Here is a 57,479-nt window from a genome sequence, read left to right on the forward strand (position 1 = left end):
ATCATTAACTCCTTGCTGATTCTTCCGATCGGAATTTTGAAGTATTCAAATTCATGCGTATCAGCCATTCTACCCACACGGTCATGGAGGGAAACCAATTTATATTTACCCTTCACCTCTTGTCTAGTCATAGTTTTCGGTGGTTCAAAGTGATCCTTTATCATTTTGAAAACTATATTGAGAGAGGGTAAAGTGAATACCGTCATCACCATTCCTTTGATTCCTGCAGCTATTTCAAACTGATCTTCGCTAGCATCTATGTGATGAAGGAAGTCCCGGTAAAATAAAGTCTTACCATGTTTATTGAATCCAATGGCATTGTAGAGTTCATGGATTTTTTTGTGTGGTATGACAGAGTTGAGAAAGCTGACTACCTGAGAGGGGATTTCAGCTTCTACCATAAAGTAGGAACGAGTAAAGCTGAACATGCTACTCATCAAGTTGGGATCAAAAATCAAAGTATCCACAAATACTCCTTTTTTTCCGTGTACAACCGGGATAATAAAAGGCATCCATTTATGACCAAGAAAGGTCCTGCCTATAAGATAAGCTGCTTTATTCCTGTAAAAAACCGACCTCAAAATTTGAGTTTTGGTATCTGGACCTACTCGGTATCTTGTTAAAATGACATTCTTTACACTGCTAATTAAAAATTTGATATCCTGCTCTTTATCCATAAAGGGAGCTCCGAAATCGTAATCATCCAATATTTGGCGGATATTTTTCTCCAAACCTAAGAAGGAAGGATAGGTTCTCAAAAGTTCTTCAGACTCTCTTACTTCGCAGGAGTCATACCCTTCCATGACAAACATCAAATCTTCATCGATGGTCATTTTCGGGAAGCTTTTTCTAATCACAGAATTAAAAAAAGTTTCTGCGATTTCCTTATCCAGTCGTTCTGTGATAAGTTTTTGATAAGTGGATTTTATTTTCATCCAGCTCTCAGCATCAGCTGCTAATTCTTCCAATAATTCAGTACAGTCATGAGCTAATGGGAAAAGTAGGTCTTTGTATAGTCGAAGTCTTTGTTTGTTATTCAGATGGGTGGCATGCCAAGCTTTTTCACTGAAATATTGCGGTGCGAGTCGGGTGTAGGTATTGAATAACTCCATGTAGGTGATAAACCCAACGTAAATTTTATTAGCGACTTGCTGTGGCAGGTTCGAGTTCATAGATATGGACTGTTCAGACTGAGAGTAAAAGCAAAAAAATAATTAGAAAATTTTTATCGATCAGCTAAGATATAATTTCATTGATTTTTAAGGGTTTAGAATATAAAATCTTTCGGAAAATAAAATTTTGAAAATCTTTCGCAATCGATTGTTTGGTGGATATGAAAACATTTTCTAATTTTCGCAGGTATTCAAAAAACGAATATCTACAATAGGTTTAATAGGTTTGAGAGCAGGAAAAGGTTGGAACAATGTTCCAACCTTTTTTGATTTTTAGTCGTCCTGACTTAGCTTAACCTTCTGAATTAAATCTTCCATGAGGAGTCCGAAATTTACACTTACTTATTTTGCCATATTAAGCATTGCTTTTTTATCACTGATGGCTTGCGAGAGCAATGAAAAACAAATCAATGAGGGTATTGAAAATAGCACTGCTGCTGAGGAAGAAATAAGTCGCAACAGGGCGCTTATCGATGTAGCACTTGCTCAAAATAAAAATTGGTATACTCACTGGAGCAGTGACCTAGGTGAATTTGACGCCTCTCAGTTTGAATTGATGATGACTGATTCTATAGATCCAATGGAAATGCCAGAGCGAAATCCAATTCTCAAAGGAGATCCACTTTTCCCGTATCAGATTCCTCATCCAACAGGCAATGGTACGATAGATATTTATAGCTACAAGGTTGAAGCTCAGGAAGCTGTGGGTGAGCCATTCCTCAATCCTGATTCGGAGGTAGTTTGGTACAGAGAAGATGGGATGAAAGAACGCTTACTTTTTATGGGGCCTTCCGGGATGTTTGAGGATGGTATGTGGCTAAATGCAGAGGAATTTTTAGTGTTTGGGTATTTTCAGGAAGAAGCAGGATACAGACCCATGGCATGGATCATCAATGTAGAAAGTCATAAGTTGCGGCAATTTCAATTTGCCAAGGTTTCGCAGACTTATGAGTCACATTCTTACATCAATAAGAAAATTAAACAGATAGACTTAAGTTAAAAATGGACTTTAGGAGCGTTTTAGATTTGTTGGTAAATGGAATGAAACATCCTCTGCCTGGCAAAAAAGCGCAGCTTTCTATGTCTCCAAACCCTGTTGATTTGAGGAGGTTTGATCCAAAACTGCCTGATAATCATCGCAAGGGATCTGTTTTGATACTGCTTTATCCTAATGAGGATAAAGCTTTTTTTCCACTGATCAAAAGGCCTGTCTACCAGGGAGTTCATAGTGGACAGATTGCCTTTCCAGGAGGCAAAATGGAAGATGAAGATGCTGATGAAGTGGAGACTGCGCTTCGCGAAGCTTGGGAAGAAGTCAATATTCGGCCAGAGCAAGTCAAGCTGATAGGCAGGATGAGTGAATTGTTTATTCCGACCAGTAATTTCTTGGTAAGCCCAATAATAGGATATGCTGAAGAAGTGCCTGATTTTGTTCCTGAGAAAAAGGAAGTGGATAGGATTATTCAAACGGCCGTCAGTGTACTTTATGAACCTGAAATCCGCAAACAAAAAATCTTAGAGTTTAGTAATAATTTCCAGTTGGATACACCTTATTTTGAAGTAGATCAGGAGATGGTTTGGGGTGCGACGGCGATGATTTTAAATGAGTTTCTGCAGATTCTAGAAAATGGAAAGAAGTAGAATTCTGGTCTTTTTACTCAAATGTTGGTATTGTTGCAGTCGATTATCCTTGATGAAATGGAAGAAAATACCCCTTTATTTACAAATGATGCTGTAGTTTTTGGATTGCTTATGGCAATTTTAGCAGTGATTTTTGCTACCTCAGCTAGTGAAAGACCTCTTTGGAGGAAGTTCTACAGTATAGTTCCGACGGTCTTACTTTGTTATTTTATTCCAGCGTTGGCTAATTCTTTTGGGTTGATTTCTGGTGAGAGCTCTGGCTTATATAAGGTCGCCAGTAGGTATTTGCTACCAGCATCTTTGGTTTTGTTTACGATTAGCATTGATATCAAGGGTATTTTGAAACTTGGCCCAAAAGCGTTGACTATGTTTCTGGCTGGAACGGTAGGAATTATGCTAGGCGGGCCACTAGCGTTGATGACCGTTGGCTTTCTTTTCCCTGAGTTATTGGGTGGCAGTGGTCCGGAAGAGGTATGGAGGGGTTTATCTACTATTGCTGGTTCCTGGATTGGCGGCGGTGCTAATCAGACGGCGATGTTGGAAGTATTTGGTCCTAGTCCAGAACTGTTCAGTCAGATGATTGCCGTGGATGTCTTGGTAGCAAATCTCTGGATGGCTTTCTTACTTTATTGGGCAGCAAAGCCTGAAAAGATTGATAAGCTATTCAAAGCGGATAGTACTAAAATCTATGAGCTAAGGGATAAAATTGAAGAATTCAGAAAGGGAATAATGAGGATTCCGACGCTGTCTGATACCATGATTATTCTTGGTGTTGGCTTTGGAGTGACTGGATTGGCACATTTGATCGCAGACTTTGTTGCCCCATACATTGGAGAGAATTACCCGAGTCTGAAACAGTATTCCTTGGATTCAGCTTTCTTCTGGATTGTAGTAATTGCAACCACGGCCGGGCTGTTGCTTTCATTTACGAAGGCAAGGAAATTGGAGGGAGCGGGCGCGTCACGCATGGGAAGTGTTCTGCTCTACGTGCTGGTTGCTACCATCGGTATGCAAATGGATTTGGGAGCAGTCTTAGATAATCCGCTTTTATTTGTAGTAGGTATCGTTTGGATGATTTTCCATATCATCATTATGCTCATTGTAGCTTTTATTATCAAAGCGCCATTCTTCTATGTAGCGGTTGGATCTCAAGCAAATGTAGGAGGTGCAGCTTCTGCGCCCATAGTAGCAGCGGCATTTGACGCTTCTCTTGCCCCAGTTGGCGTGCTCTTAGCTGTTCTAGGGTATGCTGCCGGTACTTATGGGGCGTATCTTTGTGGATTGATGATGCAGGTTATTTCAGGAGGATAAAAATGAAACATTTCAGAAAATTAATTTTCGTGTGTAATGGTTCCGATTGTAAAAAAGCGGGCGCCAAAAAACTTAACAAGGACCTCAAAAGTCTTACAGATGAAGCTCCTTTTAAAGGAAGTTGTAAATTCATCAAAACCAAATGTATGGATATGTGCAAAACAGCTCCTAACGTAATTGTGGGTGACTATTTTTGTAAAAAAACCACTGCCGAAAAAGTATTACTTCAAATAAAAAAGTCCTGATTTCTCAGGACTAATTCTTCTACTTTTTTACAACTTTTACTGCCGTGCCACTTGCGGTGACCATCAGCATTCCGTCACGAATAGTTTCATAGTCCAAGTCTATTCCAAGAATTGCATTGGCCCCAAAAGCTCTAGCTTGCATTTCCATTTCTGCCATGGCAGTCGCTTTAGCTTCTCTTAAAACTCGCTCATAGGCAGAAGATCTACCGCCTACGATGTCGGTAATACTTGCAAAAAAGTCCTTGAAAACGTTAGCTCCAATTATAGTTTCTCCTGAAACTATTCCCAGATATTGCTCCACACTGTGTCCGTCTAGTGAGTTGGTGGTAGTTACAATCATTGTTGTTAGTTAGTATTTTAGTTAAAATAAGTACACATTTGATCACGAATTTCAAGAACAAAAGGTTTCTCTTTAGATCATAGGAAAAATGTTTTTCACACACATTCAAAGTCAGATCGTCAAATTAAGAAGATGATTTCTTAAGATAAATACATATATTTTAGATGCTGTTTTTAGTTAATGATTCGAGGAGCCTTTATTTTAATTGTTGAAAAAACCAAAATCCTGAGGTTGCTAAACCTATGAGACAATTCAATCAGTTTGATATTTCAGATGTTTTTAATGAGATAAATGCCCCGTTGTTTGTCATAGAATCTGAGGAAATAATTTTCTTCAATAAATTTTTTAAAGAGCACTTTCAAGAAATACCTTTTGATTGGAGGAGTAGCATAACTGATAAAAAATTAGTAACGTCTTTGGAGGACTTTTTTAAAACGGGCCTAGTTCCTAAGAATACCTTTCTTAAAAAGGTAAGGCCTAAAGAGCTGAGTTCCATTAATTATGAGTGGTCATTTTCAAATCTTCCATCTAGCTATTCTGAGAAATTTTTAATCGTAAGAGGTCATCCATTGAAGTTTCAGTCTAAGGCAGGAGAACTATTAGCTCGGACCAGAGAGGAGTTGCAACAGTCTGAGGAAAAGTATAGAACACTTGTTGAAGAATCCACAGAGATTATTTTCTCGCTTTCTGACACCCTTGAGTTCTATTATATCTCACCAAATGTTAAGCAATTTCTTGGATATGAGGCCGATGAGGTGATTGGTACTAGTTTTTTAAACTATTTGAATCCTGAAGATTTAGATGTTTTCCAATCTTTTGGTGTAGAGATCGGTGATTTTTTAGATGAAAATCAACACCTAGAATTCCGCATCAAACATAAAAATGGGACGTTTAGGGTGTTTAGCTCAAATGGCAGGATGGTTCATGAACACGAAGATAAAAAGCCATTTTATACAGGAATTGCCAGAGATATTACTGAATTAAAACAGGCGCAAAAGGATTTGTTTCAAGCTAAAGAAAGAGCAGAAAAGGATTCTCTTGTAAAATCTCAGTTTCTATCGATGATGAGTCATGAGATCAGAACACCTATGAATGCGGTGATAGGATTGACTCATCTGCTTATGGAGGAAAACCCCAGAGAAGATCAATTGGAGAACTTAAAGACGCTTAAATTCTCGGCAGAGAATCTGATGAGCCTTATCAATGACTTACTGGATTTCAGTAAAATTGATGCTGGGAAAATTAATTTGGAGCAATCTCAATTCGATTTACGTGTTTTAGTCAATCGGATAGTTCATTCATACTCCTTTCAAGCCAAGGAAAAAGGGTTGAAAATCAGGACTGATATTGATGGTGAAATTCCAGAATTGTTAATTGGAGATTCCGTAAGAATAAGTCAGATTATTAATAATTTGCTTTCCAACGCTGTCAAATTTACAGATATCGGACAGGTGAGAACTGTTCTGCAAGTGGTTAAAGCTACCCGTAAATTCTGTGAAATTAAATTTAGTATTGAGGATACGGGAATTGGGATTCCAGAAGATAAGGTAGAGTCTATTTTTGAGGCTTTCACACAAGCTTCATCCGATACAACCCGTAAATTTGGCGGTACAGGACTCGGATTAGCTATTGTAAAAAGATTAGTTGAACTTCATGGCTCTGAAATAAATGTATCAACTTCTCTGAATCAAGGGAGTGCCTTTGAGTTTACATTGAAATTTAAAAGCGTGGAAATAAAAAGTAAGGATCAAACTGAACAACAGGATTACAAAGAAAAATCTTTAAAAAATGTATCGATTCTAGTTGCTGAAGACAATCTGATCAATCAGATCCTGATTAAGAAATTTCTCAAAAATTGGCATATTGGCAAGCTTGTGATGGCCTCAGATGGACAAGAGGCCATTGAAGAGTTTCATAAAACTAATTTTGATCTCATACTTTTAGATTTGCAGATGCCCATTCTTGGTGGGCTTTCAGTAGCAAAATTTATTCGGGAAGACCTGGATTCAGGTAAAAATCAAGTACCGATTTTGGTGCTTTCTGCGGCATCTCGCCAAGAAATAAAATCAGAAATGCTGGAATTAAGTATAAATGATTTTATAGAAAAGCCCTTCACACCTGAAGTCTTATATGGAAAAATAACTGAACATCTTATTTCAAAAGATCTCAGTTGAAATCGGTTTAGCATTAATTTTGCCTATAAGCTGTGGGTTTTTACCAGCTTATTTCAAACCGACTAATCAATGCCCCTTTTTCATAGATATATTTTCCTTTTTTTCTTCTTTATTATCGTTGCAACTTCATCCGCGCAACAACTAGTTACAAAAAGGCCGACTTTCTATGCACTTCTTGGAACCTCTGGAGGCAAACTCAATCAATTTGATAAACTACTTCAAGACAGAGGATTGTCAGGACTTAGAAATAGATACCAAACTATTGGGGTAGGCTATCAGACTAGGATAAATGACTTTGTGCTAGGTATGGATCTCCTTCATAATAGAGGAGGAGTTAGCAAGTTGGATGATTATAGGATGAATTACAGGACTTCCAGAGCGTTGTTGAATGTTGGCTATGCATTTACAGAAGAGTCCCGTTTTCAATTGATTCATTACATGTCCTTGGGTGTAGGTTTCCTTAATTTTCAAATGTTACCCTCTCAGCCCTCAAAAAATCTTGATTCATTTTTAGCAAATCCTGAACAGGGATTTGTATTACGGAAAAAAGATATTCATAAAGGGACTTTTAATTACGGGAATTTTCTAACAGAGATTGGCTTTCAATTAAGCTATGATTTCGACCTTCCTGGGAGGAAGGAGGCCTTGCAGCTGATCACCAAAATGGGGTATTCATTTAGTCCTTTGCAGGGTAAATGGAACATGAATGGTATTTCATTTGACAATACCCAAAATGGAGCTTTCCTCAGAGTAGGAGCAGGCATTTCACTGCCAGATGGAAATTTCTTTTATAAAGATGCCAGCATTAGCATTTCACTAATTCGAGGAGTTCACTTCAGCAACGCCAAAGAATTCAATGCTAAGCTGGAAGAAGCAGGGTTAAATTCTTTGGATGGAGCGCCATCCAATTGGGGCTTGAGAATTTTGGGAAATACTGAACGTATACTATATGGTGCAGAACTCTATAATCTTGCTTTGAGTGGAGCTGCAAATGAAGCAAAAAATCATTCATTGAATAGCCTTAGAGTCTACGGCAATATGGGATATAATCTGATCAAATACAGAAATTTTGGGGTGGGAGCACTCGCCGGCTTAGGATTTGGCAATATTCGATATTCACTTTTGAAAGTAGATAAACCTGATTTTCCTGAATTATTTGAGCAGCGTAAATTTGATGGTTATTTGAAAAATAGTGGCTTGATGATGAAGCCAGAGGTCTTTGTGGATTATGGAATCCCGATGACTAAGCGTAAACTGTATAAACTTGTATTCACTGCAGCTGCAGGATATGAAATTCCTCTGGCAAATTATAGGCTGGGCAACCTAAGTATGTCAAGTTATATGGCTGGACCTTATTTGAGTTTCGGAATAGGAGTTAGGCCTTAATTTTATTTTTACTTCAATACAAATCCTTTTTTAGTGAAGCCTTTTAAGCGAAACTCCTGTTATATTATCAAAATGATATTAACTTTGGGCTGCTTATCGAGAAAGACTGAGGGAAGGGCCCAACGACGTCTTAGCAACCTGTAGCCAAGGTGCTAACTCCCATTCCGATTTATCGGGAACAGATGAGCGGACTAGTACTTTGTACTTCTCTCCGTGTTTTGCTCGACAAGCTTTTTGAACAACAAAAAAATAGTATGCAAAACAGAACGGAATCCCTACTTCAGCAACTTTCGCAGCGTATTTTAATACTCGATGGAGCCATGGGTACCATGATTCAACGATACACCTTGACTGAGGAAGATTTTAGAACGCCTGAATTAGCAGATCATCCCAAATCTTTGAAGGGAAATAATGACTTGCTATCTCTGAGCAAACCTCAGATTATCAAAAATATTCATGCTGAATATTTCAAGGCTGGAGCTGATATTATAGAGACGAATACTTTTTCTGCTACTACAATTGCTCAGGCTGATTATGACCTTTCGCATTTAGCGTATACGATCAATTTTGAATCAGCAAAGCTAGCCCGTGAGGTAGCAGACGAATTCACAGCTCAGAACCCTACTAAACCTCGATTTGTAGCTGGTGCCATTGGACCTACCAATAGAACGGCTTCCCTTTCCCCGGACGTAAATGATCCAGGCTATCGAGCGATCACCTTTGATCAGCTAGCGGAAGCATATGCTGAGCAGGTGAGAGGATTGCTAGCTGGTGGAGCAGATATCATTTTGGTGGAGACGATTTTTGATACCTTGAATGCGAAAGCAGCGCTGTATGCCATCCAGGATGTTTACGAAGAGCGGAATATTCCTTTGGATCCAAAAGAAGGCGGAATCCCAATCATGATTTCTGGAACAATCACTGATGCATCCGGAAGAACACTTTCTGGTCAGACTACAGAAGCATTTTTGATCTCAATTTCACATGTGCCTTTACTTTCAGTAGGTTTAAATTGTGCACTGGGTGCGAAAGAGTTGAGGCCGTATTTGAAAGTGCTGGCAAACAAGGCCCCTTTCTTTGTGAGTGCATATCCAAATGCAGGTTTACCGAATGAATTTGGTCAATACGATCAAGGAGCCAATGAAATGGCTGACCAAGTCAGAGACTTTTTGAAAGAAGGAATGCTAAATATCCTAGGTGGATGCTGTGGAACTACTCCTGAGCATATTTCCGCATTAGCACATATGGCTGCCAATTTTCAGCCTAGAAAATTACAAGAAGAAGAATTAGAAGAAACGTTGGACTGAGAAGATGGCAAGAACAAACTACATGAAACTTTCGGGCTTAGAGCCCCTGGTTTTCACACCCGAAATTAACTTTGTCAATGTAGGCGAGCGAACGAATATCACTGGTTCGAAGAAATTTGCCCGATTGATTCTAAATGGAAATTACGATGAGGCGCTGGAAGTAGCCTTGGATCAAGTTAGAGGTGGAGCACAGGTGCTAGACGTCTGTATGGATGAAGGAATGCTTGACGGGGAATTTGCGATGGTCAAATTTCTTAATCTGATCGCTTCAGAGCCTGAGATTTCCAGAATTCCGATCATGATCGATAGTTCGAAATGGAAGATTATCGTCGCGGGATTGAAGTGTGTGCAGGGCAAAGGAATTGTGAATTCTATTTCTCTCAAGAATGGTGAGGAAGAATTTATACAGCAAGCCAAGACCGTTAAGAAATTTGGCGCTGCTGTGGTGGTGATGGCTTTTGATGAAGATGGACAAGCGGATACCTACGAAAGAAGAATTGAGATTTGCGAGAGAAGCTACAGGATACTTGTTGATCAGGTAAAGTTTAACCCTCAGGATATCATTTTTGATCCGAATATTTTTCCGGTTGCTACTGGGATGGACGAGCATCGGAAAAATGCTTTAGACTTTTTCAATGCAACCAAATGGATAAAAGCAAATCTTCCTGGTGCCAAAGTCAGCGGTGGAGTCAGTAATGTGAGTTTTTCTTTCAGAGGAAATAACCCAGTCAGAGAGGCAATGCATGCTGCATTTCTATACCATGCAATCAAAAGCGGTATGGACATGGGCATCGTGAACCCAACCATGTTGGAGATTTACGACGATATTCCAAAGGACCTGCTTGAAAGAGTGGAAGATGTGCTTTTTGATAGAAGAGAGGACGCTACTGAGCGTATGCTTGATTTTGCGGAAACTGTAAAGTCTGCCGATAAAAGGGAAGTGGTTAATGAAGCTTGGCGTTCTGATCCTGTGTCCAAACGAATGGAGCATGCCTTGGTAAAGGGGATTTTGGATTTTATCGTAGAGGATACTGAGGAAGCCAGACTTGAGCTGAAAAATCCGCTGAAAGTTATCGAAGGGCCCTTGATGGATGGGATGAATGTGGTAGGTGATCTATTTGGCGAGGGAAAAATGTTTCTTCCTCAAGTGGTGAAATCTGCCCGAGTAATGAAGAAAGCGGTGGCCTATTTAGAGCCATTTATGCCTTTACCTGAAGAAGGAGCTGAGGAGTCTTCCTTGAAAAAAATTCTTTTGGCTACTGTGAAAGGTGATGTTCATGATATTGGAAAGAATATAGTGGGAGTAGTTTTAGCATGTAATAGCTACCAAATTATCGATTTGGGAGTGATGGTGGATGCCCAGAAAATCATCGATGAAGCCGTAAAAAATAAGGTTGATATCATTGGACTCAGCGGATTGATCACACCTTCATTGGATGAGATGGTCAATGTGGCTTCTGAGATGGAGCGGCAGGGAATCAAAATCCCATTGCTCATAGGCGGTGCTACTACTTCAAGAATTCACACTGCAGTGAAAATCGATCCGGTATATAGTGGAACTGTAATCCATGTGATGGATGCTAGTAAGTCTGTTCCCATAGCTGGAGAGGCCATTTCTGAGGAAACGAAGGAAGCTTATAGAATCAAATACAAGGAAATATATGCTCAACTTCGAGTAGAGCATGAAGCTAAGCAATCTGTGAAGCAGCTGGTTTCTTATGAAGAAGCCAAAGCTAATCCAGTGGAAATTGACTGGAATTCATATTCTCCTGTTGTACCGAAGAAATTGGGACGCACAGTATTGAAAGATCTGGACTTAAATGTGCTAAGAAAGTACATAGACTGGACTCCATTTTTCAGTACCTGGATGCTTAGTGGGAAGTTTCCAAAGATATTCTCTGATCCTGTAGTCGGAGATGAAGCCAAGAAAGTCTTTGACGAAGCTAATGCAATGCTTGACAAAGCCATTGCAGAAAAATGGCTTTCAGCGAATGCTGTTTTTGGACTTTATCCTGTACAAAGATCGGAAGACGATGCAGTGGTATTTGATGAAACTGGAAATCAGACGGCATCCTTTCACTTTTTGCGCCAGCAAGGCAAAAAAGGAAAGGGAGTACCCAATCGCTCCTTAGCTGATTATTTGCATCCTTCCGAGAAAGATTATTTGGGATGTTTTGCGGTCACCTCAGGAATCGGAATGGAAAAGAAACTTGCCGAATTCCAGAAAGCAGGTGATGACTACAATGATATCATGTTCAAATCCATAGCAGACAGATTAGCTGAGGCTGCTGCTGAATACATCCATGAGCTTGTCCGAAAGGAATATTGGGGTTATGCCCCAGATGAGAATCTGGAAAATGACTCCTTGGTACGTGAAGAATACCTCGGAATCAGACCTGCGCCAGGCTATCCGGCTTGTCCTGAGCATTCGGAGAAGACCACGGTTTCACAGCTGTTGGATATGGAACAGGAAATTGGAATCGAACTGACTTCCAGTTTTGCTATGTATCCTACATCATCAGTTTCAGGATATTTCTTTGGACACCCAGAAAGTAAATACTTTGGCCTTGGAAAAATTGGAGAAGACCAAGTTGCCAGCTATGCTGAGCGAAAAGGTATTACACTCAAGGAAGCTGAGCGTTTATTATCTCCTAACCTTGCTTACCAACCTAATTTAACCCTAGTAGAACCTACTTCATGAAGATAACCGAACACTTAGGAAACGCGAAAGACACGCTTTTTTCCTTCGAAATATTACCTCCGCTAAAAGGGCAAAGTTTGAGAGAATTACTAGAAGGAATTGCTCCTTTGATGGATTTTAAGCCGCCTTTCGTAGATGTGACTTACCACAGAGAGGAGTTTATTTACAAAAAGCATCCGAATGGCTTACTGGAACGAGTGAGTACAAAAAAGCGTCCGGGTACAGTGGGCATTTGTGCTGCGATTATGAATAGATTCAAAGTCGATGCTGTGCCTCATTTGCTTTGTGGAGGGTTTACCAGAGAGGAAACAGAGAATGCTTTGATTGATCTCAATTTCATCGGTGTAGAAAACGTCCTAGCGCTTCGGGGTGATGCGCCAAAATCTTCGGGAAAGTTTATTCCTGAACCTGAAGGTCATTCTTATGCCTGTGAATTAGTGGAGCAGATCGTCCGTATGAATGAAGGAAGATATTTGCATGAGGAGACGGAGATTGGTTTTCAGACTGATTTCTGTGTGGGAGTAGCTGGCTATCCTGAGAAACACTTTGAGGCGCCGAGTCTTAAGTTTGACTTGAAGCGACTGAAAGAAAAAGTGGAGAAAGGTGCAGAGTATATCGTAACTCAGATGTTTTTTGATAATGCGAAGTACTTTGAGTTCGTAGACCAAGTTCGAGCTGCCGGGATTACAGTTCCCATCATTCCAGGAATTAAGCCTATCACGACTATTGGTCAGATTACCATGTTGCCAAGGACTTTCTTTTTGGATTTGCCTGATCCGCTTATGGATGAGTTGGAAAAGTGTAAAACAAATACAGAAGTCAAAGCAGTAGGTATTGAATGGTCAATTCAGCAGTGTAAGGAATTGGTGAAAAAGCAGGTGCCATCGCTACATTTCTACACCATGAGTAAAGCGGATACTACGTATAAAATTGCGAAGGAAATATTCTAGAATTAAAACTTAAAATATAAGCAAAAAGCCTTCTGAATTAATTTTCAGAAGGCTTTTTGGTAAATTGAAACTCTTAATCTTTTTGAAGTTTCAAAGAGATTTCTTCAAACTCTTTTTTGGTTTCATCGCTTAGCTTGTCAAAGTTTTTCTCCAGCCAATCTAAGCTTTCCTGAGTGGCATCTTCAATGTCCTCAGCTGTATTTTTGGTGCCTTTTTCTATATCAGCAGTAGTTTTGTCCCACCAAGTTTCCACATTGTCCATGTGCATCTCGGCAGTTCTTTCAAAGTTCTCAGATTCAGCTTTGGCATTTTTCACTATAGTTTCATAGCGCTCCTCGATCATTTCCAAGTTGTCATCTTCGACTTTCAAGTCCTCATAAACTTTTTCTGCTCTATTGTCCAAGCTATCGTATCGTTCATCGATAACTGACCAGTTGTGAACTGGAATTATTTTAACTGCAGTCTCTACGCTATCCACATAATTTTCAAGATTGGTAGTTACTTCTACACGATCTTGTTCAGTGTAGTTCTTCGTGTCACAGGAAAACATCGCCAACGCTGATGCTCCAATAATAAGTGTTGCTTTCGTTTTCATTTTAAGGTTGGTTTTGTTGTAAAAAGGTTGTTAGTGGTTATATACATTGCTTCAGTGTGCAATCCTTCTACCAACTTAAAAAGCATAAATTCAAAAAGTCAATAAAATGGCTTCTGTTCTATTTTTAGGCTGTTTTTAGGCTGTTTAAGCCAATAGTTTCAGATAATTTATCCTACTTATACTCCACAATTCATGAAAAAAATTTCCCAACCCTCCACATAATTTGCTTCTATTTTCCTCTTGAGTTGTGAAGAATGATACGCATCCGTTATGAATTTATTGGTATGGAGATCAAGTTGGATATCTTTGGGTATGATCAAGCTTATAGAATGTCCAAGAGACGCGATGCAGGGAATTCCAGATTTTATAGATACAGCCATCAAAGCAGCCTATATCAATCAACTTCTGGAAGTTGGGTTCGATACGGTTGATTTCGGGAGTTTTGTGAGCCCGAAAGCAATCCCACAGATGCGTGATACGGCAGAGGTGCTGAGTTTATTGGATTTGCACAATGCAAAGAGTAAGCTGCTGGCTATTGTAGCCAATGTAAGAGGGGCAGAAGATGCAATGCATTTCCCTGAAATTGATTACTTAGGTTTTCCACTTTCTGTATCGGAGACTTTTCAGAAAAGAAATACTAATGCAAGTATTCAACAGGCTTTAAATACGGTGGAAGAGATTCAAAATCTTTGCGAAGTAAAAGGCAAAACTTTGGTAACATACCTGAGTATGGGTTTTGGGAATCCCTATGGAGATCCTTATTCACCTGAAGTAATTGCTGAATTTGTTGAGAAATTAGATCAGTTAGGTGTGAAAATAATTTCCCTTTCCGATACGATAGGAGTGGCTGATCCAGAATTAATTACCAGCTTACTCAGTCTTCAGATTTCAGCCTTTCCTCATATTGAGTTTGGAGCGCATCTGCACAGTAAGGCAGAAGATATTGCAGCAAAAGTACTAGCGGGAGCTAAAGCTGGCTGTAGGAGATTTGACGGAGCGCTAAAGGGATTTGGCGGTTGCCCTATGGCAAAGGATGAGTTGGTGGGCAATATGGCTACTGAGGTTATGATTGAGGCTTTGGAAGCTGATGGTTTCGATCTTAAGCTCAATAAAGTGGAGTTTGGAGAGGCTATGAAGCTGGCGGGGTTTGTTTTTAATCCATAAAATAGCTAAACCAACAACCTATACTTTTTCCCCGGCAACGATTTCACAATCCCTTCAAATTCTAATGCTAGAAGTTTTGAGGATAGTAGCCCCAACGGTATTTCGGTGGAAATACTCAAAGAATCAATTTCCACATCGCCTTTTTCCTGTAAGAGCTTAAGGATTTCTTGCTCATCTTCATCCCGATTTGTTAAATCAAAACTAGGCTTCTGAGTTTTGACTTCTCCCGGTTTGCTCCAAAAAAGTGCTTCAGCAATGTCGTTTGGCCCAGTATATATATTGGCTTTCATTTTCTTGATCAGCAAGTTGCAACCCTCGCTGTATTGGGATTGAAGGTTTCCAGGGACTGCAAAGACATCTTTATCATAACTATAGGCTATCTCAGCCGTGATCAATGCTCCACCTTTTTCAGCCGCTTCGACTACGATCAGGGCATCGGAAAGACTGGCTATAATTCGATTTCTAGCAGGGAAGTTACCTGGAACCATCGTGCTTCCTGGGGCATACTCACTAATCAACCCACCTGTTTCTAGTATAGATTCTGCCGTTTTTCTATGAACAGCTGGGTAAATCCGGTCAATAGGGGAGCCCATTACAGCAATTGTTGGTAAGCCTACTGCTAAAGCGGCTCTATGTGCTTCAATGTCTATCCCGTAGGCCAAACCGGAGATTATCGCAGGTTGATAAATAGCGAGGTCTTCGATGATTTTGCGAGTGGCAGATTTACCATAGCTTGTTGCGCTGCGTGTACCGACGACGCCCACAGTTCGATCAAAGTTCAGGTTGGTTTTCCCTTGTGCAAATATCACAACAGGGCTATCTTCCTGTTGCTTGAATCGCTGCGGAAAGTGTGGATGGATTGAACTTAGTATATCGAAATTTCTTTTTTGGCACTCCTTGATCAAATCATCAGCTTTTCTGAGAAGCTCGTTTTCTTGATTTCGTAATGCAAGAAGTTTTTCACCGACTTTGGGAGTCTTGGCAACCTTTCCTCTTGGTAGTTGGAAAAAATTAGTTGCAGAACCTGAATAGGCTATAATGGCTTTGAATACGCTAGGACCAATTTTTGGAGCTAGGGATAATGCGAGAAGATATCTTAGATCCTCATGAGCCTGATTTTGCATTGAATTCGTCCCGAATATTTATTAAAAAATCTCTGATTTCCTGAAGCTTCTGCACTGCCTGAACCTTATCAAATCCTTGCTCTTTGCCGGCTTTGATCACTTCCTGAGCGCCCTGAAGCGTGTACCCTTTTTCTTTTACCAAATGATAGATGTACTTGATCTTCTGGATATCAACCTTGGTATAGCGACGATTGCCCTTTCTATCTTTCTTTGGACGAATAATATCAAACTCACCTTCCCAGTATCTTATCAAAGAAGGTGCAACCTTGAACATTTGTGCTACTTCCCCGATGGAGTGGTATTTCTTTTCTATTTCTCGCTCTTTGTACGGCACGGTAAAAATATCTTTAGCTCTAAATTAATGAAAATGCGATAGGTTCTTCAACAAGAACTTTTACTCAACAAGAAAAAAACGATTATTTTATCGATTTAGTGTTTGTAGCATCTGAACTGCTGCAAGTCCGGCAGTCTCAGTACGCAATCTTGCTTTACCCAAAGATACTGGCTTAAACCCTGCCTCAAAAGCTTTTTCAATTTCGATTGGGTCAAAATCACCTTCTGGGCCTATTAAAATCAGGTATTTTCCATTTGGCTCTGCACTGTCAAATAAGTGATGATCATGGTGCTCATCCACATAAGCAATGAATTTCTGATAGCCTTCAAATTCTCCAGGATCTAGAACCTCATCTAGTTTGGAAATCGGGTGAAGCGTTGGGACTCGATACTTCAAACTTTGTTTGCATGCAGAAATGATCTTTTTCTCCAGTCGATCGGTCTTGAGATAACTCCTTTCAGAATTCATAGTTTCTAAAAGTGTCAGTTCATGGAAACCTAATTCTGTGATTTTCTCCACCATCCATTCCATCCGATCTGGGCTTTTGGTTGGAGCGATTGCAAGGTGGATGTGGAATGGTTCTTTCTCTACCTCGGTGGTTTTAATAACTTTTAGGCTGGTTTTTTTTGGGTTTGCCTCTATGATCACACATTCGAAAAGTGTCCCTTCTCCATTCGTGACAAAAACTTGATCTCCTTGCTTTTTGCGAAGCACCCGACAGAGATGCTTTGACTCGTCAGGCTCCAAACTGATCAGAGGAGGAGAAATATTTTCTTGAAAAAAAAGCTGCATATGAAAATCTCTAAGACACAAAAAAAGCACATTTCCTTAGAAATGTGCCTTAGTATCATATAAACCTTATAACCTATTATCCTTTTGATACTTCCATGCTGACAGACTTGCCTTTGATGGTATTATTCTTCATTCCGTTGATCACTTGATCCGCATCTTTAGAAGGAACATCCACAAAAGAGAAGTTGTCATAGATATCGATTCCACCGATGCTACGTCCTGGTACACCAGTCTCGCCTGCAATTGCTCCTACGATATCATTTGGTCTGATTCTATCTTTTTTACCTAGATTCAAGAATAAACGAGTCATGTTCGCTTCACGAGCTCTCTCAGGTCTTTTACCTCCGTCTCTAGATCCACCTTCACGACTTCCGAATTCTCTTCTTCTCTCTCCGCCTCGCTCACTTCTTACTCCTCTTTCGAATCTTCCACCTCTTTCGAATCTTGCACCACGTTCGCCTCTTCCGCCGTCACGTCCACCTTCTCTTCTTCTGTCTCCTCCGTAAGTATCGATGCTGAAGTTCTGCTCGCTCATTTCTTTCACTGAGTCGCCCATTACTAATTTCATCAAACCTACAGCTACCTGATCAATCGTAAGACCTTCAGCAAGCATTTGTCCGATAGTAGCTTCGAAAAGTTGATTATCTTCTGATTTCTCAATTTGTTCTGTTACGCTTTTTACGAATTGAGCTTTTTTCAATTCAATCAAATCAGCTGCAGAAGGAGGGGACATCTTCGTGATAGTAGCTTTGGTATATCTTTCCAAATCTCTCATTTTGAAGTTGTCTCTTCTTCCTGTTACGAAGTTGATTGCTTTACCGTCTCTACCTGCACGGCCGGTACGACCGATACGGTGAACATAATATTCTTCGTCTAAAGGAAGGTCGAAGTTGAATACAGCTTCAACATTATCTACGTCAATTCCTCTTGCAGCTACGTCAGTTGCAACTAGTACTTTGCAATGCCCCTTACGGAACTTACCCATTACTTTGTCACGCTGAGCTTGAGAAAGGTCACCGTGCAATGCATCAGCAGCGATTCCTCTGGCGATCAAACCTTCAGTAACCTCATCTACCATTCTCTTAGTATTACAGAATACTACGCTTAGGTTGATGTTATGAACGTTCATCAAACGAGCCATCAATTCCAATTTTAATGGATTCTTAACCTCGTAATATGTTTGCTCAATATTAGAAACAGTCAATTCCTTCTTATCGATTTTTACAATCTCAGGATTTGTCTGATATTTTCTAGTCAAGTCCATGATAGGCTTGGCCATTGTAGCTGAGAAGAAAACAGTTTGTCTCTCTTCTGGCATCTCTTGAAGGATAGCTTCGATATCATCTCTGAAACCCATGTCCAGCATCTCATCAGCCTCATCCAATACTAGGATGCCAACTGAATCAAGCTTCAATGTGCCACGGTTGATGTGATCTTGTACACGACCTGGAGTACCTACGACGATCTGAACTCCTTTGCGAAGCACTCTGATCTGACGGTCGATAGATTCACCACCATATATGGCAACAGAATTAATCTGTCTGTGATATTTAGCAAGTTTTTGGATTTCTCCTTCTACCTGCACAGCAAGTTCACGGGTAGGGCAAAGAATGATTGCTTGAGGCTTGTTGAAATCCGAATCGACAAGGTCGATAATAGGAATAGCAAAAGCTGCTGTTTTACCTGTACCAGTTTGAGCCTGTCCGATGACATCTCTACCTTGTAGGATAAAAGGGATTGACTGTGATTGAATTGGGGAAGGTTGGGTATAGCCCATCTCTTCCACTGACTTAAGAATTTCCGCAGAAATTCCCAAGTCTGAGAACTTGAGTGTTTGATCCATGATGTTTCCTTAATTTCCCTGCCATTCGGTCCTAATAAATATCCCGACAAGCGACAGTAAGGAATTCACGGCACGAAAAATTGTTCTATGTCTTATTGACGGCACAAAAGTAAGATTAATTATTTTGAATACCAAACTGTTTCTGAAAGTATTTAGAATAATCTGTAAAAATTGAGTGTTTTGGGAGGTAAATATTTGGTTTAGAAGAGATAGAGAGGTTTTCTTGCGAATAAAAATTTGTTGCAAGTCGATTTTGTAATACTGATCGTGCCGTTGGCACTCTGAATAAAATACCCAATTTAATTTAACCCAGAATTTCATTCTGGGCTTTTACTGGTCTTGCCTTTGGCAAGAAAAGGGTGAAGTTTACACTATTTTAATCTTTCAATTTTGTAATCTTCCAATCTTCCAATCCCAATCAAAAAAAAGCCTTATTCTCACTGGCTTCCTCGATCATTTCCTCAGCAAGCTCTTTACCCAAATAGCGATCAATAACTCCATGCGCTAAATAAAGCAAAGGGGTGAGTACAATCGCCACGGTCATTTTGTAGATGTAATTCATGATGCCTACTGCTACAATTTGGCTCAAACTCCAGTTTCCAAATACATAGAAAGCAATTCCTAACACTACGAAAGAGTCAATGAACTGACTCACCAATGTAGATCCTGTCGCTCTCAACCAGATCTTATTTTCTCCGGTTACAGCCCGTAGCTTTTGAAATACATAGACATCAATCAACTGTCCAAGCAAGAATGCTGTCAATGATCCAATGATGATTCCAAGGCCTTGCCTGAAAATGGTATTGAAGGCGTAGCTGATATCAAAACTCTCTCCATCGGGAGTGGTTGCATTCACATCCAGCCAAAAATCCGCGGGTGTTAATGCTGTGACAACGCTAATAACTATAAATGCATAAGCAATCAGTCCGGCAGTCAAAAATGAAATTTTCTTTACGCCCTTTTTGCCAAAATACTCATTGATAATGTCAGTAGTAATAAATACTACTGGCCAGATTACTGCCCCAGCAGTGAGATTGAAGTCCAATAAGTATTCTCCAAAGAAAGTCCAGTTAACTGGATCAAAACCCAAAGTTTTCTCTGCTGAAAAAATCTTAACCCCTATGATTTCTGCTAAAATCGCATTGGTCAGGAAAATACTTCCTAGGATGATAAAAAGATTAGTCTTTCGGGAGTTTTGAGATTTGTTCATATAGCATAGGTCTGGCCTTCCTCACTCAAAATACTATTTGGAAAAACACTCTTGGCTTCCTCCAATAAAGGTTCAAGATGTACATATCTGGAGGAGAAATGTCCTAAAAGCAACTTCTTAACCTTACTTATTTTCGCTACTTCTGCTGCTTGCTTTGCTGTGCTGTGAAAAGTCGTAGCAGCCCTTTCGATATTGTCTTCCATAAAAGTAGATTCGTGATACAGTAAATCTACATTTTTCAAATATTGTTTCAATTCTGGGTTGAAAATGGTATCTGAGCAATAAGCATAAGTTCTTAAAGGCGGGAGTGGGTGTGTAAAGTCTTTTACTTTATAAAGGGTACCGTTTTCAGCTTTGAAATTTTGACCAGCTCGCAGTGACTGAATGGCCACAAGTGGCACTTCAGTCTGCAGAAGCTTTTCCTTAATCATGCTCCTCAAGCCATGTTTTTCTCTAATCAAAAAACCCGTGGTAGGCAGCCTGTGCTTAAGCGGAAAACTGTAAACCTCGTATCTATTATCTTCCAGGAGCAAATTCAGTCCATCGTCATGCGTTTCTACAAAATTTAGGGGGTAGGGGAGCTTGGTGTTGCTATATCTGAAATTGGTGGTAATAATTTCGTCCAGACCTTTGGGACCAAAAATAGTGAGTGGAGTAGTACGCTTTCCTAAACTGTAGCTGGACAGCAAGCCAATCAATCCGTAATAATGATCTCCATGCAGGTGAGAGATAAATATATTGTTGATTTTGGAGACTTTTATTTTAAAAGCACGGGCCTGTAGCTGCATGGCTTCTCCGCAATCAAGCAGTAAAAAATCCTGCCCAAATCTTACGACTTGGGCAGTATGATGTCTTCCATGCACAGGGATGGAAGAGGTGTTTCCTAATATGGTGACTTCAAAGTCCGGTATCAACCTTCCTCCTCTTCTTCCTCTTCTTCACCGCTTTCGATAGCATGCATGAAAATTGCCTCGCTTGCTTCTTCAAGAGAGCTCACCAAATTCAACTTTTTATCCAGCATGGATATTTTCAGCAGTTTCATTACGTGATCCTGTACGCCTGAAATGATGAAAACCCCACCGTTTTTGCCAAACTCACGATCTCCTACCAAAAGAGCGCTAAGCCCAGAAGAATCTACATATTTCACTTCGCTCAAATCTAAAACTAGATTTTCGAAGCCTTCAGCATGAATCGTCAACAATTCAGATTTTAAAACTGGTGCAAGTAATGAATCCAATTTCTCTTCCTGTGGGGTGAAGATAACGTACTGTTCTTTTTTATCAATTGAATATTTCATGTGTATGTTTTTTGTTTTTTTAAGGTCATCCCGATAGCTATCGGGAGGAATCTCGCTGGGTTTAATATTATCCCTCTATGTGTCCCTTGACACAGCTCGATTTCATATGTCTAAGTTATAATTGGTCTTTTAGCCTAAATGTGAAAGAATTGCCTTTTCGATTCTAGACTCTATTTCTGTTGTATTTGCTTTTTGGAATATTTCTCCAGTGATTTTTTCGAAGAGCTCAATATAGCGATCAGAGATGCTTTCTACAATTTCGTCAGTCATTTCAGGCACAGATTGTCCGTCCTTGCCTTGAAAACCATTCGAAATCAACCATTGTCTCACAAATTCCTTGGAAAGTTGTTTCTGGGCTATTCCCTTCGCCTGGTTTTCTTCGTAGGCATCTGCATAGAAATACCGGGAGGAATCCGGTGTGTGAATCTCGTCTATCAGAAGGATTTTATCTCCAACTTTCCCAAACTCATACTTCGTATCTACCAAAATTAAACCCATCTCATTGGCCATTTCCTGACCTCTTTGGAACAAAGCTCTGGTATATTTTTCTAACTGCACGTAATCTGTCTCACTGACTATTCCTTGTTTCAAAATCTCTTCTCTGGAAATGTCCTCGTCGTGACCTTCGTCCGCTTTGGTAGTAGGGGTGATGATTGGCTCCGGGAAAGGATCATTCTCACGCATGTGCTCTGGCATGGCTACGCCGCAAATCTCACGCTTACCTGCTTTGTGCTCTCTGGCTGCATGGCCAGACATATAGCCTCTGATGACCATTTCTACCTTAAAAGGCTCGCAACGCGTGCCAATCGTAACATTTGGGTCTGGTATAGAAGTTACCCAGTTGGGTACAATGTCAGAAGTAGCATTCAGGAATTTCGCAGCAATCTGATTCAAAACCTGCCCTTTAAAAGGAATCGGTTTTGGAAGTACCACATCAAATGCAGAGATCCTGTCAGATGCCACCACAACCAATTCTTTGTCAAACATATAGACATCGCGAACTTTACCTTTGTAAAATCCTTGCTGTCCGGGGAATTGAAAATGGGTTTCTTTGATTGCGTTACTCATCCTTTTATCGTTTGGGCAAAAATAGAAAAAGCTTTTCCTTTCTTCTCTTTCAAGATCTATTATTTATCGGTTTTGTTTCCGTTTTCGTAGGTTTCTGTTTTAATCAGATTCCCCTGTTCATCGAAAAACTCTCGCTTTCCATGCATTTTTCCAGCTTGGAAACGTCTGATTTCTTCCAAAGAACCATCTTCCCTATAAATCCTTACTTCTCCTTGTGCTTCATTATTTTGATAATTTATCCCAAAATAAACTTGCCCATTTTCGAAGTAGTTGATCTCCATCATGAGATTACCATTTTTATCAAAGGTCTTTTTCTGCTCAATTTCTCCAGAAGGATAGTACTTTTCGGTTGGTTGTAAAGGGATTCCTTTTTTGAAAACTGATTTTTCCCTCAACGTCCCATTTTCGTGAAAAGATAATAATTCACCATCCTCATACCCCTTTTTGTAATTTCCTCTTCTTTCTGGAGCTCCGTCTGGATAATTCAGTTCATAAACTCCATCCAACACCCCATCAGAATAATCTATGACAGATAATACTTGTCCATCTTCATAGTATTGAGTTTCCCTTCCGTCGAGGTCTCCATCGGAATAGGTAGCCGAAACCATCAGCTGTCCATTTTCATAAAATTCTTCGAAAAGGCCATCGTATCTCCCCGCAGAAAAATTCACTTTGGAGGCTGTCTTGCCAGATTCATAAAAAGTTTCGCTTAGCCCGTTTGGTTTATTCGCTGCAAAGGTAGTTTTGTCGCTAATCTGTCCAGATTCGTAATAAGTAATCACCTCGCCTTCTATCTGATTGTCTGAATAGGTGGATATCTGTTTTAGCTTTCCATTTGGGTAAAAGCTCTTTGAAACTCCTGATCTGATATTATCTACAAAGGGAGTAGTCCTCAAAGTGTCTCCGGTTTCAGGATCTAAGTCAGCAAAAATTCCATTGCGCTGACCGTCTTTTAATTCGCCGATTTGAATGAGTTTTCCTTCTTCGTCAAAACGCTTGATTTCTCCATTTGCCTCACCATTTATAGTAAAATATAATTCTTTGAGTATTGTTTCCTCCTCATCGTAGTAGGTCCGAATAGTGTCCTGACCAAAAGAAAAATTGGATACCAGGAGGAAAGCGACTAGCAGGAATAATTTGTTCATAGGTAAAAAGAAACCGCAGGAGAATTTTTCCTGCGGTAAGTGAAATTGTAATAAGATTACATCTTCTCTAAGACTATGGCAGAAGCTCCACCACCGCCATTGCATATACCAGCAACGCCGATTTTGCCATTTTTTTGATGTAATACCGAGTTTAAGGTGCTTATGATCCTAGCTCCTGATGCTCCAAGAGGATGGCCAAGGGAAACTGCTCCTCCAAAGACATTTACTCTGTCATTGTCAAGGTTCAACTCTTTCTGATTAGCCAAAGCAACTGCAGAGAAGGCTTCGTTTATTTCATAGAAATCAATGTCTTCAGTCTTCAACCCCGCATGCTGAATTGCTTTTGGGATGGCAAGGGCAGGAGCGGTAGTGAACCAAAGTGGATCTGTAGCTGCATCTGCAAAACCTCTGATTTTCGCTAGTGGCTTTAATCCTAATTCCTCTGCTTTTTCCTTGCTTACTAAAACCAATGCAGACGCCCCATCATTCATAGTGGAAGCATTCGCAGCGGTAACTGTCCCCTCTTTGTCGAATACTGGACGAAGGGAAGGTATTTTATCAAACATGACATTCTTATATTCCTCATCCTCATCGATGACGATTGTTTCACCTTTTCGGCCTTTCATTTCCACGGGCACTACTTCATCTTTAAAGTATCCTTTGGCCCAAGAATCGGCAGATCTTTGATAAGACTGAATAGCGTAGGCATCTTGAGCTTCGCGGGAAATGTTCATTTCTTTAGCAGTGTTATCAGCACAGTTACCCATCGGGAATTTGTAGTATACTTCGAAAAGTCCATCTTTCACCAAACCATCGACGAATTCTGCATTTCCATATTTGTAGCCAAATCTAGCTTTCGGGACATAGAAAGGTACATTGGACATGCTCTCCATGCCGCCAGCTACGACTACATCGTTGATTCCTAGCATAATGGATTGAGCACCAAACATCACTGCTTTCATTCCAGACGCGCACACCTTATTCACGGTGGTACAGGGAACATTGTAACCAATTCCGGCACCTATAGCTGCCTGACGGGCAGGGGCTTGACCAAGATTAGCGGAAATTACATTTCCCATAAAAACTTCCTGAACCGATTCTGATTTTACTCCTGCTTTTTCTAAGGCACCTTTGATAGCAGTGCTACCAAGTTCTATTGCTGTCAATCCAGCTAATTTCCCGCCAAAGCTACCCAAAGGGGTTCTAACGGCCGAAACAATATATACTTCTTTAATCATAGTTATTTGGGTTTAATTATTGTTTGGTGACCGATGTGGGATGTCCGGTGTATTGCTCATCGGTCATCCAACATCCAACATCGGACATTTTACCAGTCGGGAATACCTCTCTTCGGTCTCTCTGTGGCTTTTTTCTTGTTTTGCTGTATGTAGCGCAATTCTGCAGCATTCATGCTTTCCAAGATTTGTGCAGCTTGCTCTGGAGTCAAGTTCATCGCTTTTAGCTTTTCCTTAAACTCCTCCATAGCCTTTTGTTTATCCGCTAGGTTCGCATCTTTTTGATCATTGGCGTTTTCACCAGGCTTATCCTCACTTTGCTCGGAAGGATCTCCAGATTGAGATTCTTTGGCTTTATCCTCATCGGTTTTTTCACCATCTTCCTTTTGCTCTTGCTGCTCACCGTCCTCTCCTTGCTGAGAGTTATCCTTTTGATCCTGCTTTTCTTCTTGGTTTTGCTGATCTTGATTCTCCTTGTTCTCTTGATCCTGCTTTTCTTGCTCTTCCTTGTCTTTTTCTAGTTTCTCTTTAAGAGCTTGTAGTTTTGCATCCCCAGGATATTTAGACAATCCATCGTTTACAGTCGCCAATGCCTGATCTTTTTCAGTTTTGACATAGGATCGAGCGGCACGGTTAAAGTATTCGCCGGATGTTTGGGCGATACATGTAGCTATGCTTAGTGTGAAAGCTAATCCTAAGAGTATTCCAATTTTATTTTTCATCGATCTCTGTGATTTCTTGAAGACTAGTCATAAAATCTTGATATGCATCAATGGTTTCATCCTGTAGTCTGGCTTCATTCATTAGGTTCAACGCATCTTTGAAGCGGAATTGTTCCACCAACCGATCTGCCTCTGCTTTTTTACGCTTCGCAAATTCCGATGGTTCCGGCTTATTTTGATCTTCATTCTTACGTTCCTCGTCTCTTTGCAACCATCTTGCCAGTAACTCATAGTTGTATCTGGCGACCTCGTTATTCGGGTCTTGAATTAATGCAGATTTGAATTTGGAGAGGGCTGGCTCATACTCCTTTTTATCTCCTAGTAATACCCCGCCCTGATTATAGGCAAAGGATGAAAGCATCTTATTGGGAGAAATGGATGCTTTATCATAATATCCTCCAGCTTCGTCCACTTTTTCTGCAAATTGATTACTAAGTCCAAGATTGTAATCCAACTCAGGGGAAGCATACCCAAATTCATCAATTAGAACTTGATGATTAATAATAGATTGCTCGTACTCAGCTTTGGCGTAGCTTTCTTCTGCCAAATCAATGGCGGAATTCAACCTGGAAACACGAGTCCAAGATGCGGGAATCAAAAGAAAAACTGCTAAGGTTAGCTTACTCCAGCTCATTTATAGTTTGATAGTTTTGATCGGTAAAATCATATCCAGCATAGAAAGTACTAAACCGGCCAGTAAAAAATAGAAATATTTATTTGCGGAAGCCTCCACAACCCTGGAGCCCGTGACTCCGCCTTCCACACGTTCTATTGCGGCCGTTAAATCGCCAATTTCCTGCACTTCATCTGATATCTCAAAATATTGCCCATTAGTTTCAGCAGCAATTTGCTGAAGTGGTGTTCGGTCGAGAACAGTTTGCGCAGGTTTTCCAGTTTGAGGATCTATCACCAGTCCATTTCCTCTAGGAATGCTGCTTCCCCCTTCTGTCCCTACGCCTAAGGAAAATACTTTTATCCCTTCGCTATTCAATCGAGAACCAATTTCGTCGAGATCATCACCAAAGTTTTCTCCATCAGAAATCAATATGATCGTTTTAGATTTCACTTCCTGACTTTCATCGTTCAAAAATCTTTCTTCGGCCATTTTCAACGGGCCATTCAGATCAGTACCAAAATTTGGCACCAAGCCGGTATTCAAGCCGTCTATATACAATTGCAGGACGCTTTGATCAAAGGTGAGCGGACATTGCATGAAAGCTTCAGAACTGAAGATAATCAACCCAATTCTATCCGAAGGAAAGCTTTTGGTCAGGTTTTTTAATTCAAACTTAATGCGTTGAAGTCTGCTAGGACCGATATCTGTTGCATTCATCGACTGGGATAAATCTACAGCGATGAAGATATCCTTGCCTTCTTCCTGGATTTCTTTCAAGGAAGTTCCAATAGAAGGACCAGCAAAAGCGATCAGAAACAAAACAAAATAGACGGTACGAATGACCACCTTAGTGAATAGCCTACGCTTCTCTACTACTAGTTTTCTATTGATCTTCCAGTAGCGAAATAGGTAAATAAAATAAAGCAAACCGAATATGCCGGCTAGCAAGAGGGTGAGTTTTACGTCCGGATATGCCCAAATCATAGCCTGAAATTATAAAATAAAGATTACTTTAAAAGCGAGAATACGATAAGTGGTAAAGGTAAATTCAAATGTTCTTGATAATTAACAAACATTAATTTTTTTGAATCGTCTAGTTTTGAGATTACAATTCTAATTAACAAAGGATGAAGCCAACTGGCAAGCTTAGCAAATTCATTTTCCTATCTTTTTTTACTTTACTGTTTTGCAGTGCCAGTGCACAGGAAACGAGCTATTTCTCGGCAGATGTAGTTGATGTGACTAATACAACGCCTCTTCCTGGAGCTAGCGTCTATTGGGAAAATGATGTTTCTTCAGGAGTAGTCTCGGATATTAATGGTGTCTTTCGTATAAAAACAAAATCCTTACCAGCTCGCCTGATCGTTTCTTTCATAGGCTATGAAACATCATCTCGGGTCATTACTTCCAAAGACTTGGAGAAAACGCAACGTTTTTTCCTAAAGCCAGAGGAAATGTCTCTTGACGAAATCATAATACAAGAAAGAAGACCTGATGAGCAAGTCAGAAATATGGAGACCGGTAAAGCAACTATCCCAATAGCTACCATCAAAAATATACCTGCGCTTTTCGGAGAAGTGGATTTGCTCAGGAGTTTGCAGTTACTTCCAGGCGTTCAAACCGCAGGAGAGGGGACTACTGGCTTGTTTGTTCGGGGAGGCTCGGCAGATCAGAATTTAGTGCAGTTGGACGGTGCGCCGATTTATAATGCTTCTCACTTTTTCGGGTTCTTTTCAGTTTTCAACCCAGATGCGCTTGATCAGGTTGAGCTTTACAAAGGAAATATGCCTGCTTCTTTTGGGGGAAGACTATCATCTCTAATCGATGTGACACTGCGCGAAGGAAATAATGAGCAAATCCACGGAGAAGGTGGAATTGGAAGTATTTCATCACGCTTGACCTTGGATGGGCCTTTGTTCTCAGATAAATCAACATTTGTCATCTCAGGAAGACGAACCTACGCGGATTTGTTTTTGAAACTTTCTAATGACGAAGACCTCAGAAATAACAAACTCAATTTTCATGATTTGAGTGGTAAATTGTCTTTCATACTCAGTGCGAAGGATAAGTTGACTGTTTCCAGTTATCAGGGAAGTGATTTTTTAGGGCTTGACGATCAGTTTGGGTTGGGTTGGACCAACTGGATTTCCTCAGCTCAATGGAGTAGAAATGTCTCTGAAAAGCTATTCTTTGATTTGCAAGGATACCATTCCCGATATAACTATCGCGTAGAATTTGATGATCCCAATACAGGGTTTGAGTGGAAAAATAAACTTTCAGAAACTGGTGTAAAAGGGCAGTGGACCTTACTTAAAAGTGATAAAATCCAAAGCTATTGGGGTTTCCAAAGCCAGTTGTATCATTTTGCCCCAATAGAATTAAACCCAGCGGCTGATAGTAACATACAGCCTATTGTCACTAATCCGAAAAATGGTTTGTTGAATAGCGCTTTCGCAGGAATCACCTACGAAATCACTCCCAAATTAAGTACCGAAGCTGGACTCAGATGGGGGTTTTTCAACCAGATAGGAAAAGGTGTTGATTATATCTATGAAAACAACGTTGTAGCGCCAGGTATTCCAATTACTGATTCGCTGAATTATGAGTTACTTGAGAACATTAAATTTTACCAAGGCTTTGAGCCTAGAATCGCCTTCAGGTATCTATTCAATGATGAATTCTCCGTCAAAGCTGCCTACAACCGCAATTTCCAATATGTACAGATAGCTTCAAATTCTTCTGCAGGATTGCCTATAGATCGTTGGATTCTGGCAGGAACCTATGTTCCCCCGATTCGATCCGATCAAGTTTCATTGGGATTATTTAGGAATTTCGACGAAAACCGCTGGGAGTTTTCTGTGGAAGGGTATTACAAAGATTTGAGGAATGTGATTGACCTGAGAAATGGAGCTCAGGTATTGTTTACTGATAATGTAGAAACGGAGCTTCTCACTGGCAATGGCTGGTCTTACGGCGCGGAGTTTTTGCTAAGAAAAAACATTGGTAAAACAACCGGTTGGTTGGCCTATACTTATTCTAGAACTTGGAGAAAAATAGCTGGCATTTCACAGGGGCAGAAATACAATCCACGATTTGATAGACCGCATGACATTACCTTGGTGCTGAATCATGAGTTTTCTCCTTCCTGGTCGGCAGGTCTTACATTTATTTACACCACTGGGCAGGCTGTGTCATTTCCTATAGGTGTTTATGAACAAGATAATCAATCTGTTCCTCTTTATTCGGATTATAGAAATGAAGACCGCTTTCCTGATTACCATCGAATGGATGCTTCCGTCACTTGGAAAAATGCTGATAAGGGGAGGAAATGGAAGGGGAGTTGGAACTTCTCCGTTTATAATCTGTATGGGCGAAAGAATCCTTTTGCCTATGAATTCAGAGAGATTTACAATGATGATTTCCGATACAATAGCAGTGAAGATGGACCAATAGTATCAACCCGACAAGGCATAGTGATGACTTACCTCTTTACATTTTTACCATCAATTACCTACAATTTTCAGTTTTAGCATGAAGAGATTTTGGATTTTGATACTTGCATTTGCTGCTTTTTCCTGTCAGGAGGAAGTGTTTTTACCGTTGGCGACTATTGATGGGGATGTGCCGGTGATTGAAGCTGTTTGGACTGATAATACCTTTTACAATGAGGTGCGGATCTCATTGGCCGAGAATTATTTTGACACCTTGGATACTCAATTGATATCGGATGCCGAGGTATTCATTTCAGTAGAGGGCAGCTCTCGCAAAATCCCTTTTGGCTTTAATGTTTATTCAAATAGTTATTTGCCACTCAACGCCGGGGAGAAAGCTGAGATAGGGGAGACCTATCGGTTAACTGTGCTTTGGAATGATAATGAGTTTACTTCCTCAGGGACACTTTTGGCTCCTCCTACTGTCGATAGTGTGACCTATGAATACCAGGAAGACCGATTGTTTCGGGAGGAGGGGTATTACATCAAAGTATATGGAAAGATCCCTTTTGAAGAGGATAATTATTATAGAATCAAGGTCATCGAAAACGATACACTAAAAAACGACCGGGACGATTATTTGCTTTTCGATGATACCTTCGGTTTGAAGTTTTTTGAAGAAGGTCTTGAATTGAATTATTCCTTCAATGCAGGAGATAAAGTCAGGCTTGAACTTTATAGAATGAATGAAAGTGCCTTTGATTACATATCTCAATTGGTAAACTTACTCTTTAATGACGGTGGCTTATTCTCACCTCCACCACAAAATCCAGATTCCAATATCAGCGTGGTAAAAGGTGATTCTGATGTTTTGGGATTTTTCAATGTTACTTCCGTGCTCAGTAGAACCATCAAAATTGAAGAAAAAGAAGAATAATTTTTTATTCAGAATTACTTTATCGTAATATTGCAATATAATTATGGGAATTACTAAATCTGATCTCTTCACTGTGCAGCAAAATGAACTGGCACAACTGGCAAAAGCAATGGGGCACCCCGCCCGAATTGCAATTTTACAGCATCTGCTAGCTGCTAAATCCTGCATCAACGGAACCTTGGTCCAAGAACTTGGACTAGCTCAGGCTACAATTTCCCAGCACCTCAGGGAGCTGAAGGAAATTGGTTTGATCAAAGGAACGGTAGAGGGAGTGTCAGTGAGCTATTGCATTAACTCTTCGAAGTGGGAGTCGGTCAAAGGACTATTCAATGGTCTTTTTGATCAGCATGCTGAAGCATGTGAGAGCAAGGATTGTTGTTAAAAAAATTTGAATTTATTTATCGTAATATTACAATTAAACTAATAAACTATGAAACTATCAGAGATAAAAACTGCGCTACCTGCATTGTCAGAACTTCAATTTTTGCTTCCTTCCGGCGCAAAAGTTCCAGCTCATTTCCATATTACTGAAGTGGGGCAAATCAATAAGAAATTCATCGATTGTGGAGGTACGGTTAGAGAGGAAAAGGCTGTTAATTTCCAGTTGTGGGAAGACGGTGACTTTGATCATAGACTTGGTGCCAAGAAATTATTGGACATTATTTCGCTTTCTGAAAAGGTACTTGGGCTGCAAGATTTGGAAGTGGAAGTAGAGTATCAAAGTGATACAATAGGCAAATACGGCCTGGATTTCAATGGAGAAGCATTTGTGTTGACTACCAAAATGACGGATTGCTTAGCCAAGGATAAATGCGGAATTCCTGCAGCTAAGCCTAAAGTTAGATTAGCTACTTTGGCAAATGAATCCGCTTCTTGTACACCTGGTTCTGGTTGCTGCTAATTGAACACTACTAAGATGTTTCCAAAAATTCAATCTGTAATTGATACATTTTCTAGGCATGCTCTCTCCGCTGAGCGGGAGGAGATGCTTAGTCAACTGGCTGAATATATTCTCAAGAAGCTTCAGCATGGAGAAAAAGTAGCCCTGAATTTTATCTGTACGCACAATAGCAGAAGGAGTCAATTGGCTCAGGTTTGGGCGCAAACGGCCGCGAATTATTTTGATATTCCAGCTTTGTGTTATTCTGGTGGGGTGGAAGTCACAGCCTTTAATGAGCGTGCAGTTATAGCCCTGGAATCGAGTGGCTTTCAAATCAGCAAAGAAGGATCGGTCAATCCTACTTATTCTATTTACTCAAGTGCAAACTCTAAACCGATTCTAACTTTTTCAAAGACCTATGACGATAAAAACAATCCGCAAACTGGCTTTGCTGCAATTATGACTTGTGATCATGCGGATGAGAATTGTCCCTTCATACCTGGTGCTGACCTTCGTCTTCCATTAAGATACTTGGATCCAAAGGCTTTTGATGATACTCCTGTTGAAACAGAAAAATATTTAGAACGCTCCCTCCAAATTGGAGCAGAGTTATTTTTTGCTTTTTCTAAAGTTCATCAAGCCATTGATTAAAAGGGTGTTACAATCGATAACATTTAGTTTTACCGCTAAATTTTTTCACAGCTATTCTAAAATCTCCGTAGTAATACGAAAAAATCGTAGGATTATTAAAAATTCGTTTTTATCTTAGAGATATGAACGAATTGAATAGCAACGAAGAAAGGATCATGCGCATTTTTTGGAAACTTGAAAAAGCGCTGGTACGCGATGTACTTGATGAACTTCCAGATCCAAAGCCTCCCTACACCACTTTAGCTTCTGCCATTAAGCTCCTGGAGAAAAAGGGGTATTTGGATCACAAAGCTTACGGCACCACGCACCAATATTTCCCATTGGTTTCACAAGCTGACTACAGCAAGAAAAGTGTGAACCAATTGGTAAAGCATTATTTCGAAGGTTCAGTGGGTAATTTCCTATCCTTTATGGTGAAGGAAAATAAGATTTCTGATAAGGAAATCGAAGACTTGCAGCGGATGATTGATGACATGGACAAACCTACCGAATAATGAATCTAATCCTAACTTATCTAATCGAAGCAAGCATTTGCGTAGGTATCACGGTGTTGTTTTATCGTTTGGTATTGAGTGGACTTACCTTCTTCACCCTAAATCGGGTACTATTGATTGGTATGCTGATGCTTTCATTCATCATTCCTTCGCTGTCTTTCCAAATAGGCATCACTTCTTTCAGCACAGCTGAAATTACCCTTCCTGAATTTCTGGTAGGTAATGTAGTAAAGCAAGATTCATCCAGCTTTACCTGGCAGGAAATTGTCTTTTTGACTTATCTGGCTGGAGTGGTATTTATGTCGGTTTATTTGATTCTAGGCTATTTTACTTCTCAGCGGATGATTGGAAAGTCAAAATTACTTCGCTACCAGAATTATTGGATCGCTGTGCATCCAGAGTTCATTCCAGCCTCCTTTTTCGACTATATTTTATTACCGGATTTTAATCCAAATAGAGCTGAACAGCGACAAATCATCTTGCATGAATCCGTGCACGTTCGCTTAAAACACAGTTGGGATTTACTATTAATTCAATTTGCCAAAATCATCTTTTGGTTCAATCCACTGATCTATCAATTTGAAAAGTCCCTAAGAGAAGTGCACGAATACCAGGCTGACCGTGGAGTAACTTCCTCCTATTCCAAAAAGGAATATTCAGGTCTTTTGCTTCAGCTGATCACCAGAGGACAAGGCTGGCACTTCATGAATAACTTTAACCAATTTCAAACCAAAAAACGAATTATTATGATGAGTAAACCAGAATCCCAGAAAAAGGAACTGCGCAGATTTCTGCTTGCATTTCCAGTATTAGCAGCTTTGTTTTTCGTGTTTTCCTGCGAAATAACACCTGAGGAAGAAATGGAAGGGCCTATGATGGCTGGTGAAGTAAAAGAAGTAAAAATAGGCCCGGCAAACATCAATGCTAGAACACTGGCCAAGGATGGAGATCCAATCTTTGATGTGGTGGAAACACAGCCAGAACCTCAGGGAGGAATGGCAGGTTGGAATGCCTATCTAAGCCAAAACTTGACCTATCCAGCACAGGCTAAATCTGCAGGTATAGAAGGCACTGTCATCGTAGTCTTTGTAGTGAATACCGATGGTTCTATATCTGATGTAGAAGTCCTTAGAGGAATCGGAGGTGGTGCTGACGAAGAAGCTGTTCGTGTGGTGGAAAACGCACCGAATTGGATTTCTGGAAAGCAAAAAGACAATCCAGTGAATACCAGAATGAGACTGCCTATTCGATTTAAATTAAGCTGATTTGACCAGACAGACTGAAAATCAGTTATTATACATATCCGCTATTCTACCAGTAAATAGGCAAAAGCAATCAAGGAAATGTTAAAATTAAAAACTGAGGCCACTTCGGTCTTCGGTCTTCGGTCTTCCGACCAGATAAGGAAAGAACCTAAGGCTACTGGTATCATTGAGGATAATCACCTCAGTTGTTATAAAAATCAAAGATAAGTCCTTGAAGGATTTAAGAGATCGCAGACTCGTCCACAATACCCGAAAAACCTCTTTACCCCAACACCATGAATGAATTGAATAGTAACGAAGAAAGGATCATGCGCATTTTTTGGAAACTTGAAAAAGCGCTGGTCCGCGATGTGCTTGATGAATTGCCAGAGCCAAAACCGCCCTATACCACGCTGGCTTCTGCTATCAAACTACTAGAGAAGAAGGGGTATTTGGATCACAAAGCTTATGGTACCACACATCAATATTTTCCATTGGTTTCACAGGCTGAATACAGCAAGAAAAGTGTGAATCAATTGGTGAAGCATTATTTCGAAGGTTCGGTGGGGAATTTCCTGTCCTTTATGGTGAAGGAGAATAAGATTTCTGATAAAGAAATTGAAGACTTGCAGCGGATGATTGATGACATGGACAAGCCTGCAGAATAATGAATTTCATCTTAACATACTTAACTGAAGCCAGTATTTGCCTGGGGATTACGGTTGTATTCTATAGGGTCGTATTGAGTGAACTCACATTCTTCACCCTAAATCGGGTGCTCCTGATTTGCATGCTGATGCTCTCATTTATTATTCCGCTTCTTTCATTTCAAGTAGGCATTTCATCATTAGCTACAGCTGAAATTACACTTCCTGAATTTGTTGTGGGTAATGAAATTAACCGGGATTCTTCAAGCCTAATCTGGCAACAAATTGTCTTTATGATCTACTTGGCTGGAGTCGTCATCATGTCAGTTTACCTGATCCTTGGCTATTTTACGTCTCAGCGGATGATTGGAAAATCAAAATTGCTTCACTATCAAAACTATTGGATCGCTGTGCATCCTAAGTTCATACCAGCCTCCTTTTTTGATTACATTTTATTACCAGAATTTGACCCGAATAGGGCTGAGCAGCGGCAAATCATTTTGCATGAATCTGTGCATGTTCGCTTAAAACACAGCTGGGATTTGCTATTCATCCAGTTTGCCAAAATCATCTTTTGGTTCAATCCCTTGATTTATCAATTTGAGAGATCCCTTCGGGAAGTGCATGAATATCAGGCTGATCATGGGGTGACTTCTTCCTACTCTAAAAAGGAATATTCGGGGCTTTTGCTCCAGCTGATCACCAAAGGACAAGGCTGGCACTTCATGAATAACTTTAACCAGTTTCAAACCAAAAAGCGAATTATTATGATGAGTAAACCACAATCTCAAAAGAAGGAAATGCGCAGGTTTCTACTCGCCATTCCTGTCCTAGCAGCATTATTTTTTGTGTTTTCCTGTGAAATAGCTCCTGAAGAAGAAATGGAAGGACCCATGATGGCAGGTGAGTCAAAAGCGACTAGCATAGGTCCTGCTGACCTCTCAGCAAGAAAACTAAACGATAATGTAAATCAAGTTTTTGACGTAGTTGAAGTTCCACCACAACCTATAGGTGGAATGTTGGCTTGGCATAAATACCTTTCAAAAACAATTAAATATCCAGCTGCAGCAAGAAGCGCAGGGATTCAAGGAACTGTAATTGTTGGATTCATAGTAGAGGAGAATGGGAATCTTTCAAATGTAGAAATCCTAAGAGGATTAGGAGGAGCAGTTGATGAAGAAGCGATCAGAGTTGTAGAAAATGCAGAGAATTGGGAGCCAGGAAAGCAGAGAGATCGAGTGGTAAGTACTAGAATGAGGTTGCCAATAAGATTCAAGCTTGCCAATAGTAATGCTAAGATTGAATCAACCTCAGCCTCTTCTAGTGATAATCTGCCTGAAATAGTTGTGGTAGCCTATAATTAATTGATAATCTGTATTTAACGATTCTTAATCAGCTATTAGCCTTTTGAAATCAACCTAACTAAACCAAAAACTATGAATCAGAAAGACAATAATTTTTCTCCAAAAGCACTTGCAATTCTTGCGACGGCTGTACTTTTCTTCGCTTTTCTCCCGAATCAAACAGCTCAAGCACAAACTGAAGCTGAGGAAGTTTTTCTGGAAGTGGATGTTCAGCCGCAACCAAAAGGCGGGATGGAAGGATGGAATTCCTATTTGTCTGCAAACCTGACCTATCCTACGGCGGCTAGAGAAAAGAAAATCGAAGGCACAGTGGTCGTTATGTTTATTGTTCGGGATGATGGGAAAATAGATTCGGTTGAAATCCTGCGGGGAATAGGAGGTGGCTGCGATGAGGAAGTGATGCGTCTGGTGAAGGAATCTGCTACATGGACGCCAGGGAAAAAAGACGGTGAATTTGTCAATGTAAAAATGAGACTTCCGGTAAGGTTCAGATTGTAAACGTCGACAGAACTCTTTAGAAAGAATAAAAACATACTCATTGTGAAATATATCTAAACCAAAAACTATGAAACGACCTATCCTGAATTTCCCGCAAAAAGCAATTTCAATTCTAACGATTGCGCTGCTTTTCTTTGCTGTACTGCCTATTCAATCGGCTCTAGCTCAAACTGAGGAGGAGAATGATATTATGCCAATTCCCCCGGGGGGCATTCAAGGTTGGTATTCTTATCTCGGTGAAAACCTAAAGTATCCAGAAACCGCCAAGGAAAAAGGAGTGGAAGGAGTGGTAATTATTGAACTACTGGTAAAAACTGATGGCTCAATAGAAAAGGTATCTGTCGTCCGCGGAATAGGCAGCGGTTGTGATGAGGAAGCCATGCGAGTCATTCAGAAATCTACAAATTGGACACCAGGTCTAAAAGATGGAAAGCCTGTTAATACTATCATGAAGATCCCAATCAAATTTGCATTAAGTTAAGTTTTAATTAAAGGTGAAAAACATCCGAAGCTTCTTCGGATGTTTTTTTATGTTTAAGGGCAAATAAACTAGTTTAGCGAACTTATTTAGCAAGTTGACCCATGAATACACCCAAACTAGTTGGCAAGTTTTTATTGCCTATTTCTTTACTGATTATTTCACTCACTATTTTTTCATGCAGCGTTAATCTAGAAGATAAAGTTGTTGGAACCTGGCAGGGTTATGATTTTATGTTTCAGAAAACTGAAGGGCCAGATATCGTGGTGACTATCAATGGAGGCTTAGAACAGCACCTGAGAAGTAAGCTGATTTTATCCGATGATGGTACTTTTCAAAAGTTGGTTGGAGAATATGATAATGGAAAAGGAACTTGGTTAGTTGAGGATGACAAGTTAATTACCACTTATGTAAATGGTGAGGAGCTGATCTATACGCTACTTAAAGTCACGGATAAGGAGTTAATGACGATGCATGAAGTAGATTTAAAAACTCCAGATGGAACACTGAAGGGGAAAATTATACTTTCCTATACCCGATAAAATTCAAAAGCCACTGATGTTTCAGTGGCTTTTGATTACAGAGTGATTTTGTTACTTCTCAATCCATCATATCTCCAAAGAAGATCGCGTTAAGGAAAAGTTTATTGGTGCCAAACCAAGTTCCGCGGAAATTTGGATTATCATAGAAGTTAATCACACGTCCACGACCAACAGGGGAGATGATTACACTTGCACTTTGAGCTAGTTTTTCAAGATTGGAATCGGAAATATATCCTCCTAAAAGCGGGTTTTCGGTGTAGCGAATCGGCGTTAGGTATTTGTCTTTACTTGGTTTAATGAAAATTGTGCTGTTTCTGTACACAGGTAAAGTTTCCCGCTGATAGCCATAGGCAATTGGATGAGTCAGGTCAAGGGCTGCCATGTAGATACTTCCTCCCACAGATTTAGCCCCTTCAAAATCCCGCTGAACTGCATAGGGTAAGCTTTCTGGTTCTGGAGTTTCTTCTGTTTCTACCAATTCTTCTTTGATAATTTCTTTATCATTCAGCCAAAGACTGGCGCTTTTCATGGAGATCACAGTGCCTCCTCTGGAGATCCAATCTTTCAAATGGTTTTGGAAGTTTTCTGAAAAAGAGTTGTAATTACCCGATGCCAGGATCAAGGTGGTATAATCAAAGAGGTTCACTCTTCCCATGTCATCAGAATTGACTTTGCTGATTGGCATACCTACCTGACTATCGAGCAAATACCAAATCTCGCCCGCTTCATAGCTGGAAACACCATCGCCCACTACCATTATAACTTTAGGAATGGTGACGGAGCCTACCAGATTTGATCCAAGATCTATTCCTTCCAAGTTCATTCCAGAGGTCGTTGCATAGATTTTTTGCTTGTTTTTCTTCGCTAGTTTTTCAAGTACATCTTTTAATTCTGCTGTTTCAAGTTTTTGGAAGCCACTAGGAATTATTAGAGTACCTGCTGAAAACTTAGTTTCTCCATCTTGGGTCTTTGAAGTGAAAGGGCGGTTTATTACCTCCACGTGTACGCCTGCTTCCTGCAGATCAAAAAGCATCTTTGGAGCATAGTAATCCGACCAATCAATCAAGTAGGCATAAGCTTTTCCAGTGGGGAAATCATAGTCTTGGGATGGTGCTTCAGTAAGTAGGTTACCGGTTTTGACTGTGGTGTTAGCTGCAAATGGCATTCCGTAAGCCCTAGCCATAGTCCATGCGGAAGCATCATAAAATACTGAATCAGCAAACTCTTTTACATCTTCGAACATCGTGCGCACCATTCTATATTGCGGCTGTGAAGTAGGAACGATCCATGATTTGCCTGATTTGAAGTCATAACCCCCTGCGCTCAGATCAGCATTGTTTTCATATACTTTGATTTTGTGATCCATGAGGAATTTCACAAAGAGGGAGTTTCTACTTGGATCGAATTGATCTCCGAATACATAGTTTTTTGCAGGATCTTTTGCTCCTTCTGAAACTGCTGTTTGGAAGAATTCTCGCAGGTAATCATGCATGTATTCCCTGTTATCCAAGCCAGCCTCCATAGTGGCTATTGAACTCCGGACATGATTTCGTATAGTAAAAGCAAAACTGATATCTCCTCGCTGGCTAGCTTGCAAATGACCTCTGCTGCTTGCCTGCTCAAACACCAACCCTAATCCACCTTGAATGTCAGGATAAGTCGACCCATAACCAGGATAGCTATTGTCAAATACCTCTTTGGTCCAATAGAGACTACCGATCTCGTCTAGGTATTCTGCAAAATACTTGGCAAAGCGTACATTGATGTCATCGTAGTTTTTACGGGGAACTACCGGATTTTCACTTCCATAAGGCTTGGTTGGCTCAAAAAAGTAGGTTCCATCTGTTCCCATTTCATGAAAGTCTGTAGTGACGTTTGGATACCAATCGTGATACCAAGCTATTTTGACTTGTGATTCAGGATGAGCTAAAGGCAACCAATCCCGGTTCAAATCAAACCAGTAATGATTTGTTCTGCCACCCGGCCAAGCCTCATTGTGCTCTCTATCCAGCGGATCCGCAACGGGAGGGAAACCTTTGTTGCTATTTGCCCATTGGCTATGTCTATCCCTACCATCAGGATTGACTGTTGGGTCAAAATGAACTACAGCATTTTTCCTTAGGTTTTGAGCTAGCTCACTTTGCGAAGCAAGTAGCCAATAAGCAGAAAGCATCGCAGCTTCTGCCGATGAAGGTTCATTTCCATGCACACCATAGCCCAAATGCATAATTGAAGGCATGGCACTTACATCAGGTTTCGGCTGACTTGGATCTGCAAGTTGAAGTTGGGCTAGTCTAATTTCTTCCAAATTCCCTAGAAGAGTTGATGAAGCGATAGTTAGAATGATTTTAGGTCGATGCTCATGGGTATAGCCTATCGTTTTTAGCTCAGCTAAATCACTGACTTCGGCCAACTTCTCATAATACTTTACAATCAGATCATATCTGGTATGCCATTCGCCAATCGGATAGCCTAGGAATTCTTCCGGTGAAGGAATAGAAGGGTCGAAGGATTCTCCGGGAAAGTAATAGCTGGACTGCGCAAAACTTCCAGCAGCCATGATGAATCCAAGTAATAAAATGAGTAGTGGTTTTTTCATAACTATTAGGTTTCTTGAAATTACAAAAGAGCAGGAGTAGAACAATTTAAAATCCATCAATGGTTTTTGGTTTGGCTTGATTTGGTTTAATTTAAACACTCTAATAATAAATCCTAAATGTCTATTGTATGAAAAAGACAATTCTATCTCTAGCTATAACTGCTAGTGCTTTGACACTGAGTCCATTGGTGCAAGCCCAGGAGAAAACCCCTCCAGCTATGAAACCCGAGGCAACGGAATTTTACACTCCAGTTCCTCCGAAAGTAACCCCAGGTGCCAACAATACTGCACCACCTTCAGATGCTATCGTACTTTTTGACGGTACTAGTCTTAATGGGTTCGTAAGTGCGAGAGATGGCTCGCCAGCGGGATGGACCATTGAAAATGGTGAATTGGTAGTAACCAGAGGGAAAGGCGATATACAATCCAAATTGCCTTTTGGCGATGCTCAATATCACGTAGAATGGTCTGCGCCTACAGAGATTGTGGGTGAAGGTCAAGGAAGAGGAAACTCAGGCTTTTTCTTGATGGGTATCTATGAAGTTCAGGTTTTGGACAGCTACGAAAGCAAAACCTATACAAATGGACAAGCTGGAAGTATCTATAAGCAATTTGCTCCTTTAGCCATGGCATTAAGACCTCCTGGTGAGTGGAACTACTACGATATCATTTTCAAAGCACCTCGTTTCAACAAGGATGGAATTGTGACTTCTCCAGCGACTGTTACTGTGATTATGAATGGTGTGGTAGTTCAAAATCATGTGACGCTGAAAGGTCCAACTGAGTATATCGGTATTCCAAATTATAAGGCACATCCTGAGAAGTTACCAATCAAACTTCAGGATCACGGAAACCCAGTTAGATTTAGAAATATTTGGGTTAGAGAGCTTTAATCCATTCCATTTTGAAGAGCAGGTAAGTTGATTATCTGCTCTTTTTTTGTCTTTACTCAATAACCCAAAATATTATGTCATCAAGAAGAAAATTTATCCAGAACACCATGTTACTGGGAGCAGGTTTGGGCATGCCTCAGATTCTAACTGCATCCGATTTTGGTCGCTTTACCAGAAAAATAAAGCCGTCCGATCAACTTAATTATGGCCTGATTGGCTGCAAGGGCATGGGCTGGTCCAATATGAATGCTCATCTCAAAATGCCGCAGGTGAATTGCGTTGCCTTGGCAGATGTGGATCAAAGCGTGCTAGATCAGAGGACAGAAGATGTGTTTAAGCTTCGGGGCACACGCCCAAAGCAATACAAAGATTATAGAAAGCTTTTAGAGGATCCGGATATTGATATTGTGATTGTTGGTACGCCAGATCACTGGCATTGCCTGATCATGTGTGACGCTGTATCTGCAGGGAAAAATGTCTATGTGGAAAAGCCAATTGCAAATACTATTGAAGAATGCCAGCTCATGGTAAAAGCCCAGGAGCGCTACGGCAAAGTGGTGCAAGTAGGGCAGTGGCAGCGATCGGGAACTCAATATGCTGAGGCGATTGATTATGTCAAATCCGGAAAACTAGGACAAATACGATTAGTGAAATGCTGGGCATATCAAGGCTGGATGAATCCGGTTCCGGTATTGCCAAATGGCCCAGCACCAGCAGGAGTAGATTATAAGATGTGGCTTGGCCCTGCTCCAGAGCGACCTTTCAACCCAAATCGTTTCCACTTCAATTTCCGCTGGTTTTGGGATTATGCAGGAGGATTGATGACTGACTGGGGAGTACATGAGATAGATATTGCATTGTATGCGATGGGTGTTTCTGCGCCCAAATCAGTAATGGCATCTGGAGGTAAATTCGCCTATCCAAATGATGCCTCTGAAACGCCTGATACTCTGCAAACTGTCTATGAATACGATGGCTTTAACATGCTCTGGGAGCATGCTACAGGGATTGATGGTGGAAATTATGGAACGACAGAAGGCATAGCTTTTATAGGAAATAATGCCACGCTAGTAGTAAATAGAGGAGGGTGGAAGGTGATTCCAGAAACTGAAACAGTAGATGGAAACAGGGTTCCAAAAGTAGAAGAAGTTCCACATACTAGAGGTGTTGGAATTGCTTTGGATTTACATGCTGTGAATTTCGTGGAGGCTGTTACTGCAAATGATCCAAGTCTTCTCAATTGTGCGATTCAGACTGGTAGTGTAGCAGCTATCAATGCCCAAATGGGAAATATTGCCTACAAGACTGGGGAGAAAGTATATTGGGATGCGACAAAAAATCAATTTACCTCATCCGCAGCCAATGACTTGATGAAGGCCCATTATCATAATGGCTGGGAATTGCCGAAGGTATAAAGTTGAAATACGAATGGCGAAATACGAACCCTTCGAAGAAATTCGGAGGGTTATTTCACCAAAAAAGCCATGGAAATTCCATGGCTTTTATATTTATATGTAATTCTTTCTAAAATGCCAGTGCAGCCAGTCCAAGTTTACTTTTCAGTGGGTTGATAGATTTCAGAATTTGTCCTGAATACTTTTTGAATAAATCGTTTCCTAATAAACTGGTCAGGAATTTTGTGCGGTTGTTCTTCAAGCCGAGAAAGCCCGCTTTCTTATCCTCATCAGACTTGCCGCTACTACTGATATCCATCAGCTGATCAACAAAGCTGGAATTGTTTTTAGTCAGCTTATCTTTTTGATCTGAATTAAGGTCAAGACCATCTGTGGAATTCAGTATTCCCAGTAATTGGGTGGAGAGGTCTATTTCAGGAAGATTCATTTTTGGCTTTACTATTTGAGCATTTACATTCGCACAAAGCACGAATAGAAGCGATAGGCCTAGAATAATCTTTAATTTGTTCATCATTGCGGTTCTATGATGGTATTTAATAATTGGACCAATTTTATTTGAATAGCCCCTTACCCAAGTCCATTAGTCCTCCCAAGTCCATTCCGCCGCTTCCGCCTTTTCCTCCACCCATAAGGGAACCAAGTAGGTCACCTGCATCAACTTTCCCCTTGCCTCCTTGAAGTGAAGAAACAATAGAGGACATGATGTCCCCATTATCTTGAGGAGCATCATTCACTCGTTTATTGAAGAAATTCATAATCATCGGCAACGCTGCAGCAGCTATACTCATAGCTTGTTCCTTAGAAATCCCCAGTTTGTCCATCAAATTTGCAGAAACATCTCCTTGAAGGTTATTGATCACCGAAGCTCCGGGAGAGGTTTCACTACCTGAAAACATCTCCTTAATAGCGCCCAGATCTCCTGAGGCAACCTGCTTTTGTACACTGGATGCGATCGACTCTTTAAGCACAGAGGCGGAATTTCCAGGTTGTTTTTGATCCATTCCAGCAAGCATTTCCTGAAGTGGACCCTCAGCCATATTTAACAATTGTTCTAACATGATTTTAAAAGTTTATTTCATGTAATTTCTAGAAATTGGAAAAGTAATCCAATTAAAAATTCAGAAAACACAAAGTGCTGTTTCCTTTTCTTGAGTTTTATTTAAAGAATATCAATCGCTTACCTATCAAAATAAGTTTAGTTTTTACTTCCGAAGCATTGTACTCCCATCAAATAAGGCACATTAAAAAACTCTCTGTTGTTGTAAACTTGGGAGCCGCAACCTAACTGATCGAAGCGGGGATTGAGTATGCTTTTCCTGTGGGAAGGTGAATTCATCCAAAGCTGCACGACTTCCCGTGCATAGCTTAAATAGGTATGGGGTAGTATAACTTCACGTCTATTATTTGCATAGGTGTACATTCCACCACTTCGAGGAATATTGATTTGCCTACCAGTTTGATATTGCAGACCAATACTTGAACTGATGTTTTCACCAATAAGCATGCGCTTCAAGCCTTCTCTTGAAAATCGTTCTCCAATTGTTTTCTTGCCTGAAACCCGACTGACATGGCTATAGAAGTTATAACTCACCATATCATTGGCGTGCTCGGAGGCTACTTTTTCTATCACTTCAGAATGCTCAAAAGGTTTCAAACCGTACTTTATTCGCTCTTCATTAGTCACAAAAAACATAGCTGCCTGTAAGAGTCCACGGTCAAGCTTTTTATAATTGATCGTTTGATTTACAGCCGCTAGTCGAAAAAACTGCTCAGGCGTAAAGCGTTTGTAATCAGTAGGAATCCATGTTTGCGCATGCAGGGAATGCGAAATAAGAAGAAGTAAAATCGAGAGAAATCGTAGCTTCAATTTGCCTGTTTTTTTGAAAATGTTTTGTAAATAAATCTTATCTCAAGACGAAAAATTCAGGCTAATATTTTATCAGAGGGATTGATTTGTTTGAATTCGAACAAAAAATCTGTACGATTATAAGACAGCCATATTTCAAGGTTTTTTCTTAGTATACTTTAAATCAATCACTTAAATTGACAATAGAAGTGATGGTACTATTTTTTCTGTATAGTACATTCTTTTCAATCAATACTTGCCATGTATTCAACCTTCGTTCCAACAACGAGAGTGCTTTATCTGGGCTTTAGGAGTTTTACAGCCATTTTAACCACATGATTTAAATCCAACTAGACACATACTTATGAGAAAATTCATCTTAGGCTTGTCAATTTTGACAGTCCCTTTTTTGAGTCAGGCGCAAACTGACGCCCGGCTGATGCAATTACCCGATGTCTCTGAGACCCAAATCACTTTCACCTACGGTGATGATATTTGGGTTGTTCCTAAGCAGGGAGGAGTAGCACAAAAACTCACTTCTCCAGCTGGTCCAGAGATGTATCCTAGATTTTCCCCGGATGGTAAGCAGATCGCATTTTCTGCAAATTACAATGGAAACTATGACGTTTATGTAATGCCAACATCCGGAGGCATACCCGAAAGACTGACCTACCACGGAATGCCAGATATGGTTCAAGGCTGGACTCCCGATGGTAAATCAGTGCTTTTTACCTCAGGTAGAGAAAGTGGCAAGGAGCGCTTTTCTCAGTTTTATACCGTTGCTGCTGCGGGTGGACTACCTACTAAACTGCCTGTTCCATATGGTGAGTTTGCCTCCTACTCTCCTGACGGAAAAAGGGTTGCCTACACTGATAAAAGCCGTGTCAATAGAAACTGGAAAAGGTACAGAGGTGGTACTGCACCGGATATTATGCTTTTCGACCTAGCTGGCTACAAAACAGAGAACATAACCAACAATCCTGCAAATGATGAACTGCCTATGTGGATGGGAGATGCAGTATTTTATATGTCTGATAATGGTCCAGAGAAAAGAAATAACCTTTGGAAATATGATCTGAAAACAAAGCAGAATACTCAGCTGACGGAGTTTAAGGACTTTGATATCACTTTCCCATCCAATAGCGATACCGAGATTGTATTCGAAGCTGGGGGAAGCTTGTATTTATATGATATTGCCTCGGGGCAGTCTAAACGTGTTGAAATCCAGATTATTTCGGATCAAAAGGCGATGATTCCAAAAATCGTGAATGTTGGGTCTGACTTGATGGCTGCTAGTCTTTCTCCTGACGGAAATCGCGTTATAGCTAACGCCCGCGGTGAGATTTTCAATTTGCCTGCAAAAGAAGGTTTCGTTACTAATCTTACTAATACTTCCGGAGTAGCGGAGAGATACCCAGAAATTGCTCCGGATGGTAAAAAAATAGCGTACTGGTCAGACGCTACTGGTGAGTATCAACTGACCATCAAGACACTGGCTGCAGACTCACAGACTAAAACACTGACCAAATTTACAGATGGCTTTGGGTATAATCTCTTTTGGTCACCCGATAGTAAAAAGATAGTGAGTGTCAACCAAGCTATGGAAGTGATGCTAATCGATGCCACTTCAGGGGCGGTTTCTATCATCGACCAAGGTAAATACATGTTTGAGGGAAACCTCCAAGGCTTTGGAGTAAGTTGGTCCCCAGACAGCAGATATATAGCCTATGGTTTATCCAAAATCAATCGTGCGACTTCTGCCATTTATGTTTATGATACGAAGAACTCAAAGCTTTCTCAAGCTACCTCAGGTTTCTATTCAGATCAAAGTCCAACATTTAGCGAGGATGGTAAATATCTCTTTTTTACAACCAATAGAAATTTTGATCCTCAGTACTCTGATATTGACAATACTTTCATCTATGCAAACACTTCTGGTGTCGCGGTAGGTACTTTAAATCAATCCATTGCTTCCCTGAATTCGCTTAAAAATGATGAGATCAAAGTGGATGAAGAGAAGTCTGAGAAGGATGATGATAAAGAGGATGAAAAAGAAGAAGAATCGACGGAGGTAGATTTTGAGATTTCGAACTTTGAAAAGCGCATAGAGATGCTTGATATTTCAACTGGGAATATAGGTTCATTGGCAGCTCTAAAAGGAAAACTTTTATACGTACGCTCACCAAATACAGGGGCTGGCGATGATTCCCAGAGTAGTTTACAGTTGTATGATTTTGAAGAAAAGGAATCAAAAACAGTGATCGATGGAGTAGGAGGGTTTACACTTTCTGCTAATCGGAAGAAAGTGATGGTTTTTGCCATGGGTAAAATCGCCGTAATTGATCCGGCGCCGGGGCAGAAAATAGAAGAAACAGTTCCACTTAACGAAATGCAAATGACTGTTGTGCCTGCTGAAGAATGGAAGCAGATTTTCAACGATGTATGGAGATTTGAGCGTGATTATTTTTACGACCCAACTATGCATGGCGTCGATTGGAATCAGATGCGCAAGCGCTACGGTGATTTAGTTGCCCAAGCTGGCTCTAGGCGGGATGTCAATATAATCATAGGTGATTTGATCGCTGAACTGAATGCTTCACATACCTATAATAATGGAGGAGATCTGGAATCTGGACCATCCATGTCTGTAGGATATTTAGGAGCTAATTTCAAACTTGAGAATGGAGCCTATAAAATTGAAAAAATAATCCAAGGCGCTCCTTGGGATGTAGAAGTGAGATCTCCGCTCCTGAAGCCTGGCTTGGAAGTCAAAGAAGGAGACTATTTACTCGCGATCAATGGCCAGCCAATCGATCCAACTAAATCGATTTATGCCGCACTTCAGGGATTAGCTGGTAAGACAGTACAGCTTACTGTCAATAGCTCAGCTTCAATGTCCGGTGCAAAGACGATTTTGGTGGAGCCTCTGGAATCTGAAGCTAGACTGAGAAATCTGGCATGGATCAATAACTTCCGACTGAGAGTAGAAGAGGCCACAGACGGAAGAATAGGGTACATCTTTGTGCCAAGCACTGGAGTTGATGGACAAAATGAACTCTTCCGCCAGTTCTATGGACAGCTGGAAAAAGAAGGAATGATCATAGATGAGCGCTTTAATAACGGCGGACAGATCCCAGATCGCTTCGTGGAGTTGCTGGATCGTGAGCCATTGGCATTCTGGGCAGTTCGGGACGGACAAGATTGGGCTTGGCCTCCATCTGGTAACTTTGGACCCAAAGTTATGTTGATCAATGGTTTTGCAGGCTCCGGCGGAGATGCTTTCCCTGATTACTTCAGAAAAAGAGAGATAGGTCCCTTGATCGGTACCCGTACCTGGGGAGGATTGATAGGGATCTCAGGTGCACCTAGCTTGATTGATGGTGGTTCCGTATCTGTACCAACTTTTAGAATGTACAATCCAGACGGTACTTGGTTCAAAGAAGGGCATGGAGTAGATCCAGACATTGAAGTGGTAGAAGATTTCGAAAGCCTGGCCAAGGGAACCGATGCGCAACTGGAAGCAGCCATCAAAGAAGTGATGCGCTTATTGAATAGTGAAGGGCGCTTTAAAGTACCGGCTCGACCGGCTTACGAAAAGCGTTAAGTTAAATCATTAACTAGTTGAAAAAACTCCCCTTGGACTAATTTCTGAGGGGAGTTTTATACGTTTTCTAGTGTAAGGGTCCAGCCCGGTTTTAGTATTGCTTTCCGGCAGAATATTGTATAAAGCTGATTGCAAATTCTATAGTTTGTTTTCGGCTATGTGCCAGATTATTTGGTCTTAATGATATTTTTAAGCTAATAAATTTTAATTTGTAGTGAGTTTTCAGATGAAGTTATGTCTTTATATCAAGTCATACTTTTATTAAATTTTTGAAAATTCAGAGGTGATTTTTTCTCATCTCTCGCTTACTGATCGGGCAAAATGCTAGGAGTTTAGCATCAATTGCTTTCCATTGTTAATAGAATATATCATCATTAAATTTATAATTTTTACCTATGGCTAAGTTAAAAATCAAGCTAAAAGGACAGGATCATTCTTCATTTCATTCCGGCGATGATAGTGGCTTCGAACTCTATCAATTTGCCCAGGCTTTCACCATAGAAAGTCCAACACGCGGGGATGTACCCGAGCAGGTTCTCGAACTTGATGAAAACCACATTGTTGAGTTTAATTTTGAGGATGAGACGGTCTGGATGGGGGATAACGAGACCATTAAAACTCTTTTTCCGCTAGAAGTAAAACGCTCTGCAGATGGAGATGAGCTCTATTTGCCAGATGAAATGGAGTCTGATGAGCAGGATAGAGGAGTATTCAAAAAGATAGGAATAAAGCTCCTGAAGGTCTTTGTGAAAAAGAAGATCATTCAACCAAAAATAAAGGAGCTGGCTAGAAATCTGGAGGATAAGCAATTGGCTTTTACCGGTGAGGATTTTAAGAAAGTCAGGCATGGTTTATTAATTGCCTGCTCTCCCGAAATCGAGCTAACGCCTCTCAAATTCAATAAGGAAAAAGAGGCTGATCTGGATGTGAAAAGTCGGCATTTGCTTTTGCTGCACGGTACTGGTTCATCTACTGTCGGTTCCTTTGGCGAATTAAAGGAATCAGATGAGTGGCAGAAATTGATTCAGAAATATGGCAAAGAGCATTTGATTGCTTTTCAGCATAGAACACTAACTACAAGCCCACTTGAGAATATTCTTGAACTGGTTTTGAGCCTTCCGTCTGGAATTCAATTGGATCTTTTGAGTCATTCCCGTGGTGGATTATTGGCTGATTTATTAGCGAGATTTTCTACAAGTTCGGAGGGGTTTGATGATATAGAGAAAGCCCTTTTAGACAAGCATGAACGAGCTTCTGATCTCAGCACAATCAAGGAGATCAGAGATATTCTCCAATCAAAAAAAATAACCATTCGTTCCATGGTTCGTGTTGCCAGTCCAGCCAATGGTACTACACTCGCCTCTAGTCGACTGAATATCTTCTTGAATGTCACGTTCAACTTGCTAGGCCTGGCGGTCGGTCATGTGGGCAACCCAATTTTTGTAGCATTCAAGGAGTTCATCATGGAGGCGGTCGCCTGCAAAGATGATGTGGATGTCTTGCCGGGTTTGGAAGCTATGAATCCCAAATCTCCTTTCATCAAGGCGATGAATTATCAGGCCTCTGACATTGAAATCAAGTTTCCACTATTCGTAGTGGGTGGCAGTAGCGAATTGAGTTTGAGTTTTAAGACGCTGGTGGTGATTTTGGGTAAGTTCTTCTTTATGAAGAAAAATGACCTGGTGGTTGATACGGAAAGTATGAAGTGGGGAGCAAGACGCGCCTCTGGAAATGTAGCAGTTTACATTCAGAAGAGTGGCGTCATCAATCACTTCAAATATTTTTCAAATCCCGATACTGTCAAAGCATTGGTCTCTGGTCTGTCTGCTGAAGTTGGGGATATTCCGGATAGTTTTGAATTGAAATTAGTTGATAAGGACAGAGGCGCAATAGAAATAGGAGTTTATAAAAAGGATCAGGTTTCAGGATCTCGACCTATCGCTATTGTGATTCCAGGCATTATGGGATCAAATATTGGCGAAAAGGATGAACTGCTTTGGATTAATTATTGGCGATTCCTGAAGGGTGAATTGACAGGCTTAGCTTACGATTCTGATTCTAAAAGTGGTCTATCCGCTCATTCCTTGATCAAAACCTCCTACGGTAATTTGGGGGATAAACTTTCTGAGACCTATGATATAGTTACATTTCAGTTTGATTGGAGAATTCCATTGAAGAAAAGTGCTGAAGATTTCAAGAATAAAATCGAGGAACTTCTAAGCTTTAATCAGCCCATTAAAATCGTGGCACATAGCATGGGAGGGGTGTTGGTCCGTGACTTTATTGTTTATCATAAAGAAACCTGGCAAAAGCTCAATGGCTCAACTGGCTTCCGAGCTGTGTTCTTAGGCTCACCTTTAGGAGGTTCCTATCGTATCCCTTATGTACTTTTTGGCAAGGATAGCTTGATCCAACTCTTAGGCAAAATCGATATCAGGCACTCGACCAAGGAGCTTTTGGAAGTGTTCTGTAATTTCCCAGGAATACTTAATCTCCTGCCGATCAGCAATAATAATAGACATGATTTCTCTGATAGAAATTTATGGGAGCGAATGCGTGCCGCTTCAGGAGATGACTCCTGGCCAATACCTTCGGCTAAAGTCCTGGAAGAATTTGGTAAGCATCAAAAAGTCGTCCTAGAGAATGTTGATACGATTGATTACTCGAATATTACTTACATCGCAGGGCAAAGCGGCAAGAAAAGCTTCACTATTTCCAATTTGGATATTGAGGATGGGGAGTTGGTATTCTATGCCACGAATGCAGGAGATGAGAGTGTAACTTGGATGTCAGGGATTCCAAAGCCTTTTCACGATAAGAACCAAGTTTACTATGCTAATGTGACGCATGGCGGACTTTCTAAGGAGCGGAACCTCTTTGCTGCCATTGAAGATTTGTTGATTTTTGGCAGTACAAAAAGACTTCAAAATAGCCTTCCTAAAACTCGGGGTGAAGAAAAGGACTTTGCTCCCTCAGAAACTGAGGTATTTGATATCAGCGAGGAGAACGTGTTGAACACTATTTTGGGAATAGAAGAGGTTGCCGAAAAATGGCAGGAAGAAAAACCAATTTTGGTAAACGTGAGCCATGGAGATTTGAAATATGCCAAATATCCTGTGTTGGCTGGGCATTTTGAGTTTGATGCTATTCTCACCACAGAACTTGCGATTGACCGCCAACTTGATGGTGAGCTTGCCAGATTACACGGATTAGGCTTGTATCCAGGTCCAATTGGCACCAATCAGATTATTCTAAATGAAAATTTCACCAAATCATCCTTTAAAGGTGGTATAATCATAGGTTTAGGCGTTCCTGGAGAACTATCAGGATTTGCCTTGATGAATTCGGTGGAGAAAGGCGTAGCCCGATACCTAACTATAAAAAAGGGCAATACCGATGTTCAGAGTGATGGGACTAGTGCTGCGACTACCGGGATATCAGTGATAGCTATTGCAAATGCTTATGGAGGATTGTCCACTGAGAGTTCTATTCGAGCGATTATTTTAGGTATTCAGCGTGCAAATAGAAATATTAAGTCAGTATATAAGGGGAAGATAAAAGGCATTGAAGAGGTAGAAATTATCGAAATATTCAATGATAAAGCCTTGTCTATTTTGAAAACCATCCAGCGCTTGGAAGTGGATGATAGCAAAGAGTTTAATGTGGCTTTCAAAGACAAGGGACTGAATTACAAACTAGGCAGACGTTGGAGGATTCCTTATGAAAATACAAAGGACTGGTGGACTCGAGTGAGTGTTTCCCATGAATTAAAAATCAAGGATCAGGATGAAGTAGAAGAAGCAATCCGAATGTCGATCGCTTCAAACGGGGCAAGTGAAAAGGTGGAGTTTATGCCGGCAAACGATAAGACTTTGGAGGTCTTGCTCAAGCGAATGACCTTGGAAAACCAATATTCTCCAGAAATAGCCAAAACGATGTTTGAACTTTTGATTCCTTATGACTTTAAGGAAGAAGTGAAGCGACTAAATAATGTCTCCTGGATATTGGATCTGCCTTCTGCAGAATATCCTTGGGAAATGATACAGGAAGACGTCGATGCTGTACCGCTGTGTGTGCATACAGGGATGATTCGTCAGTTGACCAGCATGCAATTCCGTAAAAAAATAGCAAGAGTCACCGAAAAATCAGCTCTAGTGGTCGGAGATCCTGTTCTGGATAAGTTTATGCCACAGCTTCCAGGAGCCAAACGTGAAGCAGAAGCTGTTGTCAATATTCTTAAGAAAAACGATTATCAAGTCCAGAGTTTGATTAGTAGCAATGCATCTGATATTATCCTGAAGCTTTTTTCCAAAAACCATAAAATCATTCATCTCGCTGGACATGGAGTATTCAAACATGGTCCAAATCGCTCTACTGGAATGGTCATCGGCAATGATACCTTTTTGACTCCTGCTCAAGTTGCAGGAATGAGTTCTTCGGCTGAATTGGTTTTTGTGAATTGCTGCTACCTAGGATTGATGGATAGAGGTTCGGAAGAAATAAGTCAGTATAGGAATAAATTTGCTGCAAATATTGGTACCCAGCTAATCAACAATGGAGCTCGAGCAGTAATCGTAGCAGGCTGGGCAGTGGATGACGCAGCGGCATTGGAATTCTCTAAACAGTTCTATGAAAATATGTTTGAAGGACTGGGATTCGGAGAGGCAGTAAAGCGGGCAAGGAAGGTGATTTATCAGGATTATGGTCGCAGAACAAATACTTGGGGCGCTTTTCAATGTTACGGAGACCCATTTTATAAGCTTTCTGAGGAAGGGGTTTGGAGAAATAGCGACGATGAACTGCTGGTTTGTGAGGAAGTAGAAATTGAACTTCAGAATACGCTGGAGTCAATGGATGCAAATGAGTATAATCCTAATGGAGTGCTTAATAGACTGGATTCTATTTTTGAAAAAATGCAAAGCAGGAATATGCTCAATGATAGAATTCATGAGCTATCTGCGACTATTTATGCGGGCTTGCAGGAGTATGAGAAATCATGTAATTGCTATGAAAAGCTATTAAAATCCAAGAAATCTACATTCACAATTAAGAGTTTTGAGCGGTATTGTAATACACTTGCAAAGCTTACCCTTCACCAATTTGGATTGAAGAAGATCGGGCAAAAAGAAGCTGTGAAAATGATCGATAAAGTCATTGAGGATCTAGGGGGCTTGGCCAAGCATTTTGGCGAAAGTGCAGAGCGGTGGAGTTTGATTGGAAGCGCACATAAACGAAAAATGCATATTCTCGGGGATGCCTCAACAGAAGAATTGATGAAAGCCATGTCTGATTCAATGGAGGCTTATAAGCAAGCAAGCAAAATCTCAGGCTATTCTGATGCTTATCCCCTTACTAATTGGTTGACGCTCAAAAGGCTCCATCTTTTACTACAAGGGAAAAGTGGGTTAAAGGATATTGACTTGGATGCTAGAAAGGCAATTCAAAAAATCTATGATGAATTAAAAGCAAGTGAAGCAAAGTCAGATGATTTCTGGAAAATGGCTCATTTTGTAAATATCATGTTAACTCAGTTTATTTTGGGAATTTCCGATGCTAAAAAAGAAGATATCATAAATGAATACTTGAAGCTTTGGAAGCTTGCGGGCAATAAAGGTCAGAAAATGGCTGAGTTAGAGCATTTTGAAATAATCAGCTCGGTCTTGGATAAGATAAAATCTGAAGACAAAATGAAGGCTGATTTCAGTGAAATTATGAAAAAGCTAGAAGAAGCTCTTTAGCATCTTACTTTCCAAAAACTGATTGTATTGCCTCTAGGTAATCAAATCCATGACCTTCTGTGGGTTCTATGTAGTTACCTTCCAAATATTCGTTCCAGCAGCAAACCATCACTGTGTTTCCGTTGCTGGAACGATATTTTTTTGAAGTCTGCTGCGCATCTTTAAGCATGGCAGTGAAGGAATTTTTATCACTGTGAACACGATCTTTTTGTGGCTCACTTGGGAATCCAGAAGGTTGTGGCCAAGTACCTCCTGCAGGTCGCATATCCCAGCCCATGGCCGTTGGGACCTGGTATTCGAAGTTCGGGTCGTTTTTGAATTTCTCACTCCACATGTTCCAATGCCCTTTGTAAGTCTCCCGCATATCAGCAAAGGACTTGTTGTCCTTGTTCATGAAATTGTGGTACACATAAGCCGTCATTCCTTCAAAACCCATGCTTTTCAGTCTAGGGACATATTCCTGGAGCAATTGCTTTTTCTGATAAGTCCCACCTTCCCAAGGTTTCTGAGGATTGTTGGCTTTCCACTGGGTAGGAAGCCCATAAATCCGCTCATTTTCAAGCATAGGTCCCGCCATTACAGCAATAAACTTAATCCCTGGCAAACCAGCATTTTTGGCAGTTTTCTGAGATAGATCCAGAAGATCTTTCAGTTTTAGTCCGTAATAAGCAGCGCGAGCCTCAGCGTCTTGTGGGAAATAGAAGTAGACGATAGGTCGACCATCTTTTTCTTTCAAGTAATCTCCTCTACCAAAGTATTGATCTATCCAGAGTAGGGTGATTTTCTCATGTACTTTTAGGTAAAGTTTCTTGTCAGGCTTTTCCCCTGGATAATTTGCCTTGCGTGCTAATTCTTCAGGAGCCCCGATTTTGAGCCAAGCCATCCAGCGCTCGTCACTGTCATCACACCAGTTCAGTGCCCATTTCATTTGCTTTTCTTTCGGTAGGCTTGCATTGACTTTCAGCATGACTTCAAGTTGATCGCCCCATTCCACTAAGCCAGGAACTGCCACACGTCCAGAAATAGTAGCATCTGTTTTCCAGCCTTTGGGATAGTAGATTTTTGACTGTGGCGCAAAGTCTAAGTGGTAATAATAATTCCTGCCAAAAAACCAGTCGTATGCAAAAAAGTCAATTCCGTAGCTTTTCATGTACTCCAGCTGTTTTCTGATGACTTCCGGATCATCTCTTTTGTAAAAGCCTTTCAATTCCTTGATTGGTTTTCTATCTAAATAAGGGCCTTCGTAGGGATAGTTTTCATTGTAAATCCTTCCTTTTGGCCCCCAAATACCTGGATTTTGTAAGCTTGAACAATCGCCTCGGCCAGTAAGACAGGACCAGAAACTATCCCTATCTAAAGTTGGATCAGGCGAGGTGTTCCATGAAGGCATGAAAAAGACACCTACTTGTTCATCATCTTCAGCTACACTTGCTTGCTTGGTGAAGCTGGCAAAACTTGCTAATTGGCTTTGGGGAACTTCTGTGTTTTCTTTAGCTAAAAAAATAACTAATGCTGCAATAATGATAGCCAGAAGAGAGTAGAGAGCAGATTTTAGCATGGTTGCTTTTTTTTATAATAACTCATTCTCCCAAGAATTTAAAACTGAATAAAGGGCTACAATTTCAAAATCAGGTCAATGTTTTCCTTAAAATCTGAATACCTCTGTATTTAGGAAGGAGCTTTTGGTAATCAAGATGGTAGGTAAAAAGCCACTCAAAGCCCATTTTTCTATAGAATGTTTGTGCTTGCAATTGTGTGTCCATTACTTCCAGCCACATGTACTTTAGGCCTCTCTCTCTGGCGATAGACTCAACTCGCTTCATGATTTGAGCTGCAACTCCCTTCCCCTGATATTCTTTACTGATATAAATTCTATGCAGTTTTAGTGAATCCGGAAAATCTATGAAGTCGGGAGATTCTGGATAATTGTACTTTAGAATGCCAATTTTCCATCCGTCATAGAGCAAAAAATAGTAATGACTTCTTGGGTCATCCAAATCTTTTTTGAAGACTGCAGGATTATACATTTGTTGTAGATACCATTCGCCAGTGTCAGACCAGATATGTTTGTAAGATGGGATATAGATTTCACGCATCAATTCAATTAGCTCCGGTTGATCGGCTGCCGTAAGTTTTTGAATGCTGATATCTTTAGTTAGTTTAATCATCGAATTGGCGAGAAGTAGGTGATCTGATTAGAATGAACTCTGATTTTTGGTGATTGGTACAGGTCAATTCTTATTCAAAGAAATGTATTTTGAAGTTCTTGCCAAAATAAATTTAAAGAGATTTCAGATGTATAAGTAAAGCTGTATATATCCCTATATAGGATACTGGTTTTAGATTAATTTAGGGGATATCCGGTTCCATTTCGGAGCAGTTTTTTAGTGTTTCGAAGTTTTAATTTTGGGTGCAGTCGGAGGATAGTAGTTGTTATAATTTCTTTTTTTGAATTTCAAATTATCCACTGGTAAAAATATTTGTTAGTCGAAATTTGCCATTAGTACAACAAATGAAATGAAAAGCAAAAAATATTATGTGTAAAACATAATATCGCTTTTAAAACATAATTTTTTTTATTAGTTATGTGGTTGTAAACCATTTATAATCCTAGTTGAGCTTTTGAGGTATTGTGATTTTTAGTAAGTGAAGTGAATCAATAGCTTGGTTGAGATTTTTTACAAAATAGCCTATGAAAAATTTCTACAATTCCTCGATTATTGGAATTCTGAGTCTGTCTTTCCTGCTTTTTTTCGGGAATTCATTTTCAGTTATCGCCCAAAGTGGTTCTGTATTCGTTACGACCGACAAAAATGATTACCCCCCTGGTGCAACTGTTTTAATTTCGGGTTATGGTTTTTGGCCTGAAGAGACAGTTTCTTTACAAATCACCCATTATGATGATTGGGGAGATAATTCTGCTGAAGTTCATCAACCTTGGATTATAAGTTCTGATGGTCAGGGAAATATTTCCTCATCGTGGTATATCCCAACTGACCAAGACGAATTTGGAGCTACTTTATTGCTAACTGCAATTGGTTCTTTAAGCGGGGAGAAAGCAGAATGGTTATTTACTGATAATGGTAATTTCTCTTACACTACTACTCCTGGCAAATATGCTTCGTTGTCTACAACAGCAGGGGCAATTAACAGTTCAACGCTTAGCGTTGATGTTGAATCTCCAAAAAATAATGGAACATTCACCGTTTCTTTAAGCTTCTCAAATCAAAGTGGTACCACAATTGGGATTGGTTCGGGTTCTGGCCAGATTAATTTAACTAGCATCTCTAATTCTTTTGAAACAGGTGGGCCGAATGGACCTGTTGTAACAAAATCTTTTCCTGTTTCAGTTGCAGTTGGCTCAAGTGTTCCTAATGGTACATATCAGTTTCAGGCTATAGCAATTTCAAGTACTGGTGATCCTACTAACAATAAGGAATGGAAATTTGATGTGATTGTTGGATCTGGAAGCACAGGTGGATCTATTGGTTCTGTTTTAATTGGTACTCAAAGTAATATTGTTACCTATGGGACTTCAACAACTACAAGTTACAGCATTACTTCTGCAAGAGGTTCTAATGGAAATGTTAATGGAACATATTCTGTTTCAGGATTACCTCCTGGAGTTACTAGTGTTTTTTCTTTAGTAAATTTCAATTCAACAGGTTCTGATCTATTTCCAGGGACTAATTTAGAATTAACCGTTCCTAATGATTTGGATGCTGGTTCTTACGATTTTTCAGTTACACTTTCGGACGGAGGAAGTTTAGCGTCTACTATTGGAACTTTGGTAGTTTCAAAAAAGAATTTAGCAGTAACTGCGGTAACTGGTGACATCACTTACGG

Annotated in this window: 49 protein-coding genes and 1 riboswitch (1 of these 50 only partly in view); of the genes, 27 read left to right on the plus strand and 22 right to left on the minus strand. The window is 40.4% G+C overall.

Features of this window, described 5'->3' with window-relative positions; all coding sequences use genetic code 11:
- A protein-coding gene (gene aceK, locus LV83_RS18690; RefSeq protein ID WP_111613091.1) for a bifunctional isocitrate dehydrogenase kinase/phosphatase crosses the window boundary here: on the minus strand, window positions 1-1,172 show its 5' portion. Its footprint begins 556 nt before the window's first position; 1,172 of the gene's 1,728 nt are visible here — the first part of the coding sequence; the start codon lies at window positions 1,170-1,172; its stop codon lies beyond the left edge, outside the window.
- A 316-nt stretch (window positions 1,173-1,488) separates the two neighbouring features.
- Between aceK and LV83_RS18695 the strand changes: the two genes are divergently transcribed.
- The 4 genes from LV83_RS18695 to LV83_RS18710 are packed head-to-tail and all read left to right on the plus strand — an operon-like array spanning window position 1,489 to window position 4,369.
- Window positions 1,489-2,172: a hypothetical protein gene (locus LV83_RS18695; RefSeq protein WP_146613760.1), complete on the plus strand. Its 684-nt coding sequence runs from the start codon at window positions 1,489-1,491 to the stop codon at window positions 2,170-2,172.
- Between the two features lie 41 nt (window positions 2,173-2,213).
- The gene (locus LV83_RS18700) at window positions 2,214-2,813 is read left to right on the plus strand and encodes an NUDIX hydrolase (protein ID WP_245947099.1); all 600 of its coding nucleotides are present in this window, start codon (window positions 2,214-2,216) and stop codon (window positions 2,811-2,813) included.
- 57 nt (window positions 2,814-2,870) lie between these two features.
- Window positions 2,871-4,124 (plus strand): DUF819 family protein, encoded by a 1,254-nt coding sequence (locus LV83_RS18705; protein ID WP_111613138.1) that lies wholly within the window; start codon window positions 2,871-2,873, stop codon window positions 4,122-4,124.
- Between the two features lie 2 nt (window positions 4,125-4,126).
- Window positions 4,127-4,369 (plus strand): (2Fe-2S) ferredoxin domain-containing protein, encoded by a 243-nt coding sequence (locus tag LV83_RS18710; protein WP_111613094.1) that lies wholly within the window; start codon window positions 4,127-4,129, stop codon window positions 4,367-4,369.
- A 19-nt stretch (window positions 4,370-4,388) separates the two neighbouring features.
- Here the strand turns inward: LV83_RS18710 and LV83_RS18715 are convergent, their stop codons facing one another.
- Entirely contained in the window at window positions 4,389-4,709 is a 321-nt protein-coding gene (locus tag LV83_RS18715; protein ID WP_111613095.1) for a YbjQ family protein, read from the minus strand.
- A gap of 242 nt (window positions 4,710-4,951) precedes the next feature.
- Between LV83_RS18715 and LV83_RS18720 the strand changes: the two genes are divergently transcribed.
- From LV83_RS18720 to metF, 5 genes are all read left to right on the plus strand, one after another.
- Complete coding sequence (locus LV83_RS18720; protein ID WP_111613096.1) at window positions 4,952-6,883, plus strand: PAS domain-containing hybrid sensor histidine kinase/response regulator; 1,932 nt, start codon at window positions 4,952-4,954, stop codon at window positions 6,881-6,883.
- Window positions 6,884-6,952: 69 nt separating this feature from the next.
- Window positions 6,953-8,269 (plus strand): hypothetical protein, encoded by a 1,317-nt coding sequence (locus LV83_RS18725; RefSeq protein ID WP_245947100.1) that lies wholly within the window; start codon window positions 6,953-6,955, stop codon window positions 8,267-8,269.
- 90 nt (window positions 8,270-8,359) lie between these two features.
- Window positions 8,360-8,458: riboswitch (SAM riboswitch) on the plus strand.
- 65 nt (window positions 8,459-8,523) lie between these two features.
- Complete coding sequence (locus tag LV83_RS18730) at window positions 8,524-9,576, plus strand: homocysteine S-methyltransferase family protein (protein ID WP_111613097.1); 1,053 nt, start codon at window positions 8,524-8,526, stop codon at window positions 9,574-9,576.
- 4 nt (window positions 9,577-9,580) lie between these two features.
- Complete coding sequence (gene metH / locus LV83_RS18735) at window positions 9,581-12,277, plus strand: methionine synthase (RefSeq protein WP_111613098.1); 2,697 nt, start codon at window positions 9,581-9,583, stop codon at window positions 12,275-12,277.
- Window positions 12,274-13,227 (plus strand): methylenetetrahydrofolate reductase [NAD(P)H], encoded by a 954-nt coding sequence (gene metF, locus LV83_RS18740; protein WP_111613099.1) that lies wholly within the window; start codon window positions 12,274-12,276, stop codon window positions 13,225-13,227. Before metH ends, metF begins: the two co-directional genes overlap by 4 nt.
- Window positions 13,228-13,300: 73 nt before the next feature.
- Here the strand turns inward: metF and LV83_RS18745 are convergent, their stop codons facing one another.
- The gene (locus tag LV83_RS18745) at window positions 13,301-13,822 is read right to left on the minus strand and encodes a hypothetical protein (RefSeq protein ID WP_111613100.1); all 522 of its coding nucleotides are present in this window, start codon (window positions 13,820-13,822) and stop codon (window positions 13,301-13,303) included.
- A gap of 312 nt (window positions 13,823-14,134) precedes the next feature.
- On the opposite strand from LV83_RS18745, the gene LV83_RS18750 reads away from it, so the two are divergent.
- Complete coding sequence (locus LV83_RS18750; protein WP_111613140.1) at window positions 14,135-14,986, plus strand: hydroxymethylglutaryl-CoA lyase; 852 nt, start codon at window positions 14,135-14,137, stop codon at window positions 14,984-14,986.
- A gap of 5 nt (window positions 14,987-14,991) precedes the next feature.
- Here the strand turns inward: LV83_RS18750 and dprA are convergent, their stop codons facing one another.
- The 13 genes from dprA to LV83_RS18820 form a co-directional block, all read right to left on the minus strand.
- On the minus strand, window positions 14,992-16,110 hold the full coding sequence (dprA, locus tag LV83_RS18755) for a DNA-processing protein DprA (RefSeq protein ID WP_111613101.1): 1,119 nt from the start codon (window positions 16,108-16,110) through the stop codon (window positions 14,992-14,994).
- Entirely contained in the window at window positions 16,091-16,444 is a 354-nt protein-coding gene (locus tag LV83_RS18760; protein WP_111613102.1) for a MerR family transcriptional regulator, read from the minus strand. The genes dprA and LV83_RS18760 overlap by 20 nt, the downstream gene beginning before the upstream one ends.
- 87 nt (window positions 16,445-16,531) lie before the next feature.
- On the minus strand, window positions 16,532-17,236 hold the full coding sequence (locus tag LV83_RS18765) for an RsmE family RNA methyltransferase (RefSeq protein ID WP_111613103.1): 705 nt from the start codon (window positions 17,234-17,236) through the stop codon (window positions 16,532-16,534).
- A gap of 76 nt (window positions 17,237-17,312) precedes the next feature.
- Window positions 17,313-19,079 carry a DEAD/DEAH box helicase gene (locus tag LV83_RS18770; protein WP_111613104.1) on the minus strand — a complete coding sequence of 589 codons (1,767 nt, stop codon included), beginning with the start codon at window positions 19,077-19,079 and terminating at the stop codon, window positions 17,313-17,315.
- A gap of 418 nt (window positions 19,080-19,497) precedes the next feature.
- Window positions 19,498-20,289, minus strand: a complete 792-nt coding sequence (locus tag LV83_RS18780) for a queuosine precursor transporter (protein ID WP_111613106.1) — start codon at window positions 20,287-20,289, stop codon at window positions 19,498-19,500.
- A complete protein-coding gene (locus LV83_RS18785; RefSeq protein ID WP_111613107.1) occupies window positions 20,286-21,203 on the minus strand; it encodes a ribonuclease Z in 918 nt (305 codons plus the stop codon). The genes LV83_RS18780 and LV83_RS18785 overlap by 4 nt, the downstream gene beginning before the upstream one ends.
- A complete protein-coding gene (locus tag LV83_RS18790) occupies window positions 21,200-21,586 on the minus strand; it encodes an STAS domain-containing protein (RefSeq protein ID WP_111613108.1) in 387 nt (128 codons plus the stop codon). Before LV83_RS18790 ends, LV83_RS18785 begins: the two co-directional genes overlap by 4 nt.
- A gap of 129 nt (window positions 21,587-21,715) precedes the next feature.
- Entirely contained in the window at window positions 21,716-22,654 is a 939-nt protein-coding gene (locus LV83_RS18795; RefSeq protein ID WP_111613109.1) for a phosphoribosylaminoimidazolesuccinocarboxamide synthase, read from the minus strand.
- Between the two features lie 59 nt (window positions 22,655-22,713).
- A complete protein-coding gene (locus LV83_RS18800; protein WP_158530626.1) occupies window positions 22,714-23,799 on the minus strand; it encodes a toxin-antitoxin system YwqK family antitoxin in 1,086 nt (361 codons plus the stop codon).
- 56 nt (window positions 23,800-23,855) lie between these two features.
- A complete protein-coding gene (locus LV83_RS18805) occupies window positions 23,856-25,034 on the minus strand; it encodes an acetyl-CoA C-acyltransferase (protein ID WP_111613141.1) in 1,179 nt (392 codons plus the stop codon).
- Between the two features lie 92 nt (window positions 25,035-25,126).
- Window positions 25,127-25,756 carry a hypothetical protein gene (locus LV83_RS18810; RefSeq protein ID WP_111613111.1) on the minus strand — a complete coding sequence of 210 codons (630 nt, stop codon included), beginning with the start codon at window positions 25,754-25,756 and terminating at the stop codon, window positions 25,127-25,129.
- Window positions 25,746-26,390: a hypothetical protein gene (locus LV83_RS18815; protein ID WP_111613112.1), complete on the minus strand. Its 645-nt coding sequence runs from the start codon at window positions 26,388-26,390 to the stop codon at window positions 25,746-25,748. The genes LV83_RS18810 and LV83_RS18815 overlap by 11 nt, the downstream gene beginning before the upstream one ends.
- The gene (locus LV83_RS18820) at window positions 26,391-27,356 is read right to left on the minus strand and encodes a VWA domain-containing protein (RefSeq protein ID WP_111613113.1); all 966 of its coding nucleotides are present in this window, start codon (window positions 27,354-27,356) and stop codon (window positions 26,391-26,393) included.
- Between the two features lie 143 nt (window positions 27,357-27,499).
- Here LV83_RS18820 and LV83_RS18825 point away from each other — a divergent pair, with 143 nt between their 5' ends.
- The 12 genes from LV83_RS18825 (at window position 27,500) to LV83_RS18880 (ending at window position 37,538) form a co-directional block, all read left to right on the plus strand.
- Window positions 27,500-29,902, plus strand: coding sequence for a TonB-dependent receptor (locus LV83_RS18825; protein ID WP_111613114.1), 2,403 nt, complete (start codon window positions 27,500-27,502; stop codon window positions 29,900-29,902).
- Window position 29,903: 1 nt separating this feature from the next.
- Complete coding sequence (locus tag LV83_RS18830) at window positions 29,904-30,740, plus strand: DUF4249 domain-containing protein (protein ID WP_111613115.1); 837 nt, start codon at window positions 29,904-29,906, stop codon at window positions 30,738-30,740.
- A 43-nt stretch (window positions 30,741-30,783) separates the two neighbouring features.
- Entirely contained in the window at window positions 30,784-31,122 is a 339-nt protein-coding gene (locus tag LV83_RS18835) for an ArsR/SmtB family transcription factor (RefSeq protein WP_111613116.1), read from the plus strand.
- A gap of 48 nt (window positions 31,123-31,170) precedes the next feature.
- Window positions 31,171-31,641, plus strand: a complete 471-nt coding sequence (locus LV83_RS18840) for a DUF6428 family protein (protein WP_111613117.1) — start codon at window positions 31,171-31,173, stop codon at window positions 31,639-31,641.
- A gap of 15 nt (window positions 31,642-31,656) precedes the next feature.
- Window positions 31,657-32,271 carry a low molecular weight phosphatase family protein gene (locus LV83_RS18845; RefSeq protein WP_111613118.1) on the plus strand — a complete coding sequence of 205 codons (615 nt, stop codon included), beginning with the start codon at window positions 31,657-31,659 and terminating at the stop codon, window positions 32,269-32,271.
- Window positions 32,272-32,393: 122 nt separating this feature from the next.
- A complete protein-coding gene (locus tag LV83_RS18850) occupies window positions 32,394-32,765 on the plus strand; it encodes a BlaI/MecI/CopY family transcriptional regulator (protein WP_111613119.1) in 372 nt (123 codons plus the stop codon).
- A complete protein-coding gene (locus LV83_RS21680) occupies window positions 32,765-34,030 on the plus strand; it encodes a M56 family metallopeptidase (RefSeq protein ID WP_111613120.1) in 1,266 nt (421 codons plus the stop codon). The genes LV83_RS18850 and LV83_RS21680 overlap by 1 nt, the downstream gene beginning before the upstream one ends.
- A 275-nt stretch (window positions 34,031-34,305) precedes the next feature.
- Entirely contained in the window at window positions 34,306-34,677 is a 372-nt protein-coding gene (locus tag LV83_RS18860) for a BlaI/MecI/CopY family transcriptional regulator (protein WP_111613121.1), read from the plus strand.
- Window positions 34,677-36,020: a M56 family metallopeptidase gene (locus LV83_RS21685; RefSeq protein ID WP_111613122.1), complete on the plus strand. Its 1,344-nt coding sequence runs from the start codon at window positions 34,677-34,679 to the stop codon at window positions 36,018-36,020. Before LV83_RS18860 ends, LV83_RS21685 begins: the two co-directional genes overlap by 1 nt.
- A 72-nt stretch (window positions 36,021-36,092) precedes the next feature.
- Window positions 36,093-36,518: an energy transducer TonB gene (locus LV83_RS18870; RefSeq protein ID WP_111613123.1), complete on the plus strand. Its 426-nt coding sequence runs from the start codon at window positions 36,093-36,095 to the stop codon at window positions 36,516-36,518.
- A 67-nt stretch (window positions 36,519-36,585) separates the two neighbouring features.
- On the plus strand, window positions 36,586-36,999 hold the full coding sequence (locus tag LV83_RS18875) for an energy transducer TonB (RefSeq protein WP_111613124.1): 414 nt from the start codon (window positions 36,586-36,588) through the stop codon (window positions 36,997-36,999).
- A 101-nt stretch (window positions 37,000-37,100) separates the two neighbouring features.
- Window positions 37,101-37,538, plus strand: a complete 438-nt coding sequence (locus LV83_RS18880) for a hypothetical protein (protein ID WP_111613125.1) — start codon at window positions 37,101-37,103, stop codon at window positions 37,536-37,538.
- Window positions 37,539-37,596: 58 nt separating this feature from the next.
- Here LV83_RS18880 and LV83_RS18885 read toward each other — a convergent pair whose 3' ends face one another.
- Complete coding sequence (locus LV83_RS18885) at window positions 37,597-40,137, minus strand: M14 metallopeptidase family protein (RefSeq protein ID WP_111613142.1); 2,541 nt, start codon at window positions 40,135-40,137, stop codon at window positions 37,597-37,599.
- 128 nt (window positions 40,138-40,265) lie between these two features.
- Between LV83_RS18885 and LV83_RS18890 the strand changes: the two genes are divergently transcribed.
- Window positions 40,266-41,030 carry a 3-keto-disaccharide hydrolase gene (locus LV83_RS18890; RefSeq protein WP_111613126.1) on the plus strand — a complete coding sequence of 255 codons (765 nt, stop codon included), beginning with the start codon at window positions 40,266-40,268 and terminating at the stop codon, window positions 41,028-41,030.
- Between the two features lie 74 nt (window positions 41,031-41,104).
- Entirely contained in the window at window positions 41,105-42,445 is a 1,341-nt protein-coding gene (locus LV83_RS18895; protein ID WP_111613127.1) for a Gfo/Idh/MocA family protein, read from the plus strand.
- 109 nt (window positions 42,446-42,554) lie between these two features.
- On the opposite strand, the gene LV83_RS18900 is transcribed toward LV83_RS18895, so the two are convergent.
- The 3 genes from LV83_RS18900 to LV83_RS18910 form a co-directional block, all read right to left on the minus strand.
- Window positions 42,555-42,959 carry a hypothetical protein gene (locus tag LV83_RS18900; protein WP_111613128.1) on the minus strand — a complete coding sequence of 135 codons (405 nt, stop codon included), beginning with the start codon at window positions 42,957-42,959 and terminating at the stop codon, window positions 42,555-42,557.
- 37 nt (window positions 42,960-42,996) lie between these two features.
- A complete protein-coding gene (locus LV83_RS18905) occupies window positions 42,997-43,503 on the minus strand; it encodes a DUF937 domain-containing protein (protein WP_146613762.1) in 507 nt (168 codons plus the stop codon).
- 137 nt (window positions 43,504-43,640) lie between these two features.
- Window positions 43,641-44,312: a CAP domain-containing protein gene (locus LV83_RS18910; protein ID WP_111613130.1), complete on the minus strand. Its 672-nt coding sequence runs from the start codon at window positions 44,310-44,312 to the stop codon at window positions 43,641-43,643.
- A gap of 343 nt (window positions 44,313-44,655) precedes the next feature.
- On the opposite strand from LV83_RS18910, the gene LV83_RS18915 reads away from it, so the two are divergent.
- Entirely contained in the window at window positions 44,656-47,895 is a 3,240-nt protein-coding gene (locus LV83_RS18915; RefSeq protein WP_111613131.1) for a S41 family peptidase, read from the plus strand.
- A 395-nt stretch (window positions 47,896-48,290) separates the two neighbouring features.
- Window positions 48,291-53,633, plus strand: a complete 5,343-nt coding sequence (locus LV83_RS18920) for a CHAT domain-containing protein (RefSeq protein ID WP_111613132.1) — start codon at window positions 48,291-48,293, stop codon at window positions 53,631-53,633.
- Window positions 53,634-53,637: 4 nt separating this feature from the next.
- On the opposite strand, the gene LV83_RS18925 is transcribed toward LV83_RS18920, so the two are convergent.
- Both LV83_RS18925 and LV83_RS18930 read right to left on the minus strand, forming a co-directional pair.
- Entirely contained in the window at window positions 53,638-55,191 is a 1,554-nt protein-coding gene (locus LV83_RS18925) for a glycoside hydrolase family 99-like domain-containing protein (RefSeq protein ID WP_111613133.1), read from the minus strand.
- 70 nt (window positions 55,192-55,261) lie between these two features.
- On the minus strand, window positions 55,262-55,801 hold the full coding sequence (locus LV83_RS18930; protein WP_111613134.1) for a GNAT family N-acetyltransferase: 540 nt from the start codon (window positions 55,799-55,801) through the stop codon (window positions 55,262-55,264).
- Window positions 55,802-56,325: 524 nt separating this feature from the next.
- Between LV83_RS18930 and LV83_RS18935 the strand changes: the two genes are divergently transcribed.
- Window positions 56,326-57,479 (plus strand): hypothetical protein (locus LV83_RS18935; RefSeq protein ID WP_211320506.1); only part of this gene is annotated, 1,154 nt, incomplete at its 3' end.

The sequence above is a fragment of the Algoriphagus yeomjeoni genome, from assembly GCF_003259505.1.
GTDB classification, from domain to species: Bacteria; Bacteroidota; Bacteroidia; order Cytophagales; family Cyclobacteriaceae; genus Algoriphagus; species Algoriphagus yeomjeoni.

What these genes read in the sequence shown, in the direction of transcription:
- LV83_RS21685 (WP_111613122.1), top strand. Translation starts at nt 34,677, where the DNA reads ATGAATTTCATCTTAACATACTTAACTGAAGCCAGTATTTGCCTGGGG.
- LV83_RS18725 (WP_245947100.1), top strand. Translation starts at nt 6,953, where the DNA reads ATGCCCCTTTTTCATAGATATATTTTCCTTTTTTTCTTCTTTATTATC.
- metH (WP_111613098.1), top strand. Translation starts at nt 9,581, where the DNA reads ATGGCAAGAACAAACTACATGAAACTTTCGGGCTTAGAGCCCCTGGTT.
- LV83_RS18770 (WP_111613104.1), bottom strand. Translation starts at nt 19,079, where the DNA reads ATGGATCAAACACTCAAGTTCTCAGACTTGGGAATTTCTGCGGAAATT.
- LV83_RS18790 (WP_111613108.1), bottom strand. Translation starts at nt 21,586, where the DNA reads ATGAAATATTCAATTGATAAAAAAGAACAGTACGTTATCTTCACCCCA.
- LV83_RS18845 (WP_111613118.1), top strand. Translation starts at nt 31,657, where the DNA reads ATGTTTCCAAAAATTCAATCTGTAATTGATACATTTTCTAGGCATGCT.
- LV83_RS18900 (WP_111613128.1), bottom strand. Translation starts at nt 42,959, where the DNA reads ATGATGAACAAATTAAAGATTATTCTAGGCCTATCGCTTCTATTCGTG.
- LV83_RS18875 (WP_111613124.1), top strand. Translation starts at nt 36,586, where the DNA reads ATGAAACGACCTATCCTGAATTTCCCGCAAAAAGCAATTTCAATTCTA.
- LV83_RS18750 (WP_111613140.1), top strand. Translation starts at nt 14,135, where the DNA reads ATGATCAAGCTTATAGAATGTCCAAGAGACGCGATGCAGGGAATTCCA.
- LV83_RS18820 (WP_111613113.1), bottom strand. Translation starts at nt 27,356, where the DNA reads ATGATTTGGGCATATCCGGACGTAAAACTCACCCTCTTGCTAGCCGGC.
- LV83_RS18880 (WP_111613125.1), top strand. Translation starts at nt 37,101, where the DNA reads ATGAATACACCCAAACTAGTTGGCAAGTTTTTATTGCCTATTTCTTTA.
- LV83_RS18780 (WP_111613106.1), bottom strand. Translation starts at nt 20,289, where the DNA reads ATGAACAAATCTCAAAACTCCCGAAAGACTAATCTTTTTATCATCCTA.
- LV83_RS18705 (WP_111613138.1), top strand. Translation starts at nt 2,871, where the DNA reads ATGGAAGAAAATACCCCTTTATTTACAAATGATGCTGTAGTTTTTGGA.
- LV83_RS18895 (WP_111613127.1), top strand. Translation starts at nt 41,105, where the DNA reads ATGTCATCAAGAAGAAAATTTATCCAGAACACCATGTTACTGGGAGCA.
- LV83_RS18830 (WP_111613115.1), top strand. Translation starts at nt 29,904, where the DNA reads ATGAAGAGATTTTGGATTTTGATACTTGCATTTGCTGCTTTTTCCTGT.
- metF (WP_111613099.1), top strand. Translation starts at nt 12,274, where the DNA reads ATGAAGATAACCGAACACTTAGGAAACGCGAAAGACACGCTTTTTTCC.
- LV83_RS18840 (WP_111613117.1), top strand. Translation starts at nt 31,171, where the DNA reads ATGAAACTATCAGAGATAAAAACTGCGCTACCTGCATTGTCAGAACTT.
- LV83_RS18715 (WP_111613095.1), bottom strand. Translation starts at nt 4,709, where the DNA reads ATGATTGTAACTACCACCAACTCACTAGACGGACACAGTGTGGAGCAA.
- LV83_RS18925 (WP_111613133.1), bottom strand. Translation starts at nt 55,191, where the DNA reads ATGCTAAAATCTGCTCTCTACTCTCTTCTGGCTATCATTATTGCAGCA.
- LV83_RS21680 (WP_111613120.1), top strand. Translation starts at nt 32,765, where the DNA reads ATGAATCTAATCCTAACTTATCTAATCGAAGCAAGCATTTGCGTAGGT.
- LV83_RS18795 (WP_111613109.1), bottom strand. Translation starts at nt 22,654, where the DNA reads ATGAGTAACGCAATCAAAGAAACCCATTTTCAATTCCCCGGACAGCAA.
- LV83_RS18815 (WP_111613112.1), bottom strand. Translation starts at nt 26,390, where the DNA reads ATGAGCTGGAGTAAGCTAACCTTAGCAGTTTTTCTTTTGATTCCCGCA.
- LV83_RS18710 (WP_111613094.1), top strand. Translation starts at nt 4,127, where the DNA reads ATGAAACATTTCAGAAAATTAATTTTCGTGTGTAATGGTTCCGATTGT.
- LV83_RS18765 (WP_111613103.1), bottom strand. Translation starts at nt 17,236, where the DNA reads ATGCAGCTTTTTTTTCAAGAAAATATTTCTCCTCCTCTGATCAGTTTG.
- LV83_RS18905 (WP_146613762.1), bottom strand. Translation starts at nt 43,503, where the DNA reads ATGTTAGAACAATTGTTAAATATGGCTGAGGGTCCACTTCAGGAAATG.
- LV83_RS18825 (WP_111613114.1), top strand. Translation starts at nt 27,500, where the DNA reads ATGAAGCCAACTGGCAAGCTTAGCAAATTCATTTTCCTATCTTTTTTT.
- LV83_RS18890 (WP_111613126.1), top strand. Translation starts at nt 40,266, where the DNA reads ATGAAAAAGACAATTCTATCTCTAGCTATAACTGCTAGTGCTTTGACA.
- LV83_RS18695 (WP_146613760.1), top strand. Translation starts at nt 1,489, where the DNA reads ATGAGGAGTCCGAAATTTACACTTACTTATTTTGCCATATTAAGCATT.
- LV83_RS18810 (WP_111613111.1), bottom strand. Translation starts at nt 25,756, where the DNA reads ATGAAAAATAAAATTGGAATACTCTTAGGATTAGCTTTCACACTAAGC.
- LV83_RS18860 (WP_111613121.1), top strand. Translation starts at nt 34,306, where the DNA reads ATGAATGAATTGAATAGTAACGAAGAAAGGATCATGCGCATTTTTTGG.
- LV83_RS18720 (WP_111613096.1), top strand. Translation starts at nt 4,952, where the DNA reads ATGAGACAATTCAATCAGTTTGATATTTCAGATGTTTTTAATGAGATA.
- LV83_RS18850 (WP_111613119.1), top strand. Translation starts at nt 32,394, where the DNA reads ATGAACGAATTGAATAGCAACGAAGAAAGGATCATGCGCATTTTTTGG.
- LV83_RS18700 (WP_245947099.1), top strand. Translation starts at nt 2,214, where the DNA reads ATGAAACATCCTCTGCCTGGCAAAAAAGCGCAGCTTTCTATGTCTCCA.
- LV83_RS18800 (WP_158530626.1), bottom strand. Translation starts at nt 23,799, where the DNA reads ATGAACAAATTATTCCTGCTAGTCGCTTTCCTCCTGGTATCCAATTTT.
- LV83_RS18920 (WP_111613132.1), top strand. Translation starts at nt 48,291, where the DNA reads ATGGCTAAGTTAAAAATCAAGCTAAAAGGACAGGATCATTCTTCATTT.
- LV83_RS18745 (WP_111613100.1), bottom strand. Translation starts at nt 13,822, where the DNA reads ATGAAAACGAAAGCAACACTTATTATTGGAGCATCAGCGTTGGCGATG.
- LV83_RS18835 (WP_111613116.1), top strand. Translation starts at nt 30,784, where the DNA reads ATGGGAATTACTAAATCTGATCTCTTCACTGTGCAGCAAAATGAACTG.
- LV83_RS18870 (WP_111613123.1), top strand. Translation starts at nt 36,093, where the DNA reads ATGAATCAGAAAGACAATAATTTTTCTCCAAAAGCACTTGCAATTCTT.
- LV83_RS18930 (WP_111613134.1), bottom strand. Translation starts at nt 55,801, where the DNA reads ATGATTAAACTAACTAAAGATATCAGCATTCAAAAACTTACGGCAGCC.
- LV83_RS18730 (WP_111613097.1), top strand. Translation starts at nt 8,524, where the DNA reads ATGCAAAACAGAACGGAATCCCTACTTCAGCAACTTTCGCAGCGTATT.
- dprA (WP_111613101.1), bottom strand. Translation starts at nt 16,110, where the DNA reads ATGCAAAATCAGGCTCATGAGGATCTAAGATATCTTCTCGCATTATCC.
- LV83_RS18885 (WP_111613142.1), bottom strand. Translation starts at nt 40,137, where the DNA reads ATGAAAAAACCACTACTCATTTTATTACTTGGATTCATCATGGCTGCT.
- LV83_RS18915 (WP_111613131.1), top strand. Translation starts at nt 44,656, where the DNA reads ATGAGAAAATTCATCTTAGGCTTGTCAATTTTGACAGTCCCTTTTTTG.